Here is a 56,769-nt window from a genome sequence, read left to right as displayed (position 1 = left end):
CAGCAATCGCCCCCCGAGGATCGGAGAGCAGGTTGACGAAAAAGTTGATGATATCCACAAACGCCCTTTGGTTTCGCTTTGATACACGAGTATCCCGGATAGGCAGGGGCGCTCGTCAGCGGTCCCTTATGGCTGCTTCCTCCCGGACCTGACCAGGTTCGGAACATGGCGCCGCCCCGGCCCATCCGGGATACTTCTCATAACACCGGTCAAGTATAAACGAAGGAGAATCTTCCCCGCTCCCCTTCCCGCCTGAAAGCAATCAAAAGCACACAGACCCCAGAGGTTCGGCATATACGCGCCGGAAGCGCTCGGACCAGCGCGGGCAAGCACCTCGCTTCCGGCTTACAGAAAGCCGCGCTTCTCCAGAGCCATCAGCACATTGCGCCCTTCCTCAGTGCCTTCGATGATGCGCCGCGCGCGACTACTGTCACCGATGTTGATAATTTTCACACTATTGTCGGCGTAGATCTGCTCCAAGTCCTCCAAAACAGGCTTGAAGGCCTTCATACCCAGGCAAACGAACCCGTAATCGAAGGGCAGCTCGCGCTCCCCTTCCTCGGTCTTCACCACAAAGCTGTCGGCGCGCACTTCCATCAAAGCCGTGTTGACAAGCTGCTCAACGTCGTTTTCGCGCATCATCGTGCCGAATGCAACCTTCGAGACGGGGTCGAGTCCGTTGCCGATGAGGGGCAGCATATCGACGATGGTGCAATCGGCGCCGCGGTTGGCGAAGAACTCGACAACGTCCAATCCCACCGCTCCCCCGCCAATGACCACCACGCGCTTGCCAGCCGCATCGTCTGGATATTCGTCGAGCGAGTCGATCATACCCTGGATCGACTTGACCGCGCCGCCCGGAAGGTCAATGAACTCATGCAAACCTGCGATAGGCGGCAGCAACGGCTTCGAACCCGTGGCGTTCACGATGATGTCGGGGTGGAACGTGGCGAGAGCGTCGGCGGTCGCCTTCGTCCCGGTGAAAACGTACAGGTTCTTGAGCTTCGCGGCACGCTGTACGAGATAGTGGGGAAAGTCGGCCAGTCGACGTTTCTCGGGGATCTTCGCGATGACAGTCGAAAGCCCGCCGAGCTCCTCCTTCTCTTCCAGCAAAAAGACACTGCATCCCACCTCGGCCGCCGTGCATGCCGCCTCGAGGCCCGCCGTCCCACCGCCGATGACAACGACATTGCACGGCTTATTCACCCGGCGCTGCAAATAGGCATCCCCGCCCACGACGTCGGGATTGACGGTGCAGCGGATGGGGATATTGCTGGAAATGCGATTGCCTGCGCATCCAATGTTGCAGGAGATGCACTTGCGAATCTCGCCTTCCCGTCCGTACCATACTTTGCGCACCCAGTTGGGGTCGGCAATGAGCCCACGCCCGATGCCGATCAGATCCGCATCGCCTTGCGCGAGCACCCGCTCGGCCACCTCGGGGTCGCGGTAGTTGCCCACCGAAATGCACGGCTTCCCATAACGCTCCTTCACCGCTCGGGCCATGTACGAGCGCCAGCCGTCAGGAAAGAACGGGGAATCGAGCTGCTTGTGCATCGATGCATTGAGTGCCGCCGAAACATCGAACACATCGATGTACTCTTCGACGAAGCGCAGGTATTCGAGGCAATCGTCAAGCGTGTTACCGCCAGGCAGGAACTCGTCTGCGCTGATGCGGCAGAGAACCGGGAAACGGGGACCCACCTGCTCGCGCACCTCGCGCGCGACGAGCGCGAGGAAACGGGCACGGTTCTCGGCGCTTCCGCCAAACTCGTCGGTGCGATGGTTGGTGAGTGGCGAAAGGAACTGGCTGATAAGGTATGAGTGGCCGCCGTGAATCTCGACTGCGTCGAACCCGGCAATGACTGCGCGCTTGGCGGCCTCGCCGTAGCGCCGAGCGATCTCGTGAATTTCCTTGACCTCAAGCGGACGCGGGATATCGCCGCCGTCTTTGGTCGGCACATCGGACGCGGATACGGGCTGGACGCCGGTACGGCTGAAGCTGGCCGACGCGCCAGCATGGTTGATTTGAACGGCAATGCGGCCTTCGGCCAGGTGCACCGTCTCGCACAGCTTGTGCAAGCGGGGGATAAACCCGTCATGATCGAGCCGCAGCTGCGTCGTGCCGTTGGAGCCGGTCGGCGAGTCGACGCTTGCGTTCTCCATGATGATGAGCCCGACGCCTCCGCGGGCGCGCTGCGCGTAGTATTCGATATGCTCGAAGCTCATCTCGCCGCTCAGTTTGCCGAAGTTGCTCCCCATCGGGCACATGACGATGCGATTTTTCAGCGTCATATCCCCGATCGTCAGAGGTTCGAAGATATGCGGATAACGCTGTTCCATGGAACCCTCCTTTATCGTTTTCTCCGGAATCGATTATGAAGCCGATGCCGCAGAGTTTCAAGCGGTTCCGCGCACGCAAAAGCCCGCCGAACCGTCGACGGGCTTTTGCTGTGTACAGGCTGAGGACGGATCAGGCAGTCTTGGCCGACGGCCGCCCAGTACGCTACAGCGTGCGCAGGTTGACTTCCTTGAGCTGGCGGCCCGTCACGGCGCTCGGGGCGCCCGTCATCGGGTCGGACGCGCTGCTCGTCTTCGGGAAGGCGATGACGTCGCGGATGGACGCCTTGCCCGCAAGCAGCATGACCAGGCGGTCGAGGCCCAGCGCGATGCCGCCGTGGGGCGGCGCGCCCAGCTCGAGCGCGTGGATGAGGTGGCCGAACTTCTGCTCGATCTCCTCGTCGGTGAGCCCGCACACGCGCAGCACGCGGCGCTGCTCGTCGGCGTTGTGGATACGGATGGTGCCGCCGCCCACCTCGAAGCCGTCCATCACGAGGTCGTAACTGTAGCTGCCGCACGCCAGCGGGTCGCTCTCGATCTTGTCCACGTCCTCGTCCAGCACGTGAGTGAACGGATGGTGCTCGGCGGCGTACTTCTTCTCGTCCTCGTCGTACTTGAACATGGGGAAGTTCACCACCCACAGCAGCTGATGGCCCTCGCGCGGCACGTTCAGCGCCTCGGCCATGTGCAGACGCAGCGCGCTCAGCACGGCGCTCGCCACCTCGTAGGTGTCGGCGGCGAACAGCAGCAGGTCGCCTGGCTCCACGCCCATGGCTTCCTTCAGCGCGGCGAACTCCTCGTCGCTGAAGAACTTGATGATGGGGCTCTTCTCCTTGCCGTCGGTCGTGAACGCGATCCAGGCCATGCCCTTCGCGCCGTTCTCGGCCGCGATGTCGGCCAGCTTCTCCACGTCGCCGCGGCTCCAGTCGCCCGCGCCCTTCGCGTTGATGGCCTTCACCACGCCGCCGGACTGCGCCACGCTCGAGAACACCTTGAAGCCCGTGTTCTTCACGATGTCGGTGATGTCGACGAGCTCCATGCCGAAGCGCGTGTCGGGACGGTCATTGCCGAAGCGGTCCATGGCCTCGCGGTACTGCATGCGCTGCAGCGGGAACGCGTGGTCGACGCCCACGGCCGCGAGCGTCTCGGCCATGACGTCCTCCATGAGGTTCATCACGTCCTCGCCCTGCACGAAACCCATCTCGATGTCCACCTGCGTGAACTCGGGCTGGCGGTCGGCGCGCAGGTCCTCGTCGCGGAAGCATCGGGCGATCTGGTAGTAGCGCTCGATGCCGCCCACCATGAGCATCTGCTTGAACTGCTGCGGGCTTTGCGGCAGCGCGTAGAAGCGGCCCGGGTTCGGACGGCTCGGTACGATGTAGTCGCGCGCGCCCTCGGGCGTGGAGTTCGCCAGGATGGGCGTCTCCACCTCGAGGAAGCCGCGCTCGTTCAGCGCGCCGCGCATGGCCTGGGCCACCTTGTGGCGCAGGTGCAGGGCCTCGAACATCTCCGGGCGGCGGATGTCCAGGTAGCGCCACTTCATGCGCGTGGTCTCGTCCGTCTCGATGCCGTCCTCGATGGCGAACGGCGGGGTGACGCTCGTGTTCAGGACCTCGACGGATTTCGCCAGTACCTCGATCTCGCCCGTGGCCATGTCGGGGTTCACGGCCTCCGCGCCGCGGTCGCGCACCGTGCCCGCGATCTTCAGCACGTACTCGCGGCCCAGGTGCTCGGCCTTCGCGAAGTCGTCGGCGCTCACGCAGTCGGGGTCGACGACCACCTGCGTGTAGCCCGCGCGATCGCGCAGGTCGATGAAGATGAGGCCGCCGTGGTCGCGGTTGTGCCACGCCCAACCCGTGAGCACGACCTCGCGGCCGACGTCGCCACGGCGTAGCTCGCCGCACGTGGCGGTGTGCATGCAGTATTCGTTCATGAAGTCCGTCATAGTGGTGGTTCCTTGCTCCTTGGCGATGCTATCTGCATTTGCCGTCCGCTCAGGACGCGGCAGGCGTTACTCAAACCTAGCCATTGTACAGGCCAACGAGGGGAAACAAACCCCTGATCGCGTCTTTTCATGCAAAATGCGCGCGAGGGCCCCTCTAAAACTCCGTATCCGTCAGCACGCAGTTCACCCCGTTGTCCAAACACAGCTGCTGCAGCTTGCGATCGAGCGTGAATAACGTGGCCGCGTGTCGCCGCGCGAGCACGAGATACATCAGGTCGTACACCGGATGATTCAGACGGACGGCCTCCGACAGCGCCTCGACGACAAGCTCGTCATCCTCGCAAAACTCGCTCACAAGGTTATTCGCAGCCTCGATATGGCCCTTCGCTCCATCTTGGTCCATCACACCAGCTCGCACGAGTTTCCAGAGCGCATTCGCCAGCTCAACTTTGAAGAACCGAGGCGCCACCGTTTCTTCGCCCTCGAGCATCAGGGATTGAAAGGCGCACCCCTCCGCATGCTCCTGCGTGATGGCAAGCGCAGCATTGCAATCGAGGATTATCATAGCGCCTCCCTCATCCGACCCGCTTCCTCGTAGAAGCCACACGCTTCAAGGATCGTGCGCGAGCGCTCTTCCCTGCCCTCATGAATTATCGAGACAATATCATCGGCGGTCATTTCAACCTTCGGCAGCTTCTTGATTTCCTCAAACAGCGCCTTGCGCTTCTCGATGCGGGCGGCTCGCTGGGCTTCGGTGTCGAAGTCGAGGGGTCGCGGGCGTACGGCGCGGTAGAGCCGCTCGCCGTCCCAGAAGTGGGAGGCGTCCTGATGCGCCAGCATCTGCTCCACGGCCACGATGGTCTGCTGGGCGACGCTACGATGCTGGCTGGCGGCGTAGGTTTTCAGTTGCTCGTACAGATCGTCCGGGAAATCCCTCACTTGTAGTGCCGGCATAGGTAGCCTCCTTCAACGCATGTCTATAGCATGAATTATACATGCAATGGAAGAGAGCTGCAACTATGCCAGCACTTTGGTCGATTGAATCGGCCAGGTTTAATTGGCGGCCTTAATTGCCCTCGCCGATGCCGCCGAACACCTCGGCGATACCCAGGGGCTCGGTACCGGAAGGCTCTGCGGCTAGGCAGGCGAGCAGCGACTTCGCCGCCGCGAGATCGACCAGATGCTCCTCGTGCGTCTGCATGTTGCGCGCCTTCACCTGGCCAGCAGCAAGCTCGTCGGGGCCCATCACGACCACGAAGGCGGCGTCCAGCTTGTCGGCCAGCTTGAACTGGCTCTTCAGACTGCGGTGCTGGTGGTCCATCTCGCTAGCAAGGCCGGCGTCGCGCAGCGCCTGTACGAGCGAGAACGCCTCCGCGCGCACCGAGTCGTCGACGCACGCCACGAAGCAGTCGCAGCGCCGGGCCGGCGGGAACGCGTAGCCTGCCGCCTGCAGTGCCAGCACGCAACGTTCGTAGCCCAGTGCGAAGCCGAAGCCGGGCGTGGGCCGTCCACCCACCTCCTGGACCAGCTTGTCGTAGCGCCCGCCTCCACCGATGGCGTTCTGACTGCCCATACCCTCCGTCACCTGCACCTCGAACACGGTGCGCGTGTAGTAGTCCAGGCCGCGCACGAGCTTCGGGTCCTCCGTGTACGCGAGGCCCGCACCGTCCAGGTACGCCTTCACAGTGCCGTAGTGAGCGCGGCAGTCGTCGCACAGGTGGTCGGTGATCTTCGGTGCATCCTCCATGACGGCGGCGCAGCCGGGGTTCTTGCAGTCGAACGCGCGCAGCGGGTTGATGTCGGCACGGCGCTTGCACTCGTCGCACAGCTCGTCGGCGTGCGCGTCCATGTACGCCTTCACGGCGTCGCGGTAGGGCGGCCGGCACGCGTCGCAGCCCATCGAGTTCACCAGCAGCTCGGTGGCTTCCACGGGAATGCCGATGGCCGCGTAGAACCGCATGAGCATGATGATGCCCTCGGCGTCCACGCTGGGCTCCTCGGCGCCCAGGCACTCGATGCCCACTTGGTTGAATTGGCGCTGGCGGCCCTTCTGCGGGCGCTCGGCACGGAACATCGGACCCGCGTACACCAGCTTCACCGGAGGCGCGCCCTGCGGCACCAGATCGTGCTGCACCACGGCGCGCACAACGCCGGCCGTGCCCTCGGGTCGCAGCGACAGGCGGCTCTTCGCCTTCACGGCGCCGCCGTCGAGCAGCCGTTTCAGGTTCTCGCCCGAGAGGGCAATGAACATCTCCTTCGAAACCACGTCGGTTGCCTCGCCGATGCCGCGCACGAACAGGTCCGTCTGCTCGAACACGGGCGTCTCGATGGGCACGTAGCCGTACGCGCCAAACACGTCGGACGCCACCGCCTTGAAGTGCGCCCAGAACTTCGCCTCGTCGGGCAGGAGGTCGCGCGTACCTTCGGGAGATTGGATTGTCATGGAGGTTCCTTTTCGTATCGTGCGTTTCGATTGCCCGCTATTGTAGCGCATCGGAACGGGCTGCATGCGTCCGAGGTTTTCCGGCGATTCGAGCGACCGGACGGGCGGATGTCGACGCGAAAGCCTATTCCTCGAGCGACTTCAACACGTTCACAAGCGCATCGTCGGGACGATACCGCAAGCGCAACGCAAGCAGATTGCGCGACACATGGAACAAGCCCGCATCGGCCGCTGCAGCAGCGCTCTCATTCAGTATGTCGAGCACGGCCGCCGTCGGGGCAATCGGCACGCCGGCGGCGGCGAGCTTCTCATCCAAGCTGTCTTTATCGGGAAGCGCGACGCCGGTTTCCTCGACAAGCTCATGCAGCTCGGCCGTCGCCTGCAAAGCAACCGCCGGCGACGTGGCGAGCGACTTCACATAGCACAATGCGCCGACCTGCGGGTCACCCGCATTCCAGCGCACATAGGCCAGCTGATAGTACGCCATGGCAATGTCGTCGGGCTGCACTGCGATACCCAGACCCCCTTCGAGCGTTTTCGCCGCGTTCTCCATATCACCCACAAGCATGAACGCACGACCGAGCTGTCGATAACCGGCGGACGTCGCGGGCGCAAGCTCGATAGCTCGACGACCGAAGCGTAGCGCTTCTTCGGTGCGCTCGAAAGAGTGTTCGAGCAGACGCACAATCTCCAGATGGCAGAGGTAGAACGTATCGGGCGCGAGCTCGATGCGCCGGTGCGCGTCAGCTGCTGCAAGCGACGCGAGATCCGGAACGAAGGACGTCGTGCTGTCCGTACCGACACCCTGCATCTTGCTCGCCTCATCGGCGAGAACAGCGCAGTCATCGCACGCCGCGGCTCGTGCGCGGTTGTAGCATACGCGTGCCGCATACGAATCGAAGCATCGATAGACGGTCGCGGCGCCATCCGCGTACCCGTCGATCATCGATGCCTCCGCAACGGCATCGATCAGGATCGAGGCAGCACTTCCAGGATCCTGCGGTGCTCGCGTGCGGGCGCGTCCGAGGGCAACCAAACAACGATCTTCTCCGAGAAAACGGCCTACGATGGCGTTCTGCTCCTCCATATCGAGCGAGCCTTCGGCCAATGCCGCCATCAGCCTGGTACAGGCCGCGACCGTTCGTGCATCTTCACGCGCTTCTGCGGCATCCTGCTCCTCCCGCACGAGACGGATAGCCTCTATCGTGGTCTCGGCCCGCACAATGCCATCCGCAAGACGCTCGCCGATCCGACGGCGGTAGGTATCAACCTCAATGCGCAGGTCGCGAGCCTCGCGCGCCGCAAGAACCTCGGCAGCTTGACCAGATATCAGCGCATCGGCGCTCTCGGGAAGCGCACGACGCGATACGGCCGAGGACAGCGCGTTCACGACGGCGAAGGGGTCGGCTGCCGGCAGATCGAACAGCGCGCCCGCATACGCGAACAAGGACGTCGGATCTCCCAGCCGAGCCGCATGGATGAGCTCATGATGCTCAAACAGGCCTCTCGTAAATGTAACCTGGTAATATGCAGGCGTATCTCCGACTTCCGCCGATCGGAATACGACGGGGTCGCCATCGGGAGCCTGAACGCGGTCGACATCCTCGACAGCAAGGGGACGGGCCACGAGATCGACGCGCTGAAGGAACGCGGACGATTCGAAAACGGCGAGCGCCAACGCGAGACCGACATGCATCGCATAGCAACGCGCTTGAGCCTCCCGTTCAGACGCCGTTGCGCTCGCCCAGCCGTCAACCGACGAAGCAGGCGCACCCTGCGCAGCCGACGCGTTGCTGCAGCGACGCGTCGGCATGAGCCCGGCGTCAGGCACCGTAATCTCGATCGCCGCTGCACCTTCGCCGACGTCGCAGCGAAGCAAGGCCTCCACGCGAAATGGGAGCCTCATCCGTTCAAGCGCAGCGTTCACGGCGCATCGTGTCGCCCATTCTCCGCCGACCTCGCCGGACGAAGCGTCGCTTGCCAGATCAAAGGCGAGCGACGATGAAGCGGCCGTGTCGACGAGATACCCCTCCCACCGCACGCAATCAATATCGCTCGCAAAGGATGCCCGTTCGTTGAACGCCTCGTTCATTAGAAGAAATCGGTTGAGCGCGCTCTCCAGGGCCCATATCTCACGGCGGGTGACAGGCGGATGCTCATCGTCCGCCGCAATGAAGAACGTATCGGCGTAGCGCGCGGTCCTGACAAGCCGCAAGATGTCGTCCGGCACGCCTCGAGCCTCAATCCGCTCGAGTCCGGCTTCGATAAGCCACCGCGCCAAACTTGACGCGAGCGCAGGGGGCCGCAGCACAGGATCCTCCTCAGCGCTTTCCACCGCGGAAACGATCGAGCGAAGCGCCGGAAGCAGCTTTTGCCCGCGCAGGACCGAGAAAGCAAAATCGACTCCGCGCGTTGGCATGGGAGCGTCGCAGGCTCGCGGCCGGTGGACAAACGCCAGAAAGGCGCGAGCCATCACATCGTCATAGGCCAGATCGGCCCCGTACGGCCCGAAATCATACCAGGAGTCGAAAATCGTATAGCGGCCGCGCCTGCATGCGTACTGCGCAACCTGACGCTTCCCTTCCGCATCGTGCACCTCGACGCTTCCCCGTTCCTCGTTCGATCCATCCTGCTCGGAGTACCGAGCGAACGCAAGCTCCGGCGGACGAGCAGGCGGCGACGGAACCGGACGATCCGTCGCAAACACCCGCCCGTAACGATCGATATAGGCAAGAATACGGAATTCGCTTGCACCGAGAAATTCCACCACGTAGCGATCGCTTTTGTTCGGCGCCGGGCACGCCCCTCCGATCCAGCCAAACGCACCGCAGTCGAACGCGACGGACGGCAACGCATGGGGTAGTACGCGTCGCACGGTACCGAGCAGCGCCTTCGCCGCGCCGATTCGATAGACGCCTTCGCGTTCCTCAACCTGCCGCACCCGTGCTCCTTTCGTGTCACCGAAAGCATAGCACGGCGTTTCGACTGGACGAGAAAAAACCGGACCGCAAAGGATACAACGCCCCCTCAGTGATGATGGTTACATGCCTGCTCCGCGCTCATGCGCGGAGCTTCGCCTGCAGCGACATGCTCAGCGGCGTCGCGCACGAGAGGATGTTCGTTGTCGAAGTACACAGCGATGCCCGCCTGATCGAACCCCATAAGCGGACGCATGCCCATACCTGCCGCAACGATGGCGTCTACGCCGGCCTTCGCAAGCAGACCAACGGGGCGCATGCAACCGCCCTCCTCGTGCGGAGGATTCGCAACCTCGAACGTGCCTGCAATCTGGCCGTCTACAATGTCGACCACCGTGAAGCAATCGCAGTGGCCGAAATGACCCGCGCGCTGGGAATCCAGGCCGGCCGCACCCATCGTGGGAATCGCCAGCTTCATCATCTTCTTTTCGTTCATCTTACCCTTCCTTCTCCGGTACTTCCGTATTCTCATCCAGCTGGTGCAGACCGCTTTCAAGCAGATCGACCAGCAGCTCGTCCAAACGCTGCCGGTCGCGCAGTACGTCGAGCCACTGCTCGGCAAGCTCGGCACCCTGCTGCGTAAGCTCGTATTCGCGGCGACGCGGGCCGACCTGCTCGTCGCACCATCGGGAAACGACAGCGCCCTCCTCTTCGAGGCGGCGTAGCGACCGGTACAATCCGCCCACGTCCACATCAACTTTCCCACCGGTCTTGTCTAGGATAATCTTGCGCATATCGTACCCGTAGCCGCCCGAATGCAGCAGCGCGGCGAGCGCTGCCGGCTCCGCAAGCGCCCCGCCCCCGCCGCCGCGCCGACGGCAACAGGACGTGCGCGTCGAAGTGGACGGCCCACCGCAGTCGCCGTGAGGCATGCGCATCATCCTTCCCGCTCCTTTCGCGCCCGCTTTGTCTGCGAACGACATGTATATGACATAAACATATATACGTCATATACATGCATGTTGTCAATATGCGGATGGGCAACGGATGGAGCGACACTCCTTCTCCTCGACGAGGATAGCGGACCTCATCCATCTATCCACCATTTCCCAGAACGCGCTTTTTTACCGTAGACACGTTTCGAGAAATCGGAAAGACAGGCTATCGCCGTCCCGCCATGGAACCGAAACGGGCTTCATACGCGAAACGACCCCTCCCGAGCATTCGCTCGGGAGGGGTCGTTTCGCGCAAGCCGTCACGCCGCTTGAGACCGTGCACCGTGTGCACCTCCGGATCCCTACAGGTGCGCCACCACGAGGTCGCCCATCTGAACGGTACCGACCACCTTGTCGGCGGGGGTGTCGGCCTGCTTGATGTCGCCGGTGCGCCAGCCCTCGTCGAGCACGGCGGTCACCGCGCGGCGGATGTCGTCGGCGGCCTCACCCAGGTTGAAGCTGTAGCGCAGCATCATCTCGACGGACAGGATCTGCGCGAGCGGGTTCGCGATGCCCTTCCCCGCGATGTCGGGCGCGCTGCCGTGGCTGGGCTCGTAGAGCGCCGTGCCGTCGCCGAGGCTGGCGCTGGCCAGCATGCCGAGCGAGCCGGTGATCTGGGCGGCTTCGTCGGACAGGATGTCGCCGAACATGTTCTCGGTCACCACCACGTCGAAATCGACGGGGCGGCTGATGAGCTGCATGGCCGTGTTGTCCACGAGCAGGTCCTCGAGTTCCACGTCGGGGTACTCCTCCGCGCCGATGCGGTGCACGATCTCGCGCCACATGCGGCTCGTCTCCAGCACGTTCGCCTTGTCGACGCTCGTCACCTTGTTGCGGCGCTTGCGCGCGGCCTCAAACGCCTGGCGCGCGATGCGCTCGACCTCGTACTCGCGGTACTCGAGCGTGTCGTAAGCGCGCTGGCCGGCGGCGCCGTGGGTGCCGCAGCCCTCTTCGTCGTAGAAGCGTTCGCGACGACCGAAGTACAACCCGCCGGTCAGCTCGCGCACGATCATCATGTCCACGCCGTCCACGATCTCCGGCTTGAGCGTGGACGCGTCGGCCAGCGCGGCGAAGATCTGCACGGGGCGCAGGTTCGTGTACAGGCCCAGTGCCTTGCGGATGCCCAGCAGACCCTGCTCCGGACGCGGCTTCGCCGGATCCGTGGTGTCCCACTTCGGGCCGCCGACGGCCGCCAGCAGCACGGCGTCGGAGGCTTCGGCTACGTGCAGCGTCTCGTCCGGCAGCGCGGTTCCCGTCGCGTCGATGGCGCACCCGCCCAGCAGCGCCTCGGTGTAGGCGAACGCCGTGTCGTACTTCACGCCCACCGCGTCCAGCACCTTGACGCCCTCGGCGATGATCTCGGGGCCGATGCCGTCGCCGGGAAGCAGGCAGATGTTGTAGGTTTTGGCCATGTTTTTCCTCACTTTGCAGGTCCAATAAAGTCAGCGAGGGTTTCTGAGGCAGCCCGGATCGTGGGGAAGGCGAAGGAAAAGCGTACTTCAGTACGCGAGTCTTTGTCTTCGCCGCGAGGCGGGCTGCCTCAGAAAGCCGCAGCGTCGAGCCGTTCCGCCGTTCGTAGAACGGCGGAACAACTTACTTCCCCATCTTCGCCTTCGTGCGGTTGATCAGGCCGCCAGCTTCGATGATCTCGCGGATGAACGGAGGGAACGGCTGAGCCTCGAAGGTCTGGCCCGTCGTCTCGTTCACGATGACGCCCGCGTCGGCGTCCACGCTCACCACGTCGCCCTGGCTGATGGCGTCCACCGCTTCGGGGCACTCCATGATGGCGAGGCCCGTGTTGATGGAGTTGCGGTAGAAGATGCGCGCGAAGCTCTTGGCGATGACCACGTCGACGCCAGCCGCCTTGATGGCGATGGGCGCGTGCTCGCGCGACGAGCCGCAGCCGAAGTTCTCGTCGGCCACGATGATGTCGCCGGGTTGCACGCGCTCGATGAACGACGTGTCGAGGTCCTCGAGGCAGTGCTTCGCCAGCTCGGCCGGATCGGACGTGGTCAGGTAGCGAGCCGGGATGATGACGTCGGTATCGATGTCGCGCCCGTAGCGGTGCGCGGTTCCTTTGAATTGCATGGTCGCAGTCCCTCCTAGTCCAAGTCTTCCGGCAGGCCGATGTGGCCGAGCACCGCGCTCGCCGCGGCGATGGCCGGCGAGGACAGGTAGACCTCGCTCGTGGGATCGCCCATGCGGCCGACGAAGTTGCGGTTCGTCGTGGCGATGGCGCGCTCGCCGGCGGCAAGGATGCCCATGTAGCCGCCCAGGCAGGGACCACAGGTGGGCGTGGATACGGCGCAGTTCGCATCGAGGAACACGTCCATGAGGCCCTCCTCCATGCACTGGCGGTACACGGCCTGCGTGGCGGGGATCACGATGCAGCGCACGTCGGGGTGGATCTTCCGCCCGCGCAGCACGTCGGCGGCCTGGCGCATGTCGACGATGCGGCCGTTCGTGCAGCTGCCGATGACGGCCTGGTCGATCTTAATGTCGCGCGCCTCGGCGGCCGGGCGCGTGTTCGACGGCAGATGCGGGAACGACACGGTGGGCACGATGGAGGCGGCGTCGATCTCGTAAACCTTCGCGTACGTCGCATCGGCGTCGGAGTGGTACTCGGTGTAGGGGCGCTCGGTGCGGCCGTCCATATAGGCGCGCGTCACGTCGTCGACCTCGATGAGGCCGGCCTTACCGCCCGCTTCGATGGCCATATTCGAGATGCTCATGCGCTCGTCCATGCCAATGCTCCGAATGGCGCTGCCGGTGAATTCCATGGCCTGGTAGAGCGCGCCGTCCACGCCGATCATGCCGATGATGTGCAGGATGACGTCCTTGCCGGTGACGCCGGGGGCCAGCTCGCCCTCGATCTTGAACAGCAGCGACTCGGGCACCTTGAACCACGCTTTGCCGGTGGCGTAGCCCACGCCGGCGTCGGTGGAGCCCACGCCCGTGGCGAACGCGCCCAGCGCACCGTACGTGCAGGTGTGGCTGTCCGCGCCGATGATGAGGTCGCCCGCGCCGACGACGCCCTGCTCGGGAAGCAGCGCATGCTCGACGCCCATGCAGCCCACCTCGTAGTAGTGGGTGATGCCCTGCTCGCGCGCGAAGTCGCGCACGATCTTGGCCTGCTCGGCGCTCTTGATGTCCTTGTTGGGGACGTAATGATCGGGCACGAGCGCGATCTTCGTGGGATCGAACACCTTCTCAACGCCGATCTTGCGGAATTCTTTGACGGCGATGGGGGCGGTAACGTCGTTGGACAGCACGAGGTCGAGATCGCATTCGATCAGCTGACCCGGCTCCACTTCGTCGAGCCCCGCATGGGCGGCGAGGATCTTCTCCGCCATGGTCATGGGACGTGGCATGTGTGCTCCTTTGTGCGGTGGGTCTCAAGCCTGCGCACGCGCAGGTACATGGAAAACGAGGCAATTGTACCACTGGCTTTTGCGCACAAGAAGAAGAGCCCCGCGGGGCTCTTCAAAGAGAAGCGATTTTCCAGATTGCGGTCGCACAGCGCGCATCCTAGTAGTAGCCGTGGCCGTAACCACCGTATCCCATGACGCTTGCTGCAACCGCAGAGATCATGCCGCCGATAGCCAAGCCGATCAAAAGGCCGATCACAATCCAAATCACGAAGCCGATGATGGCGAACTTGAGCGCGTCGCTTTTCACCTGCGGCATCTTGTCGACGTTCACAAGCCAGGCGATGATGATGCCTGGGATGCCCATGAGGGCGCCCACCACGAGCCAGGCAAACTTCATGCCCCCCGTCAGCTGCATGAGCGGAGCGGGAGCGTATACGGGCTGGGGCTGCGGGGCTCCGTACATCGGCTGCGGCGGCACGTGCTGGTTCATCGGAGGCTGCTGGTACGGCGCTGCCTGCTGGTACGCTGGCATCTGCGACCCGGCCGAATCGGGAACCGACGCACCAGCCTGCTGCTGGGGAGCCGCTTCGGGAGGCGTCGGTTGTAAAGGCTGCTGATTGTTCTGCTCGTCGGTCATGACGCACCTGCTTTCTTTTCGCCTGTCGTTACCATCGAACCGTCCTGTCGTCTCAAGGCCGACAGTCAGATGAATGCACCGTATAGGTTCGCAGCGTCCTGGTAGCGCCAGTATACGGGGCATGCGCGAACCGATGCGGCCCCGTCATCGAACCGACATGCAAATACACCATCTGGCGTAGAAACATGTCCGGGTTTATTGAGTTCTCCAGACGCAGTCGTCTAAGCGAGGCCTTCTAGCTAGGAAAGGGCTGAACAGAGCGCATCGAGCAACGTGATGGCGAAATGCTGCGCCGAACGTCCTTCGCCGGCGTCTCCCCATGCGGTGCCCGTCAGCTCAACGGCAATCCGCGACGGGGCCGACTCTTCAGCGACGCCGATAGCCGTCTCCAGCCGCAAAGCCAACGTCTCCTCGCCTTCGTAGCTGACCCGCGGGACGCTCGGAGCCGTATTCTCATCAGGCAGGACGATATGAACGAGCAGCATGGAGCTATCGGGCGCCACCAACAGAGAATCTGCGCTTACAATCTTGGATGCAGGGCTTGTGGCCAGCGCGAGATTCGACATGCGAGAAGCCACGCTGCGCGTGAATTCCTTTGTTCCGAACAGGCACAAGGCGTTGCGCTCAAGCACGTCGGCAGCTCGGGCGAAGCCCAGGTGGCTCGAGCCGTGCACAGCTTCCTTGCCCTCCCAGGAATGATGCAGGTTGCGAAGCGCCGCGTAGGTATAGGCGCCGGCGATACCGTCGGACGGAAGGCCGAGATTCAGCTGGAACTTGCGAAGAGCCAGCTCGGTGAAAGCACCAAAAATACCGTCGGTCTCACCGCACGCGAATCCGAGCGCACCGAGGGCACCTTGCAGCTCGAGCACATCCTGGCCATGAAAGTGGGGCATTCGCAGATATAACGTGCGGTCGCCCAGTTGAAAGGATGCATCTACCAGAGCGGACCACACCTTGTCCGTGACCTCGTCCGAAACGGGCAGGCACGCATGCTCGCAAAACGCCCATACGGCGGACGCCGTTCGCTCGCCGAATACGCCGTCGACCTCGTCTTCGTCGAGGAGGCCGACGATCGCGAGGCGCTGCTGCACGTCCTCGACCGCAGGACCTGTATCATGTCGCTTAATGGTTTCCATAGTCGTCATGGTACCGCAGAAAGAAAGCGCCGCCCTGTACCGGGACGGCGCTTCCACCAAAGCAACAGAGCGACTATTGAAGCTGCCTCAGATTCCCCCATGTCGCATCGGCCGTCCTGCAACGTGAAAGACGCGCGGCAACGCTCAGAATCACTTCAACCGGTTCACGAACCAATCGGCCATGCTCACCAGAAGATCGCGCGAAGCGGAGGGGCGCACCATGTCGATCAGGCGATTCTTTGCAATGCTCGTAAGGTTCTCGGCATAGCTGCGCGCATAGTCGATGCTGCCTGATGCCTCCATGATAGCAACAGCATCGGCGAGCACTCTTTGGTCTTTCTCTTTCGACGAGAGGATCTCGATAAGGCGATCGCGCTCATCGGAATGCTGAAGCGCGTGCACCACCATAAGCGTGCGCTTGCCCTCCGTGATATCGTTACGGAAATCCTTCTTCGTGGACTCTTCGCTGCCGATCAAATTCAGAAGGTCGTCTTGGATCTGGAACGCCAGGCCCGTGTCCAAGCCATAGTTGCGCAGCGCCTCAATCTCAGCCTCGGTTCCGCCACCTATGATGGCGCCAATGGCGAGCGGCACGGCACCGGAGTAATGAGCCGTTTTATGCGTGGCCATGACGAGGTAGTCCTCGGGCGTGATATCGTAACGGCTGTCGCGCGCCCAACCGATGTCGAGCGCCTGGCCTTCGATTGTGCGACGCGTCATGTCGATGAGCTCGGTAATGACGCGCACTTTCGTCGCATCATCGAGTCCCGTATCCGATACGACCGTCCCGTTCACAAGCGATAGCGCCAGATCTCCGGCATTGATGGCAAGGCCCACCCCTTCGGTGAGGTGCATGCACGGCTCGCCGCGACGCAGCTCGGCCTCGTCAGCGATATCGTCGTGGATGAGAGCTGCCGTATGGAAATGCTCGATAGCGGATGCAGCGCTCGTAGCGCGTTCCATGTCGCCGCCGACCGCAAGGCACGCGGCAAAGCAGATGAGCGGACGATGACGCTTTCCGCCGTTTCTGCTGTACGCGACAAGAGGATCGTACAGATAGCGATCCATATCGGGATGAGAGCCTTTCGGGATGAACGAATTCACCAGATCGCCCACGCGATCAGCGTATAGCGACAAGTACTCTTCGAATGATTCAGGAGGCTCTTTAACAGCTGCGATGATCTCGTTGATGTTGTCCATGGCTCTTCTCTACACGGGTTCGTCTGCACGGCCGTTGGTCATGGTATCACAATGCCCGCAGTCGACTTGAACCGGCTTCACGAGCGGCGCATTTTTCCGTTATTCCCGCATATCGCCCAGGGCTGCGTTATTTTTGAACCTCATTGGGACATCCCGAGGCAAGGTTCGGTATTCGCAAACAATCCAATATGGTAGGGGCGGCGGGACTCGAACCCGCAAGCCTTGCGGCGGAGGATTTTAAGTCCCCTGCGTATGCCAATTCCGCCACGCCCCCAGGATGTTCGGATTCGCTGAACGGCGACCGGAATCATGGTAGCACGTCATCGGACGACGCTGCAATCTTTGACGTGCGCGCCTGCTCCCTTTCCGCCTCCCGCAAGACAATGCCGTGGAGAATGTCCGTCTCGCTCACGGTGAATGAATCGAATCCGGCAAGATCGAGCACGGTTTGCAGGATGATCATACCTGCCACGATCACCGGCGCACGACCGGGATCGAGACCCACGATCTTTTGGCGTTCCGCCAGCGGCGCGCAGCGAAGCTCGTCATACACGCTATCGAGCATCGGGCGCGCAACGATCGCCTTGTGAACGCGCGTTGCGTCGTACACCTTCATGTGCTCGTGGACGGACACCACCGTGGTTGCCGTCCCAGCAACTGCAACCAGCCGATTTGGCACATGGTCTGCAACGCGCAGCCTCTCAAAGAACGGATGCATGCCCTTCGCTATCCATGAACGAGCGGCGGCGAGTTCATCCTTGCTCGGGGGATCGGATGCGAGAAACTTCTCGGTCACCCTACGGCATCCGATGTCGAACGAATGCATGCGATCCGGCTCGCAGCCCGCCGTTCCCACGATGACCTCGGTGGAGCCGCCGCCTATGTCGACCACGATCAGCCGTTCGCCGCCAAACTCGCATGAAGCGCCGGCGAAGGACAGCGCCGCCTCGCGCTCACCGGGGATCACCGTAAGTTCAATACCGGCGTCGCGCAGCAGCGCACCGAATTCTTCGGAGTTGTCCGCATCGCGCGCGGCCGACGTGGCCACAGCGGTCACCCGCACGTCCGGAGCGTCAGGAGCCTTATATGCTGCAAGCACCTCTTGGAATCGCACAATCGCATCGACAACGCGCCTCATCGCCTCTGGACGAAGCACGCCCGAAGCGTCGACGCCCTCACCCAGATTCGTGATCGCATATTCTCTGTCAAGTTCGGTCAGCCGTCCCCGCTCATCGATGTCGGCCACGAGCATGCGGCATGTGACCGTGCCAATATCGATAGCGGCGTAGCGGCCCGGCGCGCTCATCGCTGTTCCACACCTGCCGTTCGGGATCATCGGCCCCCCTACTCGACGCCAAACAGCGGATCGAGAATCGGCGAATACCAGGTTTCTGGCGCCGCTATGCTACCCGATACAATATTAGCGTGCACGGACGCGCTCTTCTCTTCGGAAGACGAGAGGCCCGATACCTTGGCCGTCTGCTCGCCTTCCTTGATCCAGCCCAGCTGATCGTGAGCCGCATTCTCTATGCCTGCATCGGTTTGCAAAGAGGACACCTCTCCCTGGATCGCATTGTTGCGCTCCACAAGGGCGGCATATTCGGCCGCAAGGCGATCACGTTCGCGCACCGATTGGTAATACTGCTGTACTGACGGATACAAAAACAAGCACGACAGCGCAAGGCAGACGACTACCGTCATGCTTGCTATGAACTTAGGTGCAGAAGCGGATGACGGGCTGGAGGCCGCCTTCGAACCGCGCTTCGCCGCGCGCGTCGAGGTTTTGTCCTGCATGCGAGCTGCCTGCCGGTGCTTCGCGCCCATTTCTCCCTTGTATACCGCAGCCCGCGGTCCCCCTTGGGAAGCCGATGACTCCGTATCGCCGAACTGCTTCGAATATGCGCGGCCGGCTTTGTTCTTCGCGCGGGAGCGCTTCAGGGAGGCAAGACGCGACTCTTTGCGCCGAATGGAATCATTCTGCACAGGATCGTCGTCGCAACCCTCGTCTGCCCGGCGCGTCTCTGTGCCGCTCCGGGCACGACGCGCGTCTCCGATACCGCGGCCAGCCGACGTACCACGACCGGCTTTTGCTCCACGATCCGATGGGAATCCATACCGATCGGCAACGGATGCTTCGGCACGCACAGCGCGACTCCCAAAAGACGAAGCGGCGGTCGTGTCGGGAAACGCGTCGGATGCGAAACGGCGAGAGGTCGCGGTCGGGCGAGAAGCGGCGGGCGTCAAGCCGGAAAAGGCGCCGACCCGCTCTCGAGAAGTTGTGGAAACCAAAGATGCGGGGCGTTGCGAGCGGTTCTCTTGGCGATACGAGGAACGGGCGCTTGAAGCATGCTCCGAGTTCGGACGTGTGCGCACGCCTTGCCTTACCTCATCGAACGAGAGAATATTCGTCTGTTTAGCCAAACGGAATGCGCTCCTTTATGCATCGTGGTTCGTTACTGGTGTGTGTAATGCCGGAAGCTCGGTGCAGCATAGCACACTGAGCATGATTCTGCCACCGATGCAGAAGCCTGCAACATATCTGCGCTCCTTCGAAACCAGGCGATAACCGAATCGATAACCATCGGTACTTTGCATACACCGCGCACCAGCACGCGCCTTGCCGCATAAGACCGCGCTGAGCCCGCGACAATGCTACAAGTCGAGCTTCTTGACGTAAGCGCTCCACTTTGCAAAAGAGTCATCACTGATTGCATGCTCCATGAGGCAGGCCTCTTCTTCAGCACGCTCAGCGGGGATTCCGAGGGCCTTGGTAAGGAACGCGAACAGCAGGTGATGTCGATCCAAAATGGACACCCCATAGTCGTACCCCTCGTCGGTGAGTGTTATATCGCCATAATAAGGCTGGTCCGCAAGGCCCTTCTCCTTCAGCGAGGCGATGGCCTTGTTCACCGAGGCCTTCGACACGCCGAGTTTCGTTGCGACGTCGACAGACCTCACCGACGCCTCCGTCGTGCCGCCCAGCATGACGATTGCTTCGAGATAGTCCTCATGCGACTTGGACATCTTCTCCACGGGGCCTCCTTCGGTTCGTCGTCACATGGTACCACACGACAAGGTCCGACGAAATCGAGCGCCCGTACGGAGGGAAAGGAAGAGCCAGCGAGGAAGGGGGAGGCCTCGCTGGCCGCAGTGTGATGGACGACCAGACGAGAGGAGTCTCCACCACCGTGTTGGTGATAAAAAATGTCTGAGGACTCGATTCCTTTGCCCTACCTGACATTTGTTAGTTTAGGTCAACTTATATGTGACTGCAATGGGAGTTTACTGAGGTTTACAATCTCTCCACACAGACGAGACGGATCGGCGGGAATCACGCACGCCCACGAGCGCTCAAGGCGCGAGCACAGCCGAGCCGTTGCCTGGCACAGCGCGGATCACCCGCGCCCACGAGGCGCCCTCCATGCAGCCTTTCGTCGAAACGGCAAGAAATCGCCGAATTCGAAACGGCGCCGCTTCCGGCGGGCGCGGAGCGCGCCCGCCGGGCAGGGCCTCGCTGCAACCAGAAGCTAAACAAAAGAAGGCAGGCCGGCACACCCGCAGCGCGCGACCGATCTGCCAAATCCGGCGATTTCTTGCCATTCTCGCCCGCCCCCGGAAGCGGCGAAACGGATGTTTCACGTGAAACATCCGTTCGCTGATCGTTGTGTGGTTGCGCGACGCTTAGCGGCGAGGCTCGGCCGCGGCGCGCTTCTGCATGTCGGCCACCATGCGGTCGGCGGCACCGCAGCCGGAGCAGCCCGCGCATCCGCCGGCGCATCCGCCGTGCATGTCATCCCCCTTGTGGCAATCGCACGGGCCGTTGCGCACCAGGCGTCGAATCGCGAGGAACGCGAGCGCCAGCACGACGAGTCCGACGACCACCGTGGACGGGGTGAATTCCAAACCGAGCATCTCGACTCCTTTCTTGCGAGTAGGGTCCGAGGGATCCCCCTCCCCCGAGCAACCTCTGTCGCGCCGCTTACGCGACGCCGCCCTCTGCTTCAAGCTTGCCTGCGACCTCGCCCTTCTTCTTGTCGAAGGCGGGCATGGGCCGGAAGATCTGGAACAGCATGCCGGCCAGCACCACGACCGCAACGCCGGTCCACAGGTTGAACGTCAGCTCGCCGGTGATGAGGCCGCCGAACTGGTAGAACATCAGCCCGATGCACCATGCGAAGACGGTCATGTAGCCGATGGTGAACCAGGTCCATTTCGCGTTGCCCATCTCGCGCCAGATGGTACCGATGGCGGCGAAGCAGGGCGCGCACAGCAGGTTGAAGGCGCAGAAGGCGAGGATGGCCGGCACCGATCCCGCGAACAGGGCGGCGAACGCGGCCCACATGGCAGGATCGGTCTCCCCGACCTCGCCCAGGCTGGTCAGAATGCCGACGGTGGCCACGACGTTCTCCTTCGCCACAAGGCCGGTGACGGACGTGACGGTGGCCTGCCAGTCTCCGAAGCCGAGCGGCGCGAAGATCCAGCCGATCGCGTTGCCCAAACCCGCCATGAGGCTGTACTGGATGTAGTTGTCCGTCTCGGTGTCGAGCAAACCGAAGCCCTCGCCCGCGTCGCCGAAGTTCATGAGCAGCCAGATGACGATGGTGGACAGGAAGATGATCGTACCGGCTTTGACGATGTAGCCCTTGATGCGGTCCCACGTGGACAGCAGGACGGACTTCACGGTAGGCATATGATAGGTTGGGAGCTCCATGACGAAGGGCGACGCGGGGCCGGCGAACATCCTGGTCTTCTTCAGCATGACGCCCGAGACGATGATGGCGATGACGCCCAAGAAGTAGAACGCGGGCGCGATCCACCAGGTTTGCTCGGTATTGCCTCCGGCGATGGCGCCGAACACGAGCGCGATGATGGGCATCTTCGCACCGCAGGGGATCATCGTCGTCGTCATGATGGTCATGCGGCGATCTTTCTCGTTCTCGATGGTCTTCGTGGCCGTGACGGCGGGCACGCCGCAACCGGACGCGACGAGCATCGGGATGAAGCTCTTGCCGGACAGGCCGAAGCGGCGGAACACGCGGTCCATGATGAACGCGACGCGCGCCAGGTAGCCGCACCCTTCGAGCAACGCCAACAGCAGGAACAGGATGATCATCTGGGGGATGAAGCCGATCACGGCGCCGACGCCCGCGACGATGCCGTCCATCACGAGGCTCTGGAGCCACGGGGCGACGTCGGCCGCTTCGAGGGCACCTCCGATCACCGCTCCCAAACCGGGGATCCATAGACCGTACGAGCCGTCGGAGGGGTCGGGCTCCTCTTCGGCCAACAGCGCCAGCTCCTCCTCGCTCGCACCGGCCTCCTCGGCGGCGGCCACGGACTCTTCCCATGCGCCCACGGCCTCTTCGTAGGCCGCGCCGCCGGTGTACAGAAAGCCGTCGCCGGAGATGCCGTCGTTGGCCCAGTCGGTGACCACGCCCGTGCCCACGGAGATGGCCAGGTAGTACACGAGCGCCATGACCACCACGAAGATGGGCAGGCCCAGCCAGCGGTTCGTCACCACGCGGTCGATCTTCTGCGTGGTGGTCATGTCCTTGCGCGAGCGCTTCATCGTCTCGTCGACGACGTGCGTGATGGCGTTGTAGCGCTCGGACGTAATGATGCTCTCGGCGTCGTCGTCGAGCTTGCCCTCCACCTCTTCGCGGATCGCCTCGACCGCCTTGAGATCGGCATCGCTGAGCTTCATGGCGGCAACGGTGCGCTCCTCGCCTTCGAACAGCTTGATGGCGAACCAGCGCGCGGTTGCCGAGGACACGCGGTTGCCCAGGATGCCCTCGATCTTCTCGATGGCCTCTTCCACCTGCGCGTCGAAGGGCATCTTCGGCTCGGCGGGCTTTCCGGCCTTCGCGGCGTGCACGGCGGTTTCCATGAGCTCGGCCATGCCGTGCCCCCTGAGCGCCGTCGTCTCGACGACGGGGCAGCCCAGCTGCTTCGACAAGCCGGCCACGTCGATCTTGTCGCCGTTCTTCTTCACGAGGTCCATCATGTTGAGCGCCACCACGACGGGCACGCCCAGGTCGAGGATCTGCGTGGTCAGGTACAGGTTGCGTTCGAGGTTCGTCGCGTCCACGAGGTTCACGACAACATCGGGGCCGCCCTCCAACAGGTAGTCGCGCGTCACGATCTCCTCGGGAGAGTACGGCGACAGCGAGTACACGCCCGGCAAGTCCGTGATGACCACGTCCTTGTCGCGGGTGTACTTCCCTTCCTTCTTCTCAACGGTCACGCCCGGCCAGTTGCCAACGTACTGGCTGGCGCCGGTCAGATCGTTGAACATCGTCGTCTTGCCGCAGTTCGGGTTGCCGGCAAGCGCTATGCGAATTCCCATGTTCAGCCTTTCCATCTGCTTCGAAGTTTCCAGGGGTCTGCCATTCCCCGTCGACCTGTTATAAGTTAGCTGTTACTAACTTAGTCTCAAAAGAGAAGCGCCGCAGCGCCTCTACCCTCGTCGTCTGGCGCTTTCGCCCGGCAACGTCAGCCGACGAGGATGCTCTCCGCCTCGCTCTTGCGCAGCGACAGCTCGTATCCGCGCACTGTGACCTCGATCGGGTCGCCCAACGGCGCGACTTTGCGGACGAACACGCTCGTCCCCTTGGTGATGCCCATGTCCATGATGTGACGCTTGAGCGCGCCCTCACCTTTCAAACGACGGACCGTGGCGGTTTTGCCGATGGCCACGTCGCGCAGCGTTCGATCCTGAGCTTCTGCCATATGCCTCGTTTCCTTTCCTTGATGTTTCCTGCGATTACGCCAACTCGATAAGCTCCGGCCGGTGCGGAGCAGATGTTTCACATGGAACATCTGCTCGTCTAGAACGAATGTTTCACGTGAAACATTCGCACGTGCACAGCGCACGATGCCCACCATGGGATGCACGCTATAGATGGCACCATGGATCCACGCCGTGAGGGTGCACCGTGCGAGGTGCGCTCCTTGCGGGGTGCGTGCTGTACCAGTTGTACGGTGCACGGAACGCCATAGTATGTTCGCTATGAAGGGTGCACCGTGCGGGGTGCGGACACGCTAAGCGGCGGCGTTCGTGATGATGCGGGATGCAACCTGGCGGTTGAGCGCAATCTGGGTGCCCTTGACCTCGACGATGAGGTCACCGGCGGCCTCGGAGACTACCGTCACCTGCGCGCCTTCGACGAAACCGAGGTTCTCCAGATGGTGATGAAGGTCACCGCGACCACGTACCTTCGCGATCGTGCCGGTCTCGCCGTCCCTCAGAAACGAGAGCGGCATCTGCTGGCACGCGATGCCGGGCGCAGACCCCGCGTCCGAACGACCGACCGTTCCCTGCATGCTTGCAACCGTTGCGTTGTCCATGGTGGCTCCCATCGAGTTAGCTTCATGTAACAAAAGTATCTTATAGCAAACTTTTGCAGAATGGAAGCCTTGGCTAACATTTTTTGGAATCGTTGACGGGACGTCGTGCGCAAGAGGACGTGGGCGGGAGCGGGGGCGAGAACCGGACGCCCCCGTGCGGGCTCAGTCGTCTTTGAGCGTCATGGCGTTCACGGCCACGATGACGGTGGACAGGCTCATGAGCACGGCGCCCACGGCGGGGCTCAGCAGGATGCCCGCGGGCGCCAGCACGCCTGCCGCCAGCGGGATGGCCACGATGTTGTAGCCGGCGCCCCACCAGAGGTTCTGCTTGATCTTGCGCGTGGTGTTCGTGCCCAGGTCGAGCAGCCGCACGATGTCCTCCGGATCGCTCTTCACGAGCACGACGTCGGCGGAGTCGATGGCAACGTCGGTGCCCGCCCCGATGGCCACGCCCACGTCGGCCTTCGCGAGGGCGGGCGCGTCGTTGATGCCGTCGCCCACCATCATGACCACGTCGCCCGCCGTGCGGCGCTTCTGCACGAGGCGCACCTTGTCCTGGGGCACGAGCCCAGCGTGGAACTCGTCGATCCCGAGGTCGCGGGCCACGGCGCGCGCGGCCTCCTCGTTGTCGCCCGTGAGCATGACGGGCGCGATGCCGCGCTCCTTGAGCTGCCGCACCGCCTCGCGCGCCGTGGGCTTCACCTCGTCGCCCTGGGCCACCACGCCGGCCACGACGCCGTCGATCACGAGGAAGCTCACCGTGAGGCCGCGGCCTGCGAGCTGCTGGAACAGGTCGCGGTCGTAGACGATGCGCCGCTCGTCGAGGTGGCGCGCGTTCGCAACGAGCGCCTTCCGCCCGTCCTCGAGCGTGCCCTCCACGCCCACGCCGGCCACGGCGTGCTCGTCGCGCACGGGCGCGGGGCGCACGCCCCGGTCGCGTGCTGCGGCCACGATGCTCGCCGCGAGCGGATGCGACGAGGACTGCTCGAGCCCGGCGAGGATCGCGAGCACGCAGTCATCGGCACGGTCGTCGGCGGATGCGCCGCCGTTTTTCTCGTCATTTACCGCGACCGTGCCGGCGGCCCCTCCGGCATTATCGCCCTTGCCATCGCCGGAGCCCGGCTTTCCCACCGCGCGCACCTCCGCCACGCGGAAGTCGCCCTCGGTGAGCGTGCCGGTCTTGTCCATCATCACCACGTTCACGCGCGGCGCCACCTCAAGCGCCCGTCGGCGTCGCACGAGCAGGCCGTGCCGCGCGCCGATGGACGTGGAGCGCGCGGCCACGAGCGGTATGGCCAAGCCGAGCGCATGCGGGCACGCGATGACGAACACCGTGACCATGCGCGTGAGCGCGTCGCCCACGCTACCCGTCACGGCAAGCCACGCGGCGAAGGCCGCGACGCCCACGCCCACGGCGGCGTAGAACAGCCAGCGCGCCACCTTGTCCGACAGCACCTCGGCGCGCGACTTCTCCTGCTGCGCCTGCGACACCAGCTTCATGACCTGGGCAAGGTAGCCCGACTCGCCCGTGCCGGTCACGCGCACGTACAGCGTGCCGTCGCCGTTCTGCGATCCGCCGAACACGGAGTCGCCCGCTCCCTTGGCCACGTCGCGCGCCTCGCCGGTGACGAGCGCCTCGTTCACCTGCGACTCGCCGCGCACGACCTCGCCGTCGGCGGGCACCTTCTCGCCCGCCTCTACCATGACGGTCTGCCCCACCTGCACCTCGGACAGCGGCGCATCGGCGAAGGAGCCGTCCGGCCGCTCCACGTGGGCCTGCGCCGGCAGGAGCTCGGCCATCTCCTTGAGCGCGTCGCCCGCGCCCATGACGGCCCGCATCTCCACCCAATGGCCCAGGAGCATGATGACGATGAGCGTGGCCAGTTCCCAGAAGAAGTCCATGTGCATGCCCGCCGCGTGCAGGACGGAGCGCTGGACGAAGGCGTAGATGCTGTAGGCGTAGGCCGTGGTGATGCCGAGCGCCACGAGCGTCATCATGGCGGGCTGGCGGCGCCTGAGCTCGTCCGCCGCCCCGCGCAGAAACGGCATGCCGCCGTAGACGAACAGCACCGTGGCGAGCGCCGCCACGACCCAGTCCGAGCCGGGGAACGCGAGCGTGATGGGGAGCGCCATCCCCATGGGCGAGGACAGCAGCAGGATGGGAATCGTCAGCACGAGGCTCGCGAAGAACCGCCGCTTGAGGTTCGCCCCGTGCATCGCCATGCCGCCCCCGGAGGCGTCCTTTCCGGAAGAGCCGTCCCGCCCGTCCTCGCGTTCGCCGTCATGCCCGCCCATCCGCCTCGCCTCGCCTTCATCAGTTGCCCTGCCTGCGCTATCGAGCACCAGGGTAGGACGCGACAGCGGCATCGCGCGGGTGCGGAGGCGAACCGTTGCACAGCGGAAACAAGGCGGTCGGGCGGGCGAAAGAGGCTCAGCCCACCATGCCCAAGGCGAGCGGCTCTATGCGCTCAAGATCATCGCGATGGAGGTCGAGCGACTCCCACAAATCGGTGTTGCGCTGCAAGTTCAACCAATACTCGGGCGATGTGCCGAACAGGTTCTCGTCAAATCGAGTTTTCGGGAAGAAAAACAGGGTCTCGCGACGCGCCGGTTGTTTTCGGAACATAGTATACTTAGGATGGATAATCGAAACGTGCGAATTCGACCAGAAAGCGCAGGACATGGCTGAAAACCATTACATCGACACGCGCGGGTGCGCCGAGCGCCCGGTCACGTTCACGGAAGCCGTCGTCGACGGGCTAGCGGCTGGCGGCGGGCTGTACGTGCCCGAGCGCATCCCGGAGCTTTCCCTGGAGGATATCGCGGCGCTAGCGCAGCTGCCCTACGCCCAGCGCGCGGCGCGCATCTACCGGGTGTTCGACGTCGACCTGCCCGCCGAGACCATCGAAGAGCTCATGGCCCAAGCCTACGGCGACAACTTCGACGACGAGCGCATCTGCCCCATCACGTCGCTTACGGCCGACACCCACGTGCTGGAACTGTGGCACGGTCCCACGAGCGCGTTCAAGGACATGGCGCTGCAGTGCCTGCCGCGGTTCTTCTCCGCAAGCGCCGCCCAGCTGCGCGAACAGGGGAAGCTCGACCACGACTTCCTCATCCTCGTGGCCACATCGGGCGACACGGGCAAGGCCGCGCTCGAGGGCTTCCGCGACGTGGACGGCGTGAGCATAGGCGTGATGTACCCCGACGGCGGCGTGAGCGACATCCAGTTCAAGCAGATGGCCACGCAGCGCGGGCGCAACGTGCAGGTGTGGGGCGTGCGCGGCAATTTCGACGACTGCCAAACCGGCGCGAAGAACGTGTTCGGCGACGAGGAGTTCGCGGAGCAGCTGTTGGAAGAGCACGGCGTGGCGCTCTCCAGCGCGAACTCCATCAACTGGGGGCGCCTCATGCCCCAGATCGTGTACTACGTGTCGGCCTACGCGCAGCTGGTGGCAGACGGCAAGTTGGGACTGGGCGACGAGCTGGACGTGTGCGTACCCACGGGCAACTTCGGCAACATCCTGGCCGCCTACTACGCCAAGCGCATGGGCGTGCCGCTGGGCATGCTGTACTGCGCCAGCAACGAGAACCGCGTGCTCACCGACTTCATCAACACGGGCACCTACGACATCTCCGAGCGCCCCTTCGTGCTGACGCCCTCCCCTTCGATGGACATCCTCGTGTCGTCGAACCTGGAGCGCCAGCTGTTCGAGCTGACGGGGCGCGACGCCGAGGCCATAGCCGGCTGGATGTCCGACCTGCGCGAGCAGCGCCACTTCCGCGTGGACGAGAACACGTTCGCCCGCGTGAGGGAGCTGTTCGCCTCCGACTCCATCGACAACGCCACGTGCCTTCGCACCATCAAGCGCGTGTTCGACGAGCACGGCTACCTGCTGGACCCGCATACGGCCGTGGCCTACCAGACCGCCGAGAACCTCCGGGGCGAGAACCCCGTGCTCATCGCGAGCACGGCGCACTGGGCCAAGTTCGGCGACAACGTATATCGCGCGCTGCACGGCATCGAGCCGGGCGCCGCGCTGCCCGACGACGTGGCCGCGCTTTCCGGCTGCGAGCTGAACGACCTGATCGCACGCGAGACGGGGGCGAATGACGTCCCCCGCGGCCTGGCCGAGCTCGACGCGCTACCCATCCGCTTCGGCGAGGTTATAGAGGGAGACGCGGACAGCATCGAGGCGGCGGCCGCGCGCTTCATGGAGAAGCTGGACGCGACGGCGTCCGCGCGCAACGACTGACGCTTCCCGCAACGAAAACGGCTATGACCGGAGAAGAACGAGGATAGACTATGAGCGAACTTGCGAACCTGAAGCCGACGATCAGGCTGTCCATCATGAACCCCGACTCCGAGAGCGGCTCGCTGTTCGGACGCGGCATCGCCAGCCTGTGCTTAGGCGTGCGCGAGACGGGTTCGCTCAACTCGTCGGCCAAAAGCATGGGCATGGCCTACAGCAAGGCATGGCGTATCGTGAAGGACACCGAAGCGGCTCTGGGCATCCAGCTGCTTGATCGCGACGGCGCGCACGGCAGCACCCTGACCGACGCCGGCGCCATGCTGCTCGAGGCCTACATGGCCATCGACAAGAAGCTTCAGGAAGACGCCGAGAAGGAGTTCGCCCGCATCCTGGGCTAGCGGGAAGCCCGCATGCCGCGCCCAGGCAAACCCGCTCGCCTGCTGGGATTCAGGTCTGGCACGGCATGGCATCAGGCGCTCGCCTGGAGCGACCGGCGCGAGGGATGCAGCACCAACTAACCTGCTGCCGCATCCAGTCCGACCCACCGCTGCACGGCATCGAACAACCGCACGTACACGTCGTCGTCGCGCTGGCGCGCGAAGGCACACAGCGTGGGCGTCCAGTGGCGAAGATGACGCTCGAGGAACTCCTCGGCGAAGGCGCCGGCCGCCCTCCCCCGCACGTTCCCGGCCGCCTGCACGCGGCGCAGGTGCGCCATAAACGCGAGCTCGGCCACAAGGTGATCCGGGCGCATCGACCCGACGAGGGGGCCGAACCCGTTCAGCGCGCGCGGGTCGAAGCCATACATGCGATAGCAGGCCAGCACCTCGGTCATGCGCCTGCCGTCCACGTGCCCCGGTTCCAGGCGACCGTCCTCGCCCTGGCGCGCATCGGCCATGCAGCTTTCCACCGCCGGCACGTACAACGGCGACACTGCTACGACCAGGCGGTCATGGAAGCGGTGCACCAGTTCCTCGCCGACGGCAACGTCGCCGGGCGCTTCCGCGCCCGCTGCTTCCAGCAACAGACCCATGCGCTCAACCTGCTGCGCGTCGGGCTCGTTGGACAGCACGGAGGCGAACAGCGCATACACGCTCGCCGCGGCAAGGCTGTCGTTCCCTATCTGTTCCACAGCTTTTCCTCTCTCGAAGGAGGGACGGGGTCGCGCCCCGCCCCTCTGGCCGCAAGGGCAGATCGGCGAGCGCCCGGGAGGGGGCGGACGCTCGCCGTGATGATCATTCTGCTAGAAAGCGGCCCCCAAGGTGATGCTCACCGCAGCCATCACGATAACGTAGCGCATCGCGAACTCCCCGATGCAGGAAGCCACATAGCCGATCATGCCGACGTTCGTCACGTCGCGCCGCTTCGAAATAAGGCGGCATACGCCTGCGACCAGGGGAACGACGATTCCGCACACCACCACCCCTATCCAGAAAACAGAGGCGAAGGATCCCACGAGCATGCGCTGCACCGACAAACTCGCAGCAGCGTGCGCCGAGTCGCCGGGAACGGCCGCGGTGGCGACAAGCAACGCCGCAAAGAGAACCCCGACGAGCACCGGCAGCACAACCTCGGCTTTGGGCATGAATGTCAAGGAAGGGAGTTCGTCGCGAGCGGAAAAGTAAGCGATGGCCGACACGAGCGAGAAACCGGCAAGAGCAGCGGAAACGACGAACAATGCAGGGAGGATCGCCATGTTCCATAGCGGATACGCCTTCGCAGCCCCAAGAAGCACGCCGGTATACGTTGCGACGCCAAGCGAGCATAGCATCCCCAGCACGTCAATGAATTTTGGAACCTTCTTCTTGGCAAGCTGAAAGATCAGGGACGCCGCAGCAATCACGAGAAAGACGCTCAGGCACAACACTCCCCAAGCCATAGGCGAACCGAGATTCGACACGAGGCCGAAGAAGCGTGCAGGACTGCCCAGGCCCGCTCTTGCATCCACCATGAGAAGCAGCGTACCAACTGCAACCGTCGCCAAACCAACGACCGACCCGATAAGCCGGATCTTCTTCGTCGAACCGGAAAGCCATCCGGTGACGCTTGCAAGGAGAAACGACCCCGCTCCCAACCCGGCAAGAAACAGGTAGCATACGATAAGCTCGTTCCATACCATGGCGATCACGCTCCCATCTCTTCGAGTTTGACGGCCACGCGGCCGCCGTGCAGCACCGACGACGACTTCGGCAGCGCATTCGTCTCCGCCAGGCCCACGTAGCACGTGTTCGTGCCGATGCCCAGCTCGGGCAGCATGCTCTCGGCGCCCAGCTCGGCCACCTTCTTCGCCACCTCGCTGTTCGGGTCGTTCAGATCGCCGAACAGGCGCGCATGCGTGGGACAGTTGCCCGCGCACGCCGGAAGCAGCCCGGCCGACGTGCGGTTCACGCAGAACGTGCACTTCTCCACCTCGCCGGCGTCGTTCTGCCAGCGCACGGAGAAGGGGCAGGCCGCCATGCAGTACTTGCAGCCGATACACTTCTCCTGATCCACGAGGATGAGGCCGTCGTCGTTGCGGTACGTGGCGCCCGTGGGGCATACCGCCAGGCACGGCGCGTCATCGCAGTGGTTGCACAGGTGCGGCACGTTCGCCCGCACCACGTTGGGGTACTCGCCCGCATCCCACGTCTCGATCCACGTGTTGAACTGCTTGATCTCCAGCTCGTTTTCGAACTTGCACGCGTTCACACACGCGTGACACCCGATGCACAGCGACACGTCCACCAGCATGAACGGCCGTTTGCCCGATTTCGTCTCAGCTCTTTGCATGGTTCACCCTCTATTCTTGTCATCTCGTAGGTCCAGCAAAGTCAGCGAGGGTTTCCCGTGGTGCCCAAGATCGTGGGGAGGGCGAGGGCGAAGCGTACTTGCATACGCGAGTCCTCGGCCTCGCCACGAGGTCGGGTGCCACGGGAAGCCGCAGCGTCGACCGGTTCCGACGGCCGTCAAGCCGTCGGAACCACCAATTTGAACATGCCGCCGTTGCGGCCCGGGGTGGACGCCTCGGGGTCGGAAAAGGCGAAGATAGCGCCTTCTCCGACCTGGGGGTCGAGCATCTGGCACAGCTGGACGCCAGTGTTGATGGCCGGGTTGCCCGGTACCGTCTCGTCGCCCACCGTCAGGTCGGTGGAGCCGTAGGCGTCCTGCGTGTAGCCGAATGAGATGCCAATGTTCCCGCGCGCCGTGCCGCCGCGCAGCATGGCCACGCCCTCCATAACGTCGCCGGAGGGGTTTATCGCCTGCACCGTGTCGCCATCCTTGATGCCCAGCTCGCGCGCATCCTCGATGTTGATCTCCAGGTAGTTGTGCGGCGAGAGCTCGCGCAGAAGCGCGCTATCGGACAGCATGGTGACACAGCGGAAGTACGGCTTGTGGCTGGCGGCGCCGAAGGGGTACTCCTCGCGCGAGTACACGTCAGCGATGGGCGTGCCATCGCTGAACGTCTCAGCATGCCAGCCGAGGGCGCCCTCGTAGAACTTACCGGTGTAGTGGTTTCTCACCGAGCCGCGCTCTTCGGAGTAGAAGTTCACCATGTAGGCGCCGGCGTAGGTCTGGCGACCCTGATCGTCCCACGTGTCGGCCTCGGGCCACGTGCGGCACCCGCGGCTGAGCAGGCGCTGCACCTTCGACCACTCCTCGGGCGTCACGGCCTTCTTCCACGCTTCGGGTAGCGTGTCGAGCGCCTGCATCCGTATCTCCTCGTCGGAGAGATCCTCGATGACACCGTCCTCGTACGCCACGTTCGCGAGCGCCTTCACGTAGTAGTCGCACGCGTCGTTGAACGGAAGCTTCTCGCCCGTGGCGGACAACAGCGCCTCATCGCCGTAGCCGGGCAGGCCCAGCTTGCGGCCCACGTCGCAGAGGTACACATCGAAGCTGGCGTGGCGCCCGTCATCCAGCTTCATCGACTTCGGCTCCACCATGGGCCACTGCAGGAAGTTGCCCTTGTGGGGCCACCAGGCCGCGTGCTGGGAGATGCCGAAGTGTTCGCGGTACATGGTGTCGGGCACGATGTAGTCCGCCATATGGGCGAACGTACCCTCCACCACGTCGGAGCAGATGGCCAAGGGGATGATATCGGGGTCTTTAAACGCCGCCATGACCTCTTCGCGCTGGGCGCCCGGCGTGGCCTTGATGGGGTTGCACTGCCACGTGAGCAGGATCTTCGCTTTGTGCGGGTAGCCGTTGGCCAGCGAAAGCACCATCTGGTTGTCCGACGTGCCCACGCCGCCCGGATACCACGGCAGCAGCGGCTTCGGGTCCTTCTCGCCGGCGGCCGTGCGGCGCTTGTACTCGCTCGTATCCTCCCAGGCGAACCCGGTGCGGTCGACGCGCGCGTCGGGCTTGTCCTTCGGCATACCCTCGGCCTTGCTCAGCAGGTAGCGCTCGCCGTTGCCGGGGCCGGTCACGCCCACGAACGTGGCGATGATGCTGCCCTTCATGCAGATGGCGCCCGTGAGACCGGCCAGCGTCGAGTAACAGCTCGTGGCATCCGTGCCGTTCGCGGACGTGACGCCGCCCGCGCCGTTGACGGACGACTTCGTGCCGTGAGCCACGAACTCGCTCGCAACCTCCTCGATGACGTCGACAGGCACGCCGCAAATCTCGGAGTACTCCTCGATGGTATGCTCGTTCGCGCTGTCCTTGAGGAACAGGTAGGCCGTGCGCACCTTCACGCCGTTGACCTCGCCTTCCCACTCCATGAGCCCCTTGTCGCAGTCGAGCGACACCGCCGGCTGCTGCGTGGCGGCGTCGATGCACACGTACTGATCCTCGAAGGCGTTCTCGGCCGAAGAGGGCGTAAGGCCCGCATCCTCGGGATGCATCATGTGGCGATAGTTCGGGTGCGCCTCGTCCACGATCACGAGGTGCGTGGCGTTCGTGCACGCGTTGAAGCCCAGCTTGATAGCTTGGGGCAGGTTCGGGGCGCACATAAAGCCCTCGTTGTACTTCTCGTTGTCGATGATCCAGCGGATCATGCCCATGGTGAGCGCCGAGTTCGTCGCCGGCTTGATGGGGTACCACACGGCGTTGTCCTGCGCCGGAGTGACCACGCCGTTGCCCAGATTCGGGTCGAACACCACGATCTTGGCCTGTTTGTTCTCGATGGTGGCGGCCACGCGCTTCAGATCACTCATCACGCTGCCGCCGTTGGCGCCGGGAAACGTGCCCATCCAGATGGCGTATTCGTTATTCTCAGCGTCGATACCGAGGTCATCGCCGTCGCCCGACTGGTAGGGGTACACACCCTTCGCGCCGTAGCACGACGAGTGGTGCGAGTACTTGTTCGAGCTGCCGTACATGCTGAGGAAACGCGTGGACGTCTGCCCGCGACCGTCGGTGCGGCCGCCGCAGTAGATGAGGCCGTTCGCCTTCGAGCCGAACTCGGGAGCGTCGGGCACGAGCGGCGTATCGAAGTCGCGCACGGCGCGGAAGCCCTCGATCTCGCGATCCTCGCCGAGGTGTGCGAACAGCTTGCCGCCCTCCACCGTCTCCTCAATGAGCTGGTCCCAGCTGATGGGCTCCCACTTACCCTCGCCACGCTTGCCCGCACGCTTGAGCGGCGTGGTGATTCGGTACGAATTCAAGTACACATCGAGCGCGCCGAGCGAGCGGCCGCAACAGGTGGCCGCACCGGTCTGCTTCGTAGGCGATTGCGTCATGGTGCGGTAGGCCTCCGTGAGCGGCTCGTCGAACGGCAGCACGGGATAGGCGTTGCACGGGTTGTAGGGGTTGCCTCCCTGCGCGAGGATCTCGCGCGAGTCGCGATCGAGTTTCAAGCGCACGCCGCACATGGCGTAACAGCCCACGCAATTGCTGTAGCGCACGATGACCTCGTCGTTAACCTTAATCTCGTCCGTATTCGGGTCGTAGGCAGCCTCCAGCTTGCGGCCGCGGCCCGACACCGGGAACTCCGGATCGACGGGCGCCTGCTCGGCGGCCTCAGCAGCGTCCGGCAGCCCGAGCCCCGCGAGCGCCGCAGCGCCGGTCAGGCCGGCCAGCTGCGTGAAGCGCCTTCTCGACAGATCGGTGATAGCCATAGAACCATCCTCCTTCTCCTCTTCCATCGTTCACCGCGTCCTGCAGAAGGAGGCGGCGACGCGCTCGCCGATGCCGCCGGCGCGTGCATCCAGAGGGCAACCGTACGCGTCGGCGCCGATGGTGCGCGCTTGGCGGCGGCGTGCCAACGAGTGCAGGTTCCAGCCTATGCGGGCGGATGCCGAACGCGCATCGGTGGGATACAATGGAAGGCGCACGCCGAGCGGAAACACCCTCATTGAATGTCAATGATTTTCCGATTTCGGCTGTTGGGGACCTGAGAGGACGATGCGGGTTTCCAACTATCAGTACTCCGGTATACTATAAAATCGAACGGGGTGGCAGCTGGGCGATACCGGGGGGAGAGCGGCGCATGGCGGACAAACTGTGTTCTTCCGTGATGGGGCCTGCACGGCTCGTGTTCGCTTCGGGGGAGCTGCGACGCGCGCTGCTGGCGTTCGTACTGTTGTACGCATGGGAGTACCTGGCGTTCTTCTCGAGCGCGCTCACCAGGAAAGCAACGGTGGCCAGCCCATGTCTGCCTGAACATTGCTGGGCAGCCGCCGGGCTCGTCGCAGCCCTCTGCTCGCTCGGGCTGCTCGCAGCGCGCAAGCGCGGATCCCTGCGCTTCACGGAGAGACTGACGCTGTCGGCCGCCGTACTCATGGGGGCGTGCAGCCTGGGAATCTACCTGCTGTACACGTTTGACGTGTACGCCGAAGTGGCGCCCTACGTGTGCGCCGGGCTCGTGGGGCTGGCGCTGCCTTTTCTGTACCTGCATCGCGTGCACCACTTCCCGCAGCTGGAAGCCGCGTTCCTGGGCACGTTCTTCGGGCTTGCGTTCCTTTTGGCCCTGCTTATCTACCTGCTGTTCATCCTGTTGCCTGCGCCGGCCGCCGTCGCATTCTGCACCGTGGCTCCCGTGGCCTTCCTGCTGCTGAGCGCACGGCAGCCGGCGCTCGAGCGCGAACGGTCCGTCGGCCGAGAGCAGACGGCGGCCTCGTTCTCGCTCAGGCCGCTGTTGGTAAACAGCGCCTCCGCGTTCATCTTCATCATCTGGCTGAACTTCGCGTTCTTCCGGATCATCGCTGCGCCGTGGGACTTCGCGTCGCGGTCGTGGTACTACCCATCGGTATTCGTGACCACACTCGTGGCGCTGGCGGCCATCCTCCTGGTCGTGCGCCTGTCGGCACTTCGGAAGCACCAGCGCGGGCAGGTGCGCTTCGCCGTGGTTGCGTTCGCCATCAGTTACCTCATATTGTACGTGCGGTTCTACAACCCGTTGCTGGCCACCATCGCATTCGCGTTCTGCTTCGCATGCATGATCGCGCTCGAAGCGCTGGCCTGGAGCTTCTGGTACCAGACGGTAAAGGAGGGGCGCAGCCGCGCCAACGTACCGCTGTTAGCCTACCTGGCCGTCAAGGGCGTGGGGCTGTTTGCGGGCGTGGCGTTGGGAGAGTGGTCGTGCCTGTTCACGGGAGGCGTCATACCGGTGACGGCGCCGCTGCTGTTCCTGATCCTGCTGTTCGCCTGCGCCATGGCCATCAAGCTGGAGGACTTCGACAAGCTGTTTGTGGAGGTGCGCGAGACAAGGCCGCCGCAAGGCTACGTCACCGATTTCGGGAACCTCATCATCGCAGACGCGCTCGAGCCCGCCCCCGCCGCGGGCGCGCCGGAAGCGACGGGCGGGCGCGCGGCGGGGGCTGAGAGCGCGGTCGACAAGCTGGCCGGACGCTACGCGCTCTCGCCGCGCGAGACGGACGTGGCGCGGCTGCTGCTGGCGGGACGCAACCGACCATTCATCAAGGACGCCCTGTTCATATCCACCGGCACGGTGAACTCGCATATCTCGAGCATCTACCGCAAGACCGGCGTGAAGTCCCAGCAGGAGCTCATCTCGCTCGCCGAGCGCGTGGCACGGGGCGAGGACGATCGAGAGGCGTCGGAGCCCGGCTACCGTGCGCGGTAGTATGCGATGGCCAGCTGGGTGCGGTTCTTCAGCTGGAGCTTCTGCAGGATGGCGCTGATGTGGTTGCGCACGGTGCCCTCGCTGATGTAGAGGGCGGCGGCTATCTCCTTGTTGTCCAAGCCCTCGGCCACCTGCTCCACGATGGCGTGCTCGCGCTCGGACAAAAGCTCGAGCGCGGCGGCGGCATGCGCCTGCTCGGCGCTCTGGGCCGGCGACCCCGCGGCAACGCCAGCGGGTGCCAGCCGCGCCGCGCCGGACAACCGCGGCCCCCCGCCCTGCACGAGGGCCTCCACGCGGCCGAGCACCTCGCCGCCCAGCACGCTCTGTCCGCACGTCACCGAGCGAAGCGCCGGGGCGATGGTGGCCACCTCCTGCTTGATGAGGTAGCCCTTCGCGCCCAGGCGCAGCGCCCGCACGATGTACTCGTCATCGGAGAACGTGGTCAGGAACACGATGCGCGCCTCCGGGTGCGCGGCCAGGATGCGCTCGGCCGCCGCAAGGCCGTCCGTACCCGGCATTTGGATGTCCATGAGCAGCACATCGGGCCGTTCGCGCTCGAACAGCGCCACGGCTGCCTCGCCGTCGCAGCCCTCGCCCGCCACGGCCACATCGGGCTCGGCGGCCAGGATGGTGGCGAGCGACGTGGTGACGAACGGGTCGTCGTCCACGATGCACACGCGGATGCGCCCCTCCTGTGCCGCGGACGGATCCGCGGCCTTCTCCTCGCTCATGGGAGATCCCCCTTCGGTACGGTGACGAACACCTTGAATCCCTGGTCGTAGTCGACGCGGAGCATGCCGCCCAGCGCGCGGGCGCGGTCGGACATGGTGGCCAGCCCGATGCCCCGCGCAGCCCCGGAGGCGGGCACCGAGTCGGCTCCTTGGCGGTCGAGCACAGAGGCGGGAGGCGGCACGGAGCCGTTGTCGTGCACGGCCAGCCGGTAGAACGCCGGGTAGGCGGCCACCGACACGGACACGCGGCTGGCGTCGGAGTGCTTAGAGGCGTTCGAAAGCGCCTCGCGCACGATGGCCAAGAAGCCGTAGCCCACGTCGGGCGGCACATCGGACGCGCGGTAGTCGATGTCCACGGCGAGCGTCGTGAAAGCCTCGGCCGCCTCCCTCATCTGCGTTTCCAGGTCGAACGCGTCGTCATGTAGGTCGTGCACGCTGGCGCGGACCGTGCTCATGGCCTCGTGCAGCGTGGCCCCCACCTGCGCCAGCTCCGAGCGCACCCGCTCGTCGTCGCGGTGGACCACCTGCAGCGCCTCCACCTGCATGATGGATCGCGTGAGCAGATGTCCCACGTTGTCGTGGATCTCGCGCGCGATGCGGCCGCGCTCGGCCAGCGTCGCCAGTCTCACCTCGAGGTCCTGCTTGTCGCGCAGCCCGCGGTTCTTCTCCTCCAGTGCGAGTGACGTCTCCTGCACGCTGTCGCGCAGGCGACGGTAGGCAGCCTGCTCCGCCTGGGAACGGGAGGTGCGAAACGACAGCAGGAAGGCCACCGCGCAGGCCAGCAGCACGACGACGACGGCATCGAGCGGCAGGCGCACGGCGGCGGCGAGCGCGGGCACCGTCCAGCACACGCGCAGGGCCGGATGGTCGTCGCGCGCCAGGTCGTACACGGCAAGCGGCAGGAACAGCGCGAAAGGCGGCAGCGCGAGCGCGATGGCCGCGAAGGCCACAGGCGGCAGAACGCCCCAGCGCCGCGGCAGCACCTCGGCCGCGGCGGCGCTCACCACGGCCACGAGCAGGGCCACGATCAAGGCGGGCTCCCAGGGCACCATGACGAGGCCTGCCAGGCAGCAGACGAGCACGATGGCTTTGTCGACGGCTCTTTCCATGGGGCCATGGTAGCAGGTTGCGCGCCGCCCCACGCGCCGCGCGGCGGCGGCGCGTGGAATTCGTGACATTTGTCACCCCGCGGGCGACGATCGATGACGCCGCTCACTGGCGGGCGGCCCGCCGACGCGCGATGATGGTTCCAGCATCCGGTGCCGCCCGAGCGGCCGCGCCGCCCGCCCTCGCCCGCTTTGGCGGGCGGGCGCCTTCGAGAGAGGAACCGCAATGGAGGACATCATCGCCGTCGACAACCTGGTGAAGCGCTACGGCGACGTGATAGCGCTCGACCACTTCAACCTGCACATAGCCCCGGGGGAGGTGTTCGGCCTTCTGGGTCCGAACGGCTCGGGCAAGACCACCGTCATCAACTGCATGCTGCAGCTGCTCACCTACGACAAGGGCTCCATCAGCCTGTTCGGCGAGTCCATGACCCCCGTCCGCTACGACCTGAAACGCCGCGTGGGCATCGTGCCGCAGAACGTAGCCGTGTTCGAGGAGCTGACGGTGAGGCAGAACATCGACTACTTCTGCGCGCTGTACGTGCCGGACAAGGGCCGCCGCGCGGCACTCGTTGACGAGGCCATCGCCTTCGTGGGCTTGGAGGACTACGTAAGGTTCCGCCCGCGGAAACTCTCGGGCGGCCTGCTGCGCCGCCTGAACATCGCGTGCGGCATCGCGCACAAGCCCGAGCTCATCTTCTTCGACGAACCCACCGTGGCCGTGGATCCGCAGAGTCGCAACGCCATCCTGGAGGGCATCCTGCGCCTGAACGCGCAAGGGTCGACCATCGTGTACACGAGCCACTACATGGAGGAGGTGGAGGACATCTGCACGCGCATCATGATCATGGATCAGGGCCGCGCGCTGGCAACCGGCACGAACGACGAGCTGAAGGCCATGATCGGCACGGGCGAGCGCATCCGCGTGGAGGTGGACGCTGCCGACGACGCCGTGCTGCGGGCGCTGCGCGCGCTGCCGTGCGTGGCGGGGGCGACGTTCGACGGCGCCGTGCTGGAGACGACCTGCGGCAACGGCCAACACAACGTAGCCGACGTGCTGGCGGTGCTGGCCACGCACGGCGTGGCCACCGGCCGTATCTACGCGGAGCCGCCCACGCTGAACGACGTGTTCTTGGAAGTCACCGGCAAAGAGCTCAGAGACTAGGGGGCTGCCATGTGGAACGTGTTCAAGGGGGCGCTCACGGTGCTCACGCGCAAGCGGGAGCTGTTCGTGTGGTCGCTCGCCTTCCCCATCATCCTGTCCACCATGTTCATGTTCATGTTCTCGAACCTGGACAGCTCGACGGCATTCGACCCGGTGCCCACGGGCGTGGTGGCCGACGCCGCCTACAAGGGATCGGCGTTCGCCGACGTGGTCGACGAGCTGGGCGCCTCCGGCGACGACCAGCTGCTCGCCGTGCACGCCTTCGCAACCGCCGACGAGGCGCGTGAGGCACTCTCCGCGGGGGATGTGCTGGGCATCGTCTCGGTCGATGCGGAGGGGACGCCGCTGCTCGTGGTGACGCCCAGCTCTGGCGGAGTGGGCGTTGAGCAGATAGGGCGCACCGTCCTGGGCACCGTGGTGGACACCTACGTGCGCAACGCCGACCTGGTCGCCGGCATAGCCGCGGACAACCCGCTGGCGCTCGCCGATCCGAACCGCGTCGAGGAAGCGCTCTCTCGCGGCAGCGTCACCGAACAGGTCTCGCTCACGCATGCCGCGCCGACCGAGTCCGTGCGCTACTACTACGCGCTGCTGGGCATGGCCGCGCTGTTCTGCGGGCAGGTGGGCATGCTGGCCATCTGCGAGACGCAGCCGAACCTGTCGGCACTCGGTGCCCGCCGAGCCCTTGGCGCCACGAGCCGCGGCAAGACGCTCGCAGCCACGCTGGCGGCCAGCTGGCTTGTCTCGTTCGCGTGCCTGATCGTGGCGTTTCTGTACATGCGCTTCGCCGTGGGTATCGATTTCTCGGGGCGCGAAGGCCTCTGCGTGGCGGCCATCGCCGCGGCGGCGCTGCTGTCCACCGCGCTGGGCACGCTTCTGGGGTCGCTGCCGAAGGTGGGCCTGGGTGTGAAGACGGGCCTGCTCACCGCGCTCACCTGCTTCCTCTCGCTGTTCGCGGGCTTGTACGGCGAGCCGTGCATGGCGCTGGCCGACAGCATCGCGCGGAGCTTCCCGGCGCTCGCCTCGATCAACCCCGCGAAGGTGATCACAGATGTGTTCTACAGCCTGTACTACTACGACTCGCTCATGCCCTTTGCCCAGAAAATCGGCATCCTGCTGGCGATGGCCGCCGCGCTGTTCGCCGTGTCCGCCCTGTTCATAAGGAGACAGCGCTATGCAAGCCTTTAAAGCCGCCCTGCACGTCGTCATGGACCATCCCGTGTACCTGCTGGTGTACGTCGGGTTCTTAAGCCTCATGGGCGTTTTCATTACCAGCAGCATCAACCTTGGCATCGACGGCTCGGAGTTCACCGCGTCGAAGGCGCCCTTCGCGGTTATCGACCGGGACTCCAGCGAGCTGTCCGAGAGCCTGGCCGCCTTCTTGGGCGAGCAGGGCGAGCGGGTGGAAGTGACCGACGATCCCTTCGCCCTGCAGGACGCCGTGGCCACCGGCCAGGCGCGCTACCTGTTGGTGGTGCCGCAAGGATACGGCGACGAGTTCATAGAGTCCGCACGCACCGGGGCCGAGGAGCCGGTGCTGGAATCGACGTTCAGCTACGGCACCATGGCCGGCACGCTGGTAGACGAGCAGGTGAACCAGTACCTGGGCCTCGTGCGGGCCGCCGCGGCGCTCGAACCCGATGCCTCCATGGCGTCCGTGCTGGCGCGCGCTGACGAGGCGGCCGCCAAGGCGGCCGACGTGGAGACGGTGCAGACGCCCAACTCGTCGAAGCCGGCCGACCAGTTCGCCTTCTACCTGCAGTGGGGCACCTACACCATGACAGCCGCCATCGTGGTGTGCGTGGGACTGCTCATGGCGGCGTTCAACCGCACCGACCTGTACCGCCGCAACCTCGTCTCGCCGATGAGCAGCCTGCGGCTGGGTATGCAGAAGGCCGCGGCCAGCCTGCTGGTCACGGCTCTGGTATGGGCGATAACCTGCGGCATAGGCCTGGCCGCATTCGGCTCGTCACTCGCAGGAGTGCCCCCGGCGGCCGTCGCGCTGGCGCTGGGCGGCGCGCTCGTGTTCGCGCTCGTGCCGCTGACCATCGGCTTTTTGCTGGGACAGCTGGGCGCGAGCGAGATGGTGGCGAACGCCGTGGGCAACATCGCCGGCATGGTGATGTCGTTTCTGGGCGGAGCGTGGATCAGCATCGAGCTCATGGGCCCCGAGATCCAGACACTTTCCCGGTTCATCCCCACGTCCTGGTACACCGAGGCCGTGAGCAAGAGCGTCCACCTGACAGACGTGACGCTGTCCTCCGCCGCCCCGGTGCTGGCCAACCTGGGCGTCGTGGCCCTGTTCGCCGCCGCCCTGTTCGCCGTGGCCCTGGTGGCCGGCCGCGTACGCATGCGGTCTGCGGAGGCCGGCGGCAACGCCGCGGCGAGCATGACGGGGGCGTAGGGAGCGCACGACCCGACGTCATCGGCAGAGCGCTGCGCATGCAAGCCACAGCGCTAAGAACGGCGCCATGGGCATGCCGTCTTGCAGCGAAATCCGACGAGAAGCCAGGCCTACGAGCGCTGCGCAGGCGGCAGCTCCATAGCATGCAGCGAATCCCAGCGGCGCGTAGGCGCCGCTGGCCAGCGAGAGCGCGCCCATGCAGCGGATGTCGCCTGAGCCGATCGGCTTGGAATCGTCGCGCCGGAACAGGCGATTCGCCGCGCGACAGCCCGCAACCACGATGATCCCGCACACCGCCCCCGCCGCCACCCCCTCCACGCCGTCTTCGCAGGCGCGGAAAACCGTGCCTGCGATCGCAAGCACCGCACAAGCCGCAACGGGTATGGTTCGCGTGCGCAGATCGCACACGACAGCTACCGCCATGGCAATCGCGCATGCGCAGACTGCGCCAACGGTTACAAGCTCGCATGGAATCATCGCTATGCACCGCCGATGACGGACTTCGATACGACAAGGCCGTCCGACTGGTGCTCGCGGGCATGGGTGCCCCGCACGTCGCTGCGATCGACGACGAACCGAGCAGGAGCGCTCGCGCATTCGGGGCGGCGCTCGACGAACGGCGGCGCTGCGACGCGCACGACGACATTGCATGCCGCACGACGAATACCGTGCCGCCCCTCCATGATTTCGCTTTCGCCCGCTCTTTCTGCGGACTCGATATCGGCGATGGGGACCGGGGGATCTTGTCCGACGACGTCGACCCCCGGCAGCTCGAACGTCACCGTCCAGCCTTGCATGCCCGACGGCTCGACGTGCACGTCGTCTCCGGTTGACTGCACGCTCACGCTTGCGCTCGGCGCTTCTGCCGCCTGATCCGCAGACGTGAGGCATGTCGCAGGCCGCGCGGACGCGAGAGCCGACGTCCCTCGCGAAACCCCGACCGGTTGCGACGCGCGTAGCGACGAAAACGGCACGGATGTCGAAGGGCACGACGCCGGCGCTTCCGAACACAGGGGCTCGCCGAAGTCGGTCGCGGACGCAATAGGAACATGCACCCGCCGGTTTGCCGATGCGTCCGGCACATCCGACACGCGGAGGACGCCCGAGCTTCGCTCGAATCGGTACAGACAGCCATAGCACACCTCGGCGTCGTCGAACGCTTTGGCAGCGCATATCGGGCATGCCTTCATGCCTCCACCTCCCCGATCCGCACGACTCCAAGCCGATCGCCCTCGGAAAACCACGGGCTTGAGCACGAGGAGAAGCGCTCGAGCACAGCGGCAGCACTGCGATTGCGCAAGCGACGCATCGGCCCCACGTCGCGATGGGCTTCAATCACGCGGCCTGCAACGTCGACGAAGGCGATGTCGAGCCTCCTTCGCATTCCCACCGTGTGAACATCGCTGCACGGCACGAGCAACAGCATCTCGTCATTCGGACGCGACAGCAAGAGCCCGCGCAGCCTGGCCGTTGCGCCCGAGGCTATCGCCAACGGCGCGCGGGCGGAATCGCAGAGTTCGTCGGCGAGGCGCGGTTTTCCGGCAGGACGCTGCCCTTCGCTGGGCAACGCGCCGTCGGAGCGTTCCTCTCTTTTGAGACGCTCTTTTCGACCTTGCACGTCTCCGATGCAGCCGAGTGCCGCGCAACGTGCCTTCTTTTCGCGCTCCATACCCATCACGCTCCTTCATCTAATGGCACGACCTGCACGACAACGCAAGTCGCAGTTCCGCTCCTCACGCAAGACGCGAGCGCCCAGCGGTATGCGCCGCCGCTTTTCACGAACGTCCCGTACGCGGAGGATCCGCTCCCGACGCGCGACCAACCCTTCGCCTCGAGCTCGGAGGACAGCTGGGCGAATGCGCGGTCGATCGGGTCCTCCACCGTGAATCCCACGATGCCCGCACGGGCATCTACCCGCAGATCGTCACGACCATCCAGCGTGAACAACTCCTCTTCGAACGATACCGGCGCATCGGATTGACAAGTTGGTGTACCGGCGCTTGACATGAAGCTGGGAGACTCTTCGCCAACAGACCGAATCGAGAGGTCGGAAGCCTCGCGAAGCACGCCGGTGCCAGAAGCCCCTCCGAAGCCCCCGGCGAGCGCCACCGCGAGCAGCGCCACGACGACAATCGCACAGGAGCGCAATGCTCGCACGCGCATCGAGGGCGCATGGTGCGCCGGCGCCCCTGCGAGGGCAGATGCGCGGAGTCGCCTCCGAGTCGCCGTCACACGAGCGCTCGGAGCTGCATGGAATCGCACAGCGCTCACAGCAGCACCCCCGGTTTGTAGCAGTCCACGGTGAATGAAATGGCATGCGCGATCTTCGGTAACGCAACGCCGAACACCGAGGTCTTCAAGCCCATGCCGAACAGCGTCGAAGAGAACTCGAGGGTCGATGTGAACGTGGCATGGCCACCCGCCGCGCCTTCGACTGCCACGCTCGACGCTGTGTACGGGCGGTCAAAAGACTCGGACAACGCAGCGGCCACGCGCGCCCTGCTCTGCTCCAGATCCTGGCCGTACGCAGGCGATGCGGCATGTATGCGCACCGCATCGCGAGAGGCGACGTCAAACGCGGAGCATTCGGAAAAGAACAGCAGCGCGTTAACGGCGATGGCGGCGACCGCCAGCAGCACCGGCAACGCAACGGCCAGCTCGACAGTCATCTGACCGTTTTCACCGCTGCGGCCCGCACTTGTCAATCCCACGCCCTCACCCCCGTCATCTGCGCGTATACTGATCTCAGACCATCCGCGATGCGTTGTACAAAATCGCTTGCCGCATGCTTCGCAGCGGCAGGAAGCGACACCTCGATCGTCACGGCGGGACCTCCTTCGCACAGCTCGACGACCGCAATCTCGAGCGTGCCCTCGAACGATTCGATACCCTCAACGGCGGTCTGCTCGAACGAGCTCACGATCGAGGAAAACACATCGTTCGATGCAAGCGGATTGGCGACAGCCTGCTCCTTCAAAAACAGCAGCCGAGCCGAAACCACGCCATCATCAGCCTGCGCCACGTGAGCCGAATTAACGAGAACCGGTTTGAGCGCATCGAGCTTTGCCGGCTCCAGACCTGCAGCGGAGACCGCTTCGCGCAAGGCGCCGGCAGCCCAGGTGCCGAGCCCGCTCGCGCTTGCAAGCGGCAGAGCGTCGAGCGCCTCGGCAACGGCTCCGTCGAGCACCTCCTGCCCCTCAGCATACGCCGAGAGCAATGCAGACCAGCAATCGAGCACCGCGCCCAACACGCCGACCGCCTGCCCGCCCTCGCCCGACAAGCCGTCAAGCAATGACGACACTACGTTCGCGCCCTCGTTCGCCGGCTCCGCAAGCAGCGTCGCAGACGAGACGGCGGCGCGGGCGCCCAGGATGCCTGTCGAGCGCACGAATGAGCTTTCGAACCCGGTAGACGCCGCTTCGCGGCCGCGATCCACCGCGAGGACCACGACACCGAGCGAACCGGGCGGCCGCGCATCGATGCGCATGCCCGACACAGCGCCAAGCGCTTCTTCGACGCGATCGAACAGCCCGCCCGCTTGCTGCTTGACTTCGGATGCGAGCGGATCCAGCTCAGCGCGCGCTTTCGCGTATTCGCTCGCAGCATCGGCAGTGGCTTCGTACTGATACTCGAACCCATTCTGGATGGAGGTCGACGCAGCCGCCACCTTCCCCATACTCGCAGCTGTGAACTCGCACCGGTCGCAGACAGGGTACGATCCTGCCTCCATCTGAGCGATCGAGCCAAACGATCCGGCTCCCACTGCGACCGGACACCCCGCCCACGCATGCATAACGAACGAGCCCGAAGCATTGCGCGTGACGGGATAGACGGCTTCGGTGTAGAGCGTCGTCGCGCGCATCTCCTCCGTGTTCTTCGGAAGATGGGGGAACAACGCCTCGAAGGATCCTTCTTCCTCATGCACGTATCCTCTTCCCACTTCTTCGGTCGCGAAGGAGTAGAACCGCTTCCGCAACTCCGAACGCGCATGCTCTCTGACCGACGAGCCCTCGGGCGCCTCCAGCGCGAGCCGAGCCGGATAGTACGCCTGAGCGCGCTCGAGCGCCACCGAAAAAGACCAGGTATCGACGCTCGAGAACAACGGATTCTCATCCCCCGCAAGCGAAGCGAGCGACTGCGCGCGTTCGTACATGCAGTAGGACGGATTCGCGCCGCAATCATGCTCGAATCCACGCAGCTTCGCCTCGTTGGCACGCGCCGCCGCGCGCTCGGCCTCCTCGGCCGCCCGCTTGACCTCCTCTGCATCCTGATCCACAGCATCCTCCAGTTCAGCCGCTCCAGCAGCCTCACCCACGGCAATCTCCTCCCCCTCCGCGGGAACGAGCATTGCAAGCGCAAGATAGTTCGAGGTTCCGCGATCGTTCGCGGAGGCGACCGAGGCGGCATTCACCGCAGCTAAAAACGGCAGAGCGCGCTGAAGACGGTCGAGACCGGCTGAGGCCTTCTCCGCGAAGCCGTCACGCGCCCGCGCCACCTCCCTACCCGCTTTCAGAAGCGCATCGGAAGCCGCAGCAGTCGCCGGTGTGCACAGCGCGGCAGCGCCAAGTCCCGTCGCCACAAGGCTCGTAAGCGACAGGGAAAGCACAACGGCATCGCAGGCATGCACAATGATCATGAATTCGGCGACTTCGTTCTGAGCTGCCAGCGCCGCCGCATCCGCAACATTCTGCACCTTCGACGATGCCGCGTTGAGGCGGTATACCTGCGCTGCAGTAAATACGAGCGAGAGCGTGACCAGCAGAGCGATCACCATACCAACCGTCGTGAAGCCGTCTTCGCACCGAAAGACGCTCATCGATTCCAACCGCCTGCATACAACCGATCGCTTCACGCATACCACGCTCCTATCCATCCCGCTGGATCACGACCGGCGTCCGCCGAGTCAGCCCATGCGGGCTGCGTCCGCTGCTCCGCCGCCACTTCGATCTCGAAATTCCCTGCGTCGTTCACAATGCCGAGCAGGACCCCACCCGCATCGAGCAATGGGAGCGGCTGCGCTTCGTTGTGGATGACAACGCGCACCGTTTCCGATTGCTCATCGCCCTCAAGCACGATGTCCCAGCTGCAACCGCCGTCATGCACGTGGAAGCAGGGTACGGGGGGCACGGCCCCAAGCCGATGCCTGACAAACGCCTCGCAGCCGTCGTCCATGTCGCCCGCCGCATCGGTCTTCGTAGCAAGCAAACGGCAGGCCTCCGCGGCGGCGGCGCCCATGATGATGCGGTCGTACAGGATCACGCCCGGCTGTATGAGGAGCAGCAACCCGATGAAGACGACCGGTATGAGAAAGGCCGCCTCGACCGTACCCTGCCCTTGCTTCGATCGCTCCAACAGCTCTTTCAACCTACGCCCAATGCGCACCTTCGACCCTCTCATCATGTCCCGCCCCCATATCAATACAAAAACACGTCGGCTATCGTTCCGGGGGCCGCCGACTCCACATGGTGCGACGCGGACGAGAGCGCATGCTCCACGAACAGCCCCTCCTCGAGTTGCCGCCACAGCAGAGCGCTCACGAGCACGACGACGAGCAGCGCCGCCGTCACGAGCGCAAACTCAACCGTCGACTGCCCGTCCGCGGCCTGTCGACGCCACGCGAGCCTTCTCAGAGTCCATTGATACCCTCTGCGATGGCATTCCACAGTTCCTGGAGCTTCGGGCGAAACACCGTGATAGCCAGGATCGCGATCACAACGAGGACGCCGACAAGAATGGCGTATTCCGTCGTGCCCTGCCCGTCTTCTCGACGCAACAAGCCCAACGCCCGACAGGTTCCCTTCGCGAGCCATTTCCGATACGTTTTCATAGTCGATCCTCCTCATTGGTCAGAACCCTTCCATCAACTCAAGCAACACGGGCCCGAGCACAAGCAGCAGCATGGCGGGGAGGATGAGAGCGCCTGTGGGCACCATCATCTTCACCGGAGCTTTCGCCACTCGCTCCTCTACGTGAGCCCGATGCTCGGCGCGTGCCTCGACGGCGGCCGATTCGAGTCCTTCGGCCAGCGACGATCCAAAGCGCAGGGACCGCACGACGCCCTCGACTACGCGTGCAAGCAGCGCCGAATCGTATGACGCGGCAAGCTCGCGCAGAGCCCGCTCCCGCGTCGCCAAACCGTACGACCATGTTCTCAACGCCTGTTCGCATGCGCTCGCGAACTTCGAATCGAAGTGGGCCGCATACAAGTCGAAGCTCCGGTCGAACGAGAGGCCGCTGCGCAGGCCGAGCGATACCACCTCGAGCATCTCGGAGAGGTCGCGCTCAAGCCCCTCTGCGCGCTCGCGCTCGAGCCTTTTGATAGATCGGGGGACAACGGATGCTCCCCATGTCGCGCCTGCCGCTGCGCCGAGTACTGCCAGCTCAGCAGAGAACGATGCACCGACGAGTGCGCCCACAGAGGAGGCAGCCGCCGCGAGTCGGATAGCCGCTTCGCAAAGCCCCGCCGGCGAGACGGATCCCCCGATGCCGGCTTTGCCCGCGTGCGCCGCAAGCCACCGTTCGGAGCGTGCCGCCCCAAGACCCCGCAGTAACGGCGACGCAGCCCCGAGCGCGATCTTTTGGGTCAGATCCGCCGCGTACGCGACGATACGAGCAGCGAAACCCTCACTGCCATGGCGTCTTGCCGCCCCGAGGCGGCAGCGTAGCCGGCGCTTGCGTTCGAGCGCGAAGTGCCTGCGCGTCCACGTAACCCCCAGGCATGCCCCTCCGGCTCCGGCAGCAACGGCGGACGCCATCGCGAGCAGCTCCACCGCAAGCGACGTCGACATCAGGATACCTCCACCTTCAGCATGCGGCGCACCATGGCTATGCCCGCAGCCTGCATACCCAGCGCCAGGGCCAGCGTCGCAAGGCCGAGTGCGCTCTCGAAGAACGGTTCCAGGAACCCGTCGCTCACGAGCGAGAACAGAGCAATCAAAACGAACGGCATCACGCTCACCACGCGCGCAGAGAGCTTCGCCTGCGCCGTTTGCACGCGCAGAGAGCGACGCAGTTCGATCTGGCTCTCGACGGAACCGCGCGCGGCGTCAAGCACTCGCTTCATGCTACCTCCTGCCTGATGCTGCACATCGAGAGCGACGGCTACGAACGCGAGTTCCGGAACCGAAGCCGATCCGTGCAGGATCGAAAGCGCCTCTTCGGCCCCGCGGCCGATTTCTAGCCGATGAGCTGCCTGCTCGAATAGGATCGAGAGCGGCTTCTTCGTCTCGACGGCCGTCTGCTGAAGCGTCTGCATCAGCGACAGCCCCGACTGAAAGCAAACGCTCATCGAGCGCAGGGCATCGGGAACCGCCTCCCTCAAAGCCTCGCGGCGGCGATCCTGCGCCGCCCGCAGCCATGTCGCCGCACAGGCGCACGTGCAGGCGCCCACTGCCAAACCGCACGCGATCGATGACGAAACCCACGACGAGGCGAGCATCGCGAGCGCGAGGGCCACGACAACGACGGACAGCAGCGCTTCCGGCGTCGTCGTTATGCCGCGCGCATCCAGCGCCGCAACGGCCTCCTCCGCAAGCTCGGCAACCGGGCGGATGCGCACCGCCGCACGCGCCGCCGGCTTCGCCCACCCCACGCCGCGACGCAGCCACCACTGCATCCGGCCCACGGAAGCCGCATCGACGGCCCTGGCTGAAGCGCCCCTGCGTCTCGCGCCGGCACCAACCGCCGAAACCGTCAACGCACCGAAGAAGAACGCCGCAGCTGCGCCTATTCCGGCAAAAGGCACATGCGCGTCCACGTTCGCACCTCTTCTCCACTCGCAACGCCCAACTCCGCCAAACCGTCGATCCATGACGGTTTGCGCACCCATCTTCCCTGCTGTCGGGTAATCGGACGTCTGAACAGCGACGTTGCAACGCACCGACGCCGATCCTCGTCAAAGGAGAATTCGGCCACCTCGGAGATGAACCGAGAGCCGTCGAGCGCCCGAGACGTCTGCACAACCAGATCGAACGCGCTCGCCACATTCGCTTCAATGACGTCAACCGGTAGCTCGACCGCATAGCGCACCATTGTCGTCAGGCGGGCAACGGCATCGGCAGGCGAGTTCGCATGGAGAGTTGTCATCGATCCGTCGTGCCCCGTGTTCATGGCCTGCAGCATATCGAGCGCTTCAGGCCCGCGGCACTCACCAACAACAATGCGGTCAGGCCGCATCCTGAGCGCATTGATGACCAGATCGCGAATGGTTACCTCCCCTGTGCCCTCTGCATTGCGCGGTCGGGCCTCCAGCCGTACCACGTGAGCATGTTCAAGAAAGCGCAGTTCTGCGGAGTCCTCGATCGTGATGATGCGCTCATCCTTAGGCAGGACGCAGGATAGCGCATTGAGCAGCGTCGTCTTGCCGCTTCCCGTCCCTCCCGAGACGGCTATAGATTTGCGCGCACGCACCGCCCACGTCAGGCACGCGAGCATGATCTCGTCCATTGAGCCAGCGGCCTTCATTGCTTCAAGCGTCATAACCCGATGGGCGAACTTGCGGATAGTCAACACGGGGCCATCCAGCGCGAGCGGCGGTATCACCGCGTGCACGCGATGGCCTTCGGGAAGACGCGCATTCACCAAGGGAGACGCCTCGTCGATGCGCCGTCCCAGAGGCCCCAGGACGCGGTCAATAAGCGCTCTCACCTGGCCCTCGTCGACAAACGACCGGTCGCTGCGGTGCAGGCGCCCCTCGCGCTCGAAATAGACGTCGCGCGGCCCGTTGACCATGATTTCGGTGACCGAGCTGTCGGCGAGCAAACTTTCGAGCGGACCGAAACCGAATGTCGCATTCAACAGCTCATCGACAAGCCCGCGGCGACGGTCATCCGAAAGCGCTGCCCAGGAGGGGTCCTCAAACGCACGGCGACAAGCACTTTTCAGCTCATTGCGCGCCCGACGAGGGTTTTCTCGTATCATGGCGGCGATATCGTCAACGGGCACCATGGCATGCACCTGGGTTTTCAGGATCTCCAAATCCTGCTCTCCTTGACTACTCGCCCCTTGAGAGCACCCGCCGGCCTTCGCCGCGCGTTCCATCAAAGACATGCCGCCTCCCTTCCCCTCCTGCGCGGACGCTTGCCTCTTCGCAATCCCAGACCTGTCCTGCGCGGCGCAGGCTCTGCGGCCGAGGGCGATGCGCCCGCGCTCGGAAGCATGTCGCGCAGCAGGGTCTCGAGGCTCCCGCACAATGCATTGCGCGACGACAAAAGCTCCTTCGGAAGCCCCATTCCCAAAAGCTCCTCGACCTCCCGACCGCCTTCAGCAAGCTCGACAACAGGAGCCCCTCGCAAAGCGCACGAGACGTCGATAGAGGTGAACAGAGCGTTTTTCGCACATCGATTCACTGCAAACGAGAACGGGCCCGTTGCGATGCCGCATCGAGCGCAGAGGTCGAGAGCGTGGCGGCACGCCCGCAAAGAGGAGGCGCGCTGATCGATGAGGAACAGTGCCTTCGAGCTGCGCTCGAGCAGGACGGCATGCTGCTCGGCCCACGAAGCCCCCGTGTTACAGACGACCACGTCGAAACGCGGGAGCAGCCAATCGAGCAGCGCCGACGCATGCCCGGCCACGGCTTCGGACTGCTCAAGCCGCCTCGGGGCAGCCAGCAGCGCTGGAAGATCGCCCTCGGGAGCAAGGTGCTCGATGCGTGCGGGCGTCGACAGCACTTCGTCGACCGTCGGAGGACGCTCCACGCCGAGCAGATCGGGCATATCGCCGAACTGCAGATCGAAATCGAGCAAGAGCGTACGATAGCCGAGGCGCTGGCACAGGAGCGCACTTAAAGCTGACACGGTGCTCTTCCCGGCTCCGCCACTGCCGCTTACAATGGGCATGAGAAAGCCTGCTCGCTTGCAAACGCCGCTCGCCTCCTGCTCCGATGCCGCGCACGCCGCCGACCAGACGCGCGGCGGGACCTCCTTCGCCGGCGGCGCCATGACCGTGCCGGACGGGCCGTCGAGACTTGCCAGCGCTTGTTCCCGGGCACGCGCTTCATGCTCGCAACGTGCATCGAGCGCAGACCGCTTACGTTGCGCGTAACGGGCAAGGAACGCCTGGCGTGTAAGCGAGGCGTCGATGCCGGCAGCCGAAGCACGGCTCTTGAGCGACCCCGTTCCCTCGAACGCCACGAGGCACACGCGCCGATCCACCCGATCGCGCTTCAGCGTGGCCGCCAGGTTGATAGGGGCGACATCATCGCAGGACGCAATCCACACTTCATCCACCGAACGATCGTCGCGCAAGAACCTGCGGGCCTCCGTCGCCGTTGCAAACAAGCGCAGCCACTCCTGCGCCGCAAGGTTCTCGCCCGCAAGCCCGAGCGTTTCCGGATGCTGCAGGCACGCCATATCGGCGCATAGTGCAACGTGAGACATCATCGCTCCGCTCCTTCCTCGGTTTCTTCGACACGAGAACCGAGGCTCGCTCCTCCCCCGGCGTCTCCAAGCTTCTCGGCGTCGGACTTCGCCGACATCTCGTCTCCCGGCAACGTGAAGTACAACTCCGTCTTTTGCGCCGCGGTCACGACCTCCTGTACGGATTCGGGAGCGACCGCCACGACGATCCATGTCACGCCCGTATCCGACGTCGAGCCTCCCGCGCTTGTTGCCAGCACGAGCACACTCCGAGCGATAACGTCGGTCGAAGTCCCACCCGTCGCATACATGTCCACCCGCGATCCCGCGCCCACTGTCCCGCCGACCGCCTGAACATCCTTCGCAGGCACGCTCACGGCAGTCAGTCCTTCGGGCACATCAAGCTCCGCTCCCACTTCTCCGAACCTACGCTCGGTCATGACTTCGCCCGCGACGATGGATGAGGCGACCTTCCTGCCCACCGCATCGTCGACCGAGCGCACGGCCTCAGCCGGCAGCAAATCCGCCACCCACATCCGAATCTCAACCGCCGCTGCATCCACTGTCTCACCGGCGGCGATATCCCGCTTCGCCACGCACACCTCCAGCTGCTCGCCTCCGTAGCGGGCAAGCGCCTCCGCCCGCGCCGCCTCCGCCTCCCCCCGCACACCTTGCGTGTAAGCGAGCACGCACGCCGCGCACAGGAACCCGCACACGATACCTGCGAACGCCGTTCTGTTTCGTTTCATGTCGTCCGCCTTTCCGCTACGCTTTCCAGTATGAACAGCGTCCCCAGCAGCTCCATGGCGCGTTTCTCCTCGGATAGTCGCTTCGATCAAGCTTCGCCCCTACTTCCCATGCACCCCGTTCCTGCACGCGGCTAATGCAGGTTCGGCGCGCATCCGATGCGCTTCTTTCGAAAATCAAGCAGGGATCCGACACGCACAGGAAATGCGGGCGACGGTGCGCATCGCAAGCGCAGGAGGGCGGCTGACGCATGCGGCAGGCGCGAACGAACGACCTGAACCGCGAATGCGCAAAGAAAGGCAACTCATGCGATGAGCCGTTGCGCACTCAAGCGTTCTATGGGAGAATGGAAAATCGCCGCAAGGCGAACGGCCGGTTGGCGCAGCGGGAGCGCAGGTCCCTTACAAGGACAAGGTCACAGGTTCAAATCCTGTACCGGCCACCATAAAATACAGCAGGTCATCGGGTACTTTTTCCGGGTGGCCTGTTTTTCTTTGAGCCGGTGGAAAACCGTCCGGGACACAATCAGGACACAACGCGCGAAAATCAGGCTGTTTTCAGCTCTATCAAACGTCCCTTGACGGGCTTGGCGGTGAACAAGTCGCCGATGAATCGCGCGGCGCTTTCGTCGTTCTCCGGTATCGCATGGGCGTACTGGTTCAGCGTGAGCGTGGCCGACGCATGCCCCATACGCGTCTGCACCGTTTTCACATCGTAGCCGTTCGCCAATAGCTGGGTCGCCTGGGTATGGCGCAGCTCGTGGAACTTCAAATCATCGAATCCGTACTTGTTCCGAAAAATCCTCCACCACCGCTCGAAGTTCGCCAGGTTCATATAGCCACCCTTGTCCGAGCAGCACACCGGCGTGCTATCGTTTTGTTTGATGCCCAGTTTAAGCAGCTCTAATGCTTGACGCATTTTCCACTCGCGCATATGATCGGCGGTGCAAGCGTCGATTGACAGCACTCGGATACTGCTTTCATCCTTGCCCTTGGGTGCCTTTAGCTCACCTTTAGCAGTGATGGCCTGCCGAACGCTGATACTGCTGATACCCGCCTGGTTCAGGGCAACGCTACCCCACGTAAGCCCGAACACCTCACCTCGGCGCATGCCGGTTGCAAGCCCTATCCGCACGGCCACGACGTTGCCGACACGGCTCAACCCGCGCAGATAGGAGCGCCCGAACAGGTTGCCGCGCTCCGTCTGGCGGGCTTCTTTGTCAGTTAGGGCGGCGTAGGCTTCGGCGTCTTCCCTTCCGACGCACTCCAGCAGCCTAATGCCCTCATCAACCGTGAGCGAACGCCGCTCCGGCGTTTCGCACCGCGGTGCCCTCACGCGGTCGCACGGGTTCCTTAGGATCAGTTCAAAGTCAACAGCTTTCTTCATTATTTGTTTCAGTAGCTTGTGTATCTGGTTCATCGTTGTGCCACTGCACTTGCCGCGAGCTTTTACCTTGTCGCGACGAATGGCGGCGTAGAGCGATTCCACCGTTTGCGGAGTTATGTCGCGTAAACGCTGATCGCCGATATAGCCGCTAAGCAGCTTGATCTGATTGCGCTCTCGGTCAAGCCTGATCGAACTTACCTCGCCCGCGTCAACGCGCGAAGAGTGCCATGAGTCAGCGAACTCCCTGAAAGTCAGCTTGTCGCCATCGACCGTTAGGCCGCTCTCATGCTCCCGGCGTATCTGGTCACGCACCTTTCTCGCCTCAGCCTTCGTGCCGTGGACGTTACGGGACACCACCGTGCGCTTGCCTGTAACAGGGTTGGTTCCGAAATCGATGCGCACGCGCCACACGCCGCGCCGCACCTCCGTTATGCTTCCGTCTCCTTTTGCCATGGTATTACCCCCTTCCTATGATTTGCACCTGCCTGGCTATATCCAACGCGCCCGGGTCAGCAGGCGGGATTGGTCACCTTGTTTTGCCGGGATTTCGCTGTGCCCATTTTGAGCATGCCGAGCTGCAATACTTCCGGGGCTTTCCCCGCTCGCCTTTCGATATGAACGGCTTCCCGCACACTTCGCATCTACCCGTTCGACCGCCTTCAAAGCTTTGTACCATGCAATACCAAAGCGATGACAGAAGACTGCCGCACCTTCTATATTCATGCCCTCCATTGGTGGTGGTTGTTCGGATATCGTAAAAATGAACAGTTATCAGCTCGTCAAGAGCCTGCTCAACCAAAAGCCTCAAACCGTCTCTATTGTTTGGAAAAGCGATAGTCGCGAGATAAAAGATGCCGTCGTTTTCTTCTTCGGTGCTCAATTTAAGCGCATGATCAGGTGCGGTGTTATTCCACCACTCTCGCATGTCTTTTTCCCATCTCGATACGCCTATTAGCTCGTTTTCATTTAAAGGAGTGTTTAAATCTCCGGACGCCCCATCAAGATAGACAAAGTAGTTTTTTCCGATTAGTGATCTGCGGTGATTAAGCTGAAGCCCATCGTCGTCTTCATACCATCCGGTTTTTTTATCGTTCGCTTCGAAATGGTCAAAGACAAGGCCAATGTGCTCAAGGTTTTCTATCGTACATTCATCGTTATCGAGAAACGCCCTCAAATTCATTGCAAGCACTAGCAAAGCTCGCGCATCTCTGTAATCGTCAAGCGTTGTTCCATGAAACTCGCCATGCTCACCGCTTGTTGGCGGGAAGGCAATGTACTCATTCCCGGCATAATAGAAAAGCGGCTGCCATTTGTCAGCAAATTGTGAAAGTTTTTTGTCCGTGTCGGCATGGATAAGTGCATCCAGAGTATCGGCGTCCGGCATCTGATGGTATTCATACAACCTGCCATCTAGACGCTCTAGCCGAGCGCGCGTTTTGCTCATTTCAATCACAGGGAAATTTATCATGCTAATGTCCTTATAAAGTATATATTTACAAGTACGTCTTTATATTTTACACTTTTATAAGGCCAAGTACAAGTAAGGATTGGAGGCTGAAATGAAGATAACCCAGCTTGAAAACCAACGTCACAAAGCCGATAACGGCAGGGGCATCACAAAAGCGGAGCTGGCGCGACGTGCAAAGATGCAAGGCAACATCATAGGATGGATTGAGGAAGGCCGATTCAAACCCTATGATTCGCAACTTAAAAAGCTAGCCAATGCGTTGGGCGTAGACGACCCGAATCAATTGCTCGAACTGGTAGAGGCGTAGCATGCTCCCGCTGAAAGCGGCCTTAGAGCCGCAGAGATGCCGCATGGTGTACCTCTCCGAGAAGCCCCCCGCCGACGCGCCGGAAATGCTCGCTGGCGAGCCGGATTTGCTCAGCGTGCAAGACTTGCACCGCCTCACCGGCGTGTCCGAGCAGACCATCCGCGCGGAGATAAACGCGGGGAGGCTCCCGGGGTGCCGCATAGGCCGCCGCCTGTTCGTGCCGAAGTGCAAGTTCGTGGAATACGCGACGGGAGGTGCGGAGAATGGCTAGACTCGCATTCGACTCCAACGCCGAGGAAACGCCGAAAGAAGCGCCCGGACACGCCGCAAGCCCTGGAAAGCATGAAGCAGCGAGCCGGACGCCATCAGCAGGGCCGAAGCCCTCCCCGAAGTCTACCACGCCCAAGCGCGCACAGAAGGCGGCGCGTGCGCGCTCTCGCGCTCTCACGTGGATTGCGGAGAACCCCGACGCATGGCACTACATGGAAGGTCTTGCCTTGCACGAGG

Annotated in this window: 55 protein-coding genes, 2 tRNA genes and 1 other RNA gene (1 of these 58 only partly in view); 10 read left to right on the top strand and 48 right to left on the bottom strand. The window is 64.0% G+C overall.

Annotated features, from left to right (window positions below):
- The 26 genes from C2L71_RS07100 to C2L71_RS12185 form a co-directional block, all read right to left on the bottom strand.
- Positions 1-58: the beginning of a VTT domain-containing protein gene (locus C2L71_RS07100; protein ID WP_103265079.1), read on the bottom strand. The gene continues 623 nt to the left of window position 1, outside the view; 58 of the gene's 681 nt are visible here — the first part of the coding sequence; it begins with the start codon at positions 56-58; its stop codon lies off the left edge, out of view.
- A gap of 35 nt (positions 59-93) precedes the next feature.
- Positions 94-187: signal recognition particle sRNA small type (gene ffs / locus C2L71_RS07095), an RNA gene on the bottom strand.
- 158 nt (positions 188-345) lie between these two features.
- The gene (locus tag C2L71_RS07090) at positions 346-2,343 is read right to left on the bottom strand and encodes an oxidoreductase (protein ID WP_103265078.1); all 1,998 of its coding nucleotides are present in this window, start codon (positions 2,341-2,343) and stop codon (positions 346-348) included.
- Positions 2,344-2,506: 163 nt separating this feature from the next.
- Positions 2,507-4,285 (bottom strand): aspartate--tRNA ligase, encoded by a 1,779-nt coding sequence (aspS, locus tag C2L71_RS07085; RefSeq protein WP_103265077.1) that lies wholly within the window; start codon positions 4,283-4,285, stop codon positions 2,507-2,509.
- A 154-nt stretch (positions 4,286-4,439) separates the two neighbouring features.
- On the bottom strand, positions 4,440-4,850 hold the full coding sequence (locus C2L71_RS07080) for a type II toxin-antitoxin system VapC family toxin (RefSeq protein WP_129588485.1): 411 nt from the start codon (positions 4,848-4,850) through the stop codon (positions 4,440-4,442).
- Positions 4,847-5,239, bottom strand: a complete 393-nt coding sequence (locus C2L71_RS07075) for a ribbon-helix-helix domain-containing protein (RefSeq protein WP_103265076.1) — start codon at positions 5,237-5,239, stop codon at positions 4,847-4,849. The genes C2L71_RS07080 and C2L71_RS07075 overlap by 4 nt, the downstream gene beginning before the upstream one ends.
- A gap of 112 nt (positions 5,240-5,351) precedes the next feature.
- On the bottom strand, positions 5,352-6,728 hold the full coding sequence (gene hisS, locus C2L71_RS07070) for a histidine--tRNA ligase (RefSeq protein ID WP_103265075.1): 1,377 nt from the start codon (positions 6,726-6,728) through the stop codon (positions 5,352-5,354).
- A gap of 124 nt (positions 6,729-6,852) precedes the next feature.
- Entirely contained in the window at positions 6,853-9,669 is a 2,817-nt protein-coding gene (locus C2L71_RS07065) for a hypothetical protein (RefSeq protein WP_103265074.1), read from the bottom strand.
- 86 nt (positions 9,670-9,755) lie between these two features.
- The gene (locus tag C2L71_RS07060; protein ID WP_204600465.1) at positions 9,756-10,142 is read right to left on the bottom strand and encodes a NifB/NifX family molybdenum-iron cluster-binding protein; all 387 of its coding nucleotides are present in this window, start codon (positions 10,140-10,142) and stop codon (positions 9,756-9,758) included.
- 1 nt (position 10,143) lies between these two features.
- Complete coding sequence (locus C2L71_RS07055; protein WP_239926459.1) at positions 10,144-10,587, bottom strand: PadR family transcriptional regulator; 444 nt, start codon at positions 10,585-10,587, stop codon at positions 10,144-10,146.
- 356 nt (positions 10,588-10,943) lie between these two features.
- Complete coding sequence (gene leuB, locus C2L71_RS07050; RefSeq protein WP_103265073.1) at positions 10,944-12,053, bottom strand: 3-isopropylmalate dehydrogenase; 1,110 nt, start codon at positions 12,051-12,053, stop codon at positions 10,944-10,946.
- A 181-nt stretch (positions 12,054-12,234) separates the two neighbouring features.
- Positions 12,235-12,729, bottom strand: a complete 495-nt coding sequence (locus C2L71_RS07045; protein ID WP_103265072.1) for a 3-isopropylmalate dehydratase small subunit — start codon at positions 12,727-12,729, stop codon at positions 12,235-12,237.
- A gap of 14 nt (positions 12,730-12,743) precedes the next feature.
- Positions 12,744-14,012, bottom strand: coding sequence for a 3-isopropylmalate dehydratase large subunit (gene leuC / locus C2L71_RS07040; RefSeq protein WP_103265071.1), 1,269 nt, complete (start codon positions 14,010-14,012; stop codon positions 12,744-12,746).
- A gap of 157 nt (positions 14,013-14,169) precedes the next feature.
- Positions 14,170-14,649 carry a spore coat protein SP96 gene (locus C2L71_RS07035; protein WP_239926457.1) on the bottom strand — a complete coding sequence of 160 codons (480 nt, stop codon included), beginning with the start codon at positions 14,647-14,649 and terminating at the stop codon, positions 14,170-14,172.
- Positions 14,650-14,888: 239 nt separating this feature from the next.
- On the bottom strand, positions 14,889-15,794 hold the full coding sequence (locus tag C2L71_RS07030) for a peptidoglycan-binding domain-containing protein (protein WP_103265143.1): 906 nt from the start codon (positions 15,792-15,794) through the stop codon (positions 14,889-14,891).
- Positions 15,795-15,935: 141 nt separating this feature from the next.
- Positions 15,936-16,985: a polyprenyl synthetase family protein gene (locus tag C2L71_RS07025; RefSeq protein WP_103265070.1), complete on the bottom strand. Its 1,050-nt coding sequence runs from the start codon at positions 16,983-16,985 to the stop codon at positions 15,936-15,938.
- Positions 16,986-17,174: 189 nt separating this feature from the next.
- Positions 17,175-17,259 (bottom strand) — tRNA-Leu (locus C2L71_RS07020).
- A 33-nt stretch (positions 17,260-17,292) separates the two neighbouring features.
- Positions 17,293-18,291 (bottom strand): Ppx/GppA phosphatase family protein, encoded by a 999-nt coding sequence (locus C2L71_RS07015; protein ID WP_239926455.1) that lies wholly within the window; start codon positions 18,289-18,291, stop codon positions 17,293-17,295.
- Positions 18,292-18,329: 38 nt separating this feature from the next.
- Positions 18,330-18,779 (bottom strand): FtsB family cell division protein, encoded by a 450-nt coding sequence (locus tag C2L71_RS12290; protein ID WP_239926453.1) that lies wholly within the window; start codon positions 18,777-18,779, stop codon positions 18,330-18,332.
- Between the two features lie 858 nt (positions 18,780-19,637).
- Positions 19,638-20,018, bottom strand: coding sequence for a metal-dependent transcriptional regulator (locus C2L71_RS07005; protein WP_103265067.1), 381 nt, complete (start codon positions 20,016-20,018; stop codon positions 19,638-19,640).
- A gap of 648 nt (positions 20,019-20,666) precedes the next feature.
- On the bottom strand, positions 20,667-20,897 hold the full coding sequence (locus tag C2L71_RS07000; RefSeq protein WP_103265066.1) for a hypothetical protein: 231 nt from the start codon (positions 20,895-20,897) through the stop codon (positions 20,667-20,669).
- A gap of 67 nt (positions 20,898-20,964) precedes the next feature.
- Complete coding sequence (feoB, locus tag C2L71_RS06995; protein WP_103265065.1) at positions 20,965-23,331, bottom strand: ferrous iron transporter B; 2,367 nt, start codon at positions 23,329-23,331, stop codon at positions 20,965-20,967.
- Positions 23,332-23,477: 146 nt separating this feature from the next.
- Positions 23,478-23,714 (bottom strand): FeoA family protein, encoded by a 237-nt coding sequence (locus C2L71_RS06990; protein WP_103265064.1) that lies wholly within the window; start codon positions 23,712-23,714, stop codon positions 23,478-23,480.
- A 312-nt stretch (positions 23,715-24,026) separates the two neighbouring features.
- Positions 24,027-24,332, bottom strand: a complete 306-nt coding sequence (locus C2L71_RS06985; protein ID WP_239926451.1) for a FeoA family protein — start codon at positions 24,330-24,332, stop codon at positions 24,027-24,029.
- A 162-nt stretch (positions 24,333-24,494) separates the two neighbouring features.
- Positions 24,495-26,627: an HAD-IC family P-type ATPase gene (locus tag C2L71_RS06980; protein ID WP_103265062.1), complete on the bottom strand. Its 2,133-nt coding sequence runs from the start codon at positions 26,625-26,627 to the stop codon at positions 24,495-24,497.
- A gap of 136 nt (positions 26,628-26,763) precedes the next feature.
- Positions 26,764-26,958: a helix-turn-helix domain-containing protein gene (locus C2L71_RS12185; RefSeq protein ID WP_187143304.1), complete on the bottom strand. Its 195-nt coding sequence runs from the start codon at positions 26,956-26,958 to the stop codon at positions 26,764-26,766.
- A gap of 55 nt (positions 26,959-27,013) precedes the next feature.
- Here C2L71_RS12185 and thrC point away from each other — a divergent pair, with 55 nt between their 5' ends.
- Positions 27,014-28,588, top strand: a complete 1,575-nt coding sequence (gene thrC, locus C2L71_RS06970) for a threonine synthase (protein WP_103265061.1) — start codon at positions 27,014-27,016, stop codon at positions 28,586-28,588.
- 50 nt (positions 28,589-28,638) lie between these two features.
- A complete protein-coding gene (locus C2L71_RS06965; protein WP_103265060.1) occupies positions 28,639-28,983 on the top strand; it encodes a winged helix-turn-helix domain-containing protein in 345 nt (114 codons plus the stop codon).
- Between the two features lie 116 nt (positions 28,984-29,099).
- On the opposite strand, the gene C2L71_RS06960 is transcribed toward C2L71_RS06965, so the two are convergent.
- The 4 genes from C2L71_RS06960 to C2L71_RS06940 all read right to left on the bottom strand — a co-directional run bounded on the left by C2L71_RS06960 (position 29,100) and on the right by C2L71_RS06940 (position 34,626).
- Positions 29,100-29,717: a molecular chaperone TorD family protein gene (locus tag C2L71_RS06960; protein ID WP_103265059.1), complete on the bottom strand. Its 618-nt coding sequence runs from the start codon at positions 29,715-29,717 to the stop codon at positions 29,100-29,102.
- Positions 29,718-29,828: 111 nt separating this feature from the next.
- A complete protein-coding gene (gene nrfD, locus C2L71_RS06955) occupies positions 29,829-30,704 on the bottom strand; it encodes an NrfD/PsrC family molybdoenzyme membrane anchor subunit (protein WP_239926478.1) in 876 nt (291 codons plus the stop codon).
- 5 nt (positions 30,705-30,709) lie between these two features.
- Positions 30,710-31,354 (bottom strand): 4Fe-4S dicluster domain-containing protein, encoded by a 645-nt coding sequence (locus C2L71_RS06950; protein WP_103265057.1) that lies wholly within the window; start codon positions 31,352-31,354, stop codon positions 30,710-30,712.
- A gap of 176 nt (positions 31,355-31,530) precedes the next feature.
- Positions 31,531-34,626 carry a molybdopterin-dependent oxidoreductase gene (locus C2L71_RS06940; protein WP_170042458.1) on the bottom strand — a complete coding sequence of 1,032 codons (3,096 nt, stop codon included), beginning with the start codon at positions 34,624-34,626 and terminating at the stop codon, positions 31,531-31,533.
- Between the two features lie 371 nt (positions 34,627-34,997).
- On the opposite strand from C2L71_RS06940, the gene C2L71_RS06935 reads away from it, so the two are divergent.
- Positions 34,998-36,593, top strand: a complete 1,596-nt coding sequence (locus C2L71_RS06935; RefSeq protein ID WP_157938944.1) for a helix-turn-helix transcriptional regulator — start codon at positions 34,998-35,000, stop codon at positions 36,591-36,593.
- Here C2L71_RS06935 and C2L71_RS06930 read toward each other — a convergent pair.
- The gene (locus C2L71_RS06930; RefSeq protein WP_103265054.1) at positions 36,578-37,324 is read right to left on the bottom strand and encodes a response regulator transcription factor; all 747 of its coding nucleotides are present in this window, start codon (positions 37,322-37,324) and stop codon (positions 36,578-36,580) included. The genes C2L71_RS06935 and C2L71_RS06930 overlap by 16 nt on opposite strands.
- Positions 37,321-38,502, bottom strand: a complete 1,182-nt coding sequence (locus C2L71_RS06925; protein ID WP_239926449.1) for a sensor histidine kinase — start codon at positions 38,500-38,502, stop codon at positions 37,321-37,323. The genes C2L71_RS06930 and C2L71_RS06925 overlap by 4 nt, the downstream gene beginning before the upstream one ends.
- Positions 38,503-38,656: 154 nt before the next feature.
- Between C2L71_RS06925 and C2L71_RS06920 the strand changes: the two genes are divergently transcribed.
- Genes C2L71_RS06920 through C2L71_RS06910 form a run of 3 tightly spaced genes read left to right on the top strand, consistent with a single transcriptional unit; the run spans position 38,657 to position 41,999 of the window.
- On the top strand, positions 38,657-39,595 hold the full coding sequence (locus tag C2L71_RS06920) for an ABC transporter ATP-binding protein (protein ID WP_103265052.1): 939 nt from the start codon (positions 38,657-38,659) through the stop codon (positions 39,593-39,595).
- Between the two features lie 9 nt (positions 39,596-39,604).
- Positions 39,605-40,783 (top strand): ABC transporter permease, encoded by a 1,179-nt coding sequence (locus C2L71_RS06915; protein WP_103265051.1) that lies wholly within the window; start codon positions 39,605-39,607, stop codon positions 40,781-40,783.
- Positions 40,770-41,999 carry an ABC transporter permease gene (locus tag C2L71_RS06910; protein WP_103265050.1) on the top strand — a complete coding sequence of 410 codons (1,230 nt, stop codon included), beginning with the start codon at positions 40,770-40,772 and terminating at the stop codon, positions 41,997-41,999. The genes C2L71_RS06915 and C2L71_RS06910 overlap by 14 nt, the downstream gene beginning before the upstream one ends.
- A gap of 18 nt (positions 42,000-42,017) precedes the next feature.
- On the opposite strand, the gene C2L71_RS12025 is transcribed toward C2L71_RS06910, so the two are convergent.
- From C2L71_RS12025 to cpaB, 14 genes are all read right to left on the bottom strand, one after another.
- Positions 42,018-42,476 carry a prepilin peptidase gene (locus C2L71_RS12025; protein WP_338065894.1) on the bottom strand — a complete coding sequence of 153 codons (459 nt, stop codon included), beginning with the start codon at positions 42,474-42,476 and terminating at the stop codon, positions 42,018-42,020.
- A gap of 2 nt (positions 42,477-42,478) precedes the next feature.
- Positions 42,479-42,844 (bottom strand): hypothetical protein, encoded by a 366-nt coding sequence (locus C2L71_RS12020; RefSeq protein WP_157938942.1) that lies wholly within the window; start codon positions 42,842-42,844, stop codon positions 42,479-42,481.
- A gap of 341 nt (positions 42,845-43,185) precedes the next feature.
- Positions 43,186-43,668: a DUF192 domain-containing protein gene (locus C2L71_RS06900; protein ID WP_103265142.1), complete on the bottom strand. Its 483-nt coding sequence runs from the start codon at positions 43,666-43,668 to the stop codon at positions 43,186-43,188.
- Positions 43,669-43,673: 5 nt separating this feature from the next.
- Positions 43,674-44,162, bottom strand: a complete 489-nt coding sequence (locus C2L71_RS06895; RefSeq protein WP_103265048.1) for a hypothetical protein — start codon at positions 44,160-44,162, stop codon at positions 43,674-43,676.
- Between the two features lie 104 nt (positions 44,163-44,266).
- Positions 44,267-44,710: a hypothetical protein gene (locus tag C2L71_RS06890; RefSeq protein ID WP_239926447.1), complete on the bottom strand. Its 444-nt coding sequence runs from the start codon at positions 44,708-44,710 to the stop codon at positions 44,267-44,269.
- Positions 44,701-46,815 carry a pilus assembly protein TadG-related protein gene (locus tag C2L71_RS06885; RefSeq protein WP_103265046.1) on the bottom strand — a complete coding sequence of 705 codons (2,115 nt, stop codon included), beginning with the start codon at positions 46,813-46,815 and terminating at the stop codon, positions 44,701-44,703. Before C2L71_RS06885 ends, C2L71_RS06890 begins: the two co-directional genes overlap by 10 nt.
- Before the next feature lie 32 nt (positions 46,816-46,847).
- On the bottom strand, positions 46,848-47,399 hold the full coding sequence (locus C2L71_RS06880) for a TadE/TadG family type IV pilus assembly protein (protein ID WP_239926444.1): 552 nt from the start codon (positions 47,397-47,399) through the stop codon (positions 46,848-46,850).
- Positions 47,400-47,413: 14 nt separating this feature from the next.
- Positions 47,414-47,566: a hypothetical protein gene (locus C2L71_RS06875; RefSeq protein WP_239926442.1), complete on the bottom strand. Its 153-nt coding sequence runs from the start codon at positions 47,564-47,566 to the stop codon at positions 47,414-47,416.
- A gap of 59 nt (positions 47,567-47,625) precedes the next feature.
- Positions 47,626-47,826, bottom strand: coding sequence for a Flp family type IVb pilin (locus tag C2L71_RS06870; RefSeq protein ID WP_103265045.1), 201 nt, complete (start codon positions 47,824-47,826; stop codon positions 47,626-47,628).
- A 19-nt stretch (positions 47,827-47,845) separates the two neighbouring features.
- Entirely contained in the window at positions 47,846-48,787 is a 942-nt protein-coding gene (locus tag C2L71_RS06865) for a type II secretion system F family protein (RefSeq protein ID WP_239926440.1), read from the bottom strand.
- On the bottom strand, positions 48,787-49,755 hold the full coding sequence (locus C2L71_RS06860; protein ID WP_103265044.1) for a type II secretion system F family protein: 969 nt from the start codon (positions 49,753-49,755) through the stop codon (positions 48,787-48,789). Before C2L71_RS06860 ends, C2L71_RS06865 begins: the two co-directional genes overlap by 1 nt.
- Complete coding sequence (locus C2L71_RS06855; RefSeq protein WP_103265043.1) at positions 49,725-51,047, bottom strand: TadA family conjugal transfer-associated ATPase; 1,323 nt, start codon at positions 51,045-51,047, stop codon at positions 49,725-49,727. The genes C2L71_RS06860 and C2L71_RS06855 overlap by 31 nt, the downstream gene beginning before the upstream one ends.
- Positions 51,038-52,378, bottom strand: a complete 1,341-nt coding sequence (locus C2L71_RS06850; protein WP_103265042.1) for a CpaE/TadZ family protein — start codon at positions 52,376-52,378, stop codon at positions 51,038-51,040. The genes C2L71_RS06855 and C2L71_RS06850 overlap by 10 nt, the downstream gene beginning before the upstream one ends.
- A complete protein-coding gene (gene cpaB / locus C2L71_RS06845) occupies positions 52,375-53,103 on the bottom strand; it encodes a Flp pilus assembly protein CpaB (protein ID WP_103265041.1) in 729 nt (242 codons plus the stop codon). Before cpaB ends, C2L71_RS06850 begins: the two co-directional genes overlap by 4 nt.
- Before the next feature lie 368 nt (positions 53,104-53,471).
- On the opposite strand from cpaB, the gene C2L71_RS06840 reads away from it, so the two are divergent.
- A tRNA-Val gene (locus C2L71_RS06840) sits at positions 53,472-53,546 on the top strand.
- A 101-nt stretch (positions 53,547-53,647) separates the two neighbouring features.
- Here C2L71_RS06840 and C2L71_RS06835 read toward each other — a convergent pair.
- Together C2L71_RS06835 and C2L71_RS06830 are read right to left on the bottom strand one after the other, a co-directional pair.
- Complete coding sequence (locus tag C2L71_RS06835) at positions 53,648-54,940, bottom strand: tyrosine-type recombinase/integrase (RefSeq protein WP_103265040.1); 1,293 nt, start codon at positions 54,938-54,940, stop codon at positions 53,648-53,650.
- 73 nt (positions 54,941-55,013) lie between these two features.
- A complete protein-coding gene (locus C2L71_RS06830) occupies positions 55,014-55,955 on the bottom strand; it encodes a hypothetical protein (RefSeq protein ID WP_103265039.1) in 942 nt (313 codons plus the stop codon).
- A gap of 91 nt (positions 55,956-56,046) precedes the next feature.
- Here C2L71_RS06830 and C2L71_RS06825 point away from each other — a divergent pair, with 91 nt between their 5' ends.
- The 3 genes from C2L71_RS06825 to C2L71_RS12200 all read left to right on the top strand — a co-directional run.
- Positions 56,047-56,262 (top strand): helix-turn-helix domain-containing protein, encoded by a 216-nt coding sequence (locus tag C2L71_RS06825; RefSeq protein WP_103265038.1) that lies wholly within the window; start codon positions 56,047-56,049, stop codon positions 56,260-56,262.
- 1 nt (position 56,263) lies between these two features.
- Positions 56,264-56,533 (top strand): helix-turn-helix domain-containing protein, encoded by a 270-nt coding sequence (locus C2L71_RS06820; RefSeq protein WP_103265037.1) that lies wholly within the window; start codon positions 56,264-56,266, stop codon positions 56,531-56,533.
- On the top strand, positions 56,526-56,769 hold a 244-nt coding region (locus C2L71_RS12200; protein ID WP_204600464.1), incomplete at its 3' end, for a hypothetical protein. The genes C2L71_RS06820 and C2L71_RS12200, both read left to right, overlap by 8 nt.

Source organism: Enteroscipio rubneri (assembly GCF_002899715.1).
Lineage (GTDB): Bacteria > Actinomycetota > Coriobacteriia > Coriobacteriales > Eggerthellaceae > Enteroscipio > Enteroscipio rubneri.
The sequence above is the reverse complement of the archived record's forward strand: the minus strand, read 5'-3'. Positions and strand labels throughout refer to the sequence as shown.

What these genes read in the sequence shown, in the direction of transcription:
- C2L71_RS07090 (WP_103265078.1), bottom strand. Translation starts at nt 2,343, where the DNA reads ATGGAACAGCGTTATCCGCATATCTTCGAACCTCTGACGATCGGGGAT.
- aspS (WP_103265077.1), bottom strand. Translation starts at nt 4,285, where the DNA reads ATGACGGACTTCATGAACGAATACTGCATGCACACCGCCACGTGCGGC.
- C2L71_RS07080 (WP_129588485.1), bottom strand. Translation starts at nt 4,850, where the DNA reads ATGATAATCCTCGATTGCAATGCTGCGCTTGCCATCACGCAGGAGCAT.
- C2L71_RS07075 (WP_103265076.1), bottom strand. Translation starts at nt 5,239, where the DNA reads ATGCCGGCACTACAAGTGAGGGATTTCCCGGACGATCTGTACGAGCAA.
- hisS (WP_103265075.1), bottom strand. Translation starts at nt 6,728, where the DNA reads ATGACAATCCAATCTCCCGAAGGTACGCGCGACCTCCTGCCCGACGAG.
- C2L71_RS07060 (WP_204600465.1), bottom strand. Translation starts at nt 10,142, where the DNA reads ATGAACGAAAAGAAGATGATGAAGCTGGCGATTCCCACGATGGGTGCG.
- C2L71_RS07055 (WP_239926459.1), bottom strand. Translation starts at nt 10,587, where the DNA reads ATGATGCGCATGCCTCACGGCGACTGCGGTGGGCCGTCCACTTCGACG.
- leuB (WP_103265073.1), bottom strand. Translation starts at nt 12,053, where the DNA reads ATGGCCAAAACCTACAACATCTGCCTGCTTCCCGGCGACGGCATCGGC.
- C2L71_RS07045 (WP_103265072.1), bottom strand. Translation starts at nt 12,729, where the DNA reads ATGCAATTCAAAGGAACCGCGCACCGCTACGGGCGCGACATCGATACC.
- leuC (WP_103265071.1), bottom strand. Translation starts at nt 14,012, where the DNA reads ATGCCACGTCCCATGACCATGGCGGAGAAGATCCTCGCCGCCCATGCG.
- C2L71_RS07035 (WP_239926457.1), bottom strand. Translation starts at nt 14,649, where the DNA reads ATGACCGACGAGCAGAACAATCAGCAGCCTTTACAACCGACGCCTCCC.
- C2L71_RS07030 (WP_103265143.1), bottom strand. Translation starts at nt 15,794, where the DNA reads ATGACGACTATGGAAACCATTAAGCGACATGATACAGGTCCTGCGGTC.
- C2L71_RS07025 (WP_103265070.1), bottom strand. Translation starts at nt 16,985, where the DNA reads ATGGACAACATCAACGAGATCATCGCAGCTGTTAAAGAGCCTCCTGAA.
- C2L71_RS07015 (WP_239926455.1), bottom strand. Translation starts at nt 18,291, where the DNA reads ATGAGCGCGCCGGGCCGCTACGCCGCTATCGATATTGGCACGGTCACA.
- C2L71_RS12290 (WP_239926453.1), bottom strand. Translation starts at nt 18,779, where the DNA reads ATGCAGGACAAAACCTCGACGCGCGCGGCGAAGCGCGGTTCGAAGGCG.
- C2L71_RS07000 (WP_103265066.1), bottom strand. Translation starts at nt 20,897, where the DNA reads ATGCTCGGTTTGGAATTCACCCCGTCCACGGTGGTCGTCGGACTCGTC.
- feoB (WP_103265065.1), bottom strand. Translation starts at nt 23,331, where the DNA reads ATGGGAATTCGCATAGCGCTTGCCGGCAACCCGAACTGCGGCAAGACG.
- C2L71_RS06990 (WP_103265064.1), bottom strand. Translation starts at nt 23,714, where the DNA reads ATGGCAGAAGCTCAGGATCGAACGCTGCGCGACGTGGCCATCGGCAAA.
- C2L71_RS06985 (WP_239926451.1), bottom strand. Translation starts at nt 24,332, where the DNA reads ATGGACAACGCAACGGTTGCAAGCATGCAGGGAACGGTCGGTCGTTCG.
- C2L71_RS06980 (WP_103265062.1), bottom strand. Translation starts at nt 26,627, where the DNA reads ATGGGCGGGCATGACGGCGAACGCGAGGACGGGCGGGACGGCTCTTCC.
- C2L71_RS12185 (WP_187143304.1), bottom strand. Translation starts at nt 26,958, where the DNA reads ATGTTCCGAAAACAACCGGCGCGTCGCGAGACCCTGTTTTTCTTCCCG.
- thrC (WP_103265061.1), top strand. Translation starts at nt 27,014, where the DNA reads ATGGCTGAAAACCATTACATCGACACGCGCGGGTGCGCCGAGCGCCCG.
- C2L71_RS06965 (WP_103265060.1), top strand. Translation starts at nt 28,639, where the DNA reads ATGAGCGAACTTGCGAACCTGAAGCCGACGATCAGGCTGTCCATCATG.
- nrfD (WP_239926478.1), bottom strand. Translation starts at nt 30,704, where the DNA reads ATGGTATGGAACGAGCTTATCGTATGCTACCTGTTTCTTGCCGGGTTG.
- C2L71_RS06950 (WP_103265057.1), bottom strand. Translation starts at nt 31,354, where the DNA reads ATGCAAAGAGCTGAGACGAAATCGGGCAAACGGCCGTTCATGCTGGTG.
- C2L71_RS06940 (WP_170042458.1), bottom strand. Translation starts at nt 34,626, where the DNA reads ATGGCTATCACCGATCTGTCGAGAAGGCGCTTCACGCAGCTGGCCGGC.
- C2L71_RS06935 (WP_157938944.1), top strand. Translation starts at nt 34,998, where the DNA reads ATGGCGGACAAACTGTGTTCTTCCGTGATGGGGCCTGCACGGCTCGTG.
- C2L71_RS06930 (WP_103265054.1), bottom strand. Translation starts at nt 37,324, where the DNA reads ATGAGCGAGGAGAAGGCCGCGGATCCGTCCGCGGCACAGGAGGGGCGC.
- C2L71_RS06925 (WP_239926449.1), bottom strand. Translation starts at nt 38,502, where the DNA reads ATGTCACGAATTCCACGCGCCGCCGCCGCGCGGCGCGTGGGGCGGCGC.
- C2L71_RS06920 (WP_103265052.1), top strand. Translation starts at nt 38,657, where the DNA reads ATGGAGGACATCATCGCCGTCGACAACCTGGTGAAGCGCTACGGCGAC.
- C2L71_RS06915 (WP_103265051.1), top strand. Translation starts at nt 39,605, where the DNA reads ATGTGGAACGTGTTCAAGGGGGCGCTCACGGTGCTCACGCGCAAGCGG.
- C2L71_RS06910 (WP_103265050.1), top strand. Translation starts at nt 40,770, where the DNA reads ATGCAAGCCTTTAAAGCCGCCCTGCACGTCGTCATGGACCATCCCGTG.
- C2L71_RS12025 (WP_338065894.1), bottom strand. Translation starts at nt 42,476, where the DNA reads ATGATTCCATGCGAGCTTGTAACCGTTGGCGCAGTCTGCGCATGCGCG.
- C2L71_RS06900 (WP_103265142.1), bottom strand. Translation starts at nt 43,668, where the DNA reads ATGGAGCGCGAAAAGAAGGCACGTTGCGCGGCACTCGGCTGCATCGGA.
- C2L71_RS06895 (WP_103265048.1), bottom strand. Translation starts at nt 44,162, where the DNA reads ATGCGCGTGCGAGCATTGCGCTCCTGTGCGATTGTCGTCGTGGCGCTG.
- C2L71_RS06885 (WP_103265046.1), bottom strand. Translation starts at nt 46,815, where the DNA reads ATGAGCGTCTTTCGGTGCGAAGACGGCTTCACGACGGTTGGTATGGTG.
- C2L71_RS06880 (WP_239926444.1), bottom strand. Translation starts at nt 47,399, where the DNA reads ATGATGAGAGGGTCGAAGGTGCGCATTGGGCGTAGGTTGAAAGAGCTG.
- C2L71_RS06870 (WP_103265045.1), bottom strand. Translation starts at nt 47,826, where the DNA reads ATGAAAACGTATCGGAAATGGCTCGCGAAGGGAACCTGTCGGGCGTTG.
- C2L71_RS06865 (WP_239926440.1), bottom strand. Translation starts at nt 48,787, where the DNA reads ATGTCGACGTCGCTTGCGGTGGAGCTGCTCGCGATGGCGTCCGCCGTT.
- C2L71_RS06855 (WP_103265043.1), bottom strand. Translation starts at nt 51,047, where the DNA reads ATGTCTTTGATGGAACGCGCGGCGAAGGCCGGCGGGTGCTCTCAAGGG.
- C2L71_RS06850 (WP_103265042.1), bottom strand. Translation starts at nt 52,378, where the DNA reads ATGATGTCTCACGTTGCACTATGCGCCGATATGGCGTGCCTGCAGCAT.
- cpaB (WP_103265041.1), bottom strand. Translation starts at nt 53,103, where the DNA reads ATGAAACGAAACAGAACGGCGTTCGCAGGTATCGTGTGCGGGTTCCTG.
- C2L71_RS06835 (WP_103265040.1), bottom strand. Translation starts at nt 54,940, where the DNA reads ATGGCAAAAGGAGACGGAAGCATAACGGAGGTGCGGCGCGGCGTGTGG.
- C2L71_RS06830 (WP_103265039.1), bottom strand. Translation starts at nt 55,955, where the DNA reads ATGATAAATTTCCCTGTGATTGAAATGAGCAAAACGCGCGCTCGGCTA.
- C2L71_RS06825 (WP_103265038.1), top strand. Translation starts at nt 56,047, where the DNA reads ATGAAGATAACCCAGCTTGAAAACCAACGTCACAAAGCCGATAACGGC.
- C2L71_RS06820 (WP_103265037.1), top strand. Translation starts at nt 56,264, where the DNA reads ATGCTCCCGCTGAAAGCGGCCTTAGAGCCGCAGAGATGCCGCATGGTG.